The organism is Tessaracoccus zhenghani, assembly GCF_055326325.1.
Genome location: NZ_JBUZNQ010000008.1, coordinates 1 through 57,671, shown reverse-complemented (window position 1 = coordinate 57,671; position 57,671 = coordinate 1). Strand labels below are relative to the sequence as shown.

Below are 57,671 nucleotides of genomic sequence, written 5' to 3'. Positions count from 1 at the left end.
GGATGGCGCGCACCCATCCCCGCCCCGACTGGGGAACCCCGAACTGAGGGGGACCGCAACCCTCGTTGTGCGCAGCGTTGTCCACCGCGGTGGGTGAAACGACCGCAACGCCCCAGGGATAGTGGGCGTCGGCTCGGAGTCGGGTGGGCCATAGATCGCGTTGCGCCATGCCTTGGAGCGTGGCTGTCTAGGGGTGCGGTGCAGGTTTCGGGGGTAGGTTCATCGCCCCTAGCCAAACGCTGAATCGGGGTGGCGTACCCCTCGTGGGGCGGGCTTTGGGGGTAGGCAACGGGAGAGGTGCCCGCGGGAGGTTCATCGCGAACCAACCGCGAAAGGACCCCTGCGATGAGCGTGCGCGCCGCCCTCCATCTCGACCCTCTACTTGAGGCAGCCGACGACACCTGGCCACAGTGGACCAGGAGCGAACCCCTGCTGGCCAAGTTCGCCTCGCACCGGGAGATCGCGCAGTGGCGGATTGATGATGCCGAATGGCAGGAGGACCGGGAGATGTTCCTGGCTCTGGGCCGGCTGACGTTGGTGGAGGAGTCACGGGTCGCCGCGACAGCGGTGCTGGTGTTCCTGGTGCTGCCCGCATGTGAGGCCACCGTGATGCGGCGGGCTTCCATGACCCATGACGTGAGGAACCTGGAGGATGTGGCGGCTGGCTATCTGTGGAGCGAGGTGGCGCAGTATCCGTGGAACGATCCGCTGAAGGGCTGGATCCCGCAGGGGGTCGCCCGCCGCGTCGGTCGGGCGATCGACCGCGACTTCGGTTGGGGAGAGACGGCGGAGCGGATCTGGCGTGATCGGGCCACGTTGGACTTTGAAGCGGTGGAGCGCCTCAATCATCGCGGGGAGTACATGAGGCCACTGCACACCACCGACCTGTACTGGTGGGCGGTGACCGAGGCGGGCCTCAGCCGCGAAGACATGGATCTGCTGGTCGCGCTGGCGGTCACCGCCCACGAGGACGGGATCACGTCGCGGTCCAGCGCGGGAATCACCGCCCGCTCGGCGTGCGTGCAGCTGGTTCAGCCCGGACAAACCGTCGACCAGTTGCAGTACCGCGCCAGGAAAGCCTTAACGGTCCTACGCGAAGCAGCACGCAGCACAGCCGCCTGACGACCGATCTTGGTATGCGAGGCCGGTCACGCGCCGTCAGAAGGGTGAGATGCCAAGCGTGATCCGATGGGACGACCGCGCATCGTCCGCGGCCACAGATAGTTACCTGGTTGTGATGTAGGTTTCTTGGTGATGTGGCGGTAGTCTGGGACTACGACGAACCGGATCGCCGGGGCGTTGTCCGCCGAGGGCCCTGCTGGGGCCCTCGAGCTTTTTACGGGATCCATTTGCGTTGGTGGCGCACCGCGGGGCTGAGCACGTGGCTCAGTGAGCGGGCTGCACGCTGTGCCTTGGGTGAGCCTTGTACTTCCTCGTGGCGACGAAGGATGTAGGCGACCATGTCGGCGGCCTGCACGCCGGGCTCGGTGCGTGAGTCGACCCACTCGGGTCCGAGGATCCGTTCGAGGCGACTGGGTCGGAACCCGGGGGTCCCGACTCTGGTGTAGCCGGCGATCGCCTCAGCGAAGTCCTGTTGGCGGTCGATCAGGTCGGCGGTGACCAGGCAGGTGACACCCCAGGTGGCGCACCAGCTGTCCGCTCGTTCCAGCAGGTGCCGCAGGGTGACTTCGTAGGGGGAGTCGGGGTAGCGGTAGCGGGCGTTGAGGCGACGTACGTCGACTCCTTCGAGCAGGACGGTGGCTCTCGAGCCGACGATCGCCCGGAGTACGTTGCGGTAGAGGGCGACTGCCTCATGCAGCTGTGACGACATGCACGTCCACTCACCCTGGGCCTGCATGATCTGATGGCCGTGGAACTCGACCTCTGGCCCCACCCCGAACTTCTGACGGGCGTGCTGACGAACCTCCTCCAGGCCGTGGACCAGGTTCCGGTACTGGGCCTCGGTGACCAGAACACCTGCCACGTAGTAGTCATCGGTGCCGTACGACTCGTCAATGAACAGTCTCATTTGAACGTCTCGCGCGGCCACGTCCATGAGTTTCTCATCCCCGCCCGTCTGACGCCGGCACGGATCGGTCCTGTCGCGGAACCGGGCTGACGGGCATGCACCGAGCAGCGACCAGTGCCCACGGCCCGCGGGCGGAGCTGGGAAGCACCACCACCTGCAAAGTCTGTTCACGCGCTGGCCGGGATTGGCCCGGGTTCATAGGGGACAGGACAGCACGAGGACAGGGAGAGGGGCCACGGAGATGTCGGATGAGGAGACGCAGCAGCTGATCGTTGCTGCGAAGGGGGAGGCGGAGGCCTGCGACCAGTTGGTGTTCTGGACTCAGCGGCTGCAGCACGCGCTGGATGCCCGCCGACAGCTGCTGGACGTTCCGCCGGAGGAACTGAAGGCCGCCCTGGAGGCGCGGCGATGACCACCGCGACGTTCTCGCTGGCTGAGCTGCGCGCCGCCTACACCGCCCTCCACTCCGGCGCCTTCACCACCGACCCGACCCCCCAACCCGAAACGGCCACCGCAGCAGTGGCGGAACTGCCAGCTGCGGCTGCGGATGCGGTGGTGAGTGTGGTCGGTGTCTCGGGTGGGGTGGGGACGACCACGGTGGCGTTGGCGATCGCCGAGGCTCTCGGCGCCGGCCGTCTGGTGGAGCTCAGCGTGCCGCACACCTCGGGTTTGGCGGCCGCGTCGTCGGCTGAACTCGGCCTCCAGCATGGCTGGAGTATCGGGACCCGCGACGGGCTGCGGCTGGAGCGTCGCACCGACCCCGACGCTGCGATCCTCCCCGACACCGCCGCAGGGGTCACGGTCCTGGACCTCGGCGCTTGGGCCGAGCCTCTGCTGGCGGTGTCTGTGTTGGTGGTGGTGGCGGCGTGTTCGGTGCCGAGCGTGCGGCGTCTCAATGCCCGTCTCGACACTGTCGACGGCCTGCGGGTGGTGCCAGCGATCACCGGTGTCCCGGGTCGGGCACTGCCCAAGCCGGTCGGTTCGGTGTGCGGGGCGAGGCTGCGTGCCGCGGCGGCCGACGGGCGGCTGCTGCTGGTGCCGGAATGTGCGTCTCTTCGGGTCGGTGGGGTTGCTGCCGATCCGCTTCCTCGTCGGCTGCGGTCTGCGGTCGATGTCATCAAGTCGTGTGTGGAGGAAATCTCATGATCGTTCAGTTTGTAGCCGAGGCCGTGTCTGCGGGTGTGGTGGTGCCGGCGGAGGGGCGGGGGATGGTGTGCCCGGTGGCGCCGGCGGGGGCGCAGGTCCTGGTCGATGAGTTCCTGGGCTGGTTCTCGTGGGCTCTGGTGTGGGTGGCGTTCCCGGCGGGAATCCTGGCCGCGGTGGCGGCGGTGATCCTGGGCAAGGTGTTCTCGATGCCGCACGTGTCGAAGGGCGGCCTGATCGGGGTGTTCGTCGTCCTCGGCGCCGCACTGCTCTACCTCGTGATCCCGGGCATCTTGTCGGGGTTCCTCGGCGACGGCTGCGTCACCCGCTAACCATGAGGCCCGATCGCGCGCACCTGACCCTGCTGGCCGCCGTCACGTCGGTGGCGTTGCTGCTGCTGAGCGGTCTGGGGTTCGCCGTCTACTTCGCCGTCGCCGACGACCCCACCACCCCCACGACGGCGAGGGTCGTCGACTCGCTACCGGCCGGCGGCGTCACGGTGCGTGACGAGATCGCGGCCGCCCCGATGCTGCCGGTGTCTGCGGCAGCTGCCACGGGCGGCACCCCGGCCCTCGGCACCCTGCCGACGATCGACATCCCTGTGGTGGATCAGGTCGGGGCGGAGGGTATCCCGACCGGCTACCCGCAGACGCCGGAGGGGGCGGTGGGGCAGTTGGGGGAGATCCTGGTCTCCGTCCTCGGGTCGATGGATCTGGGTCATGCGCAGCGGGTGCAGCAGTCCTGGTTCGAGGACCCCACGGGCTCGGTGGGGTCGTGGCCGGTGTTGGGGTTGATTCAGTCGTTCTTGACAGCTGGGAGGATGCCGGGCGGTTTGGAGCCGGGGGCGTCACTGACGGTGATCCCCTCGGCGGGGCAGGTGAAGGGCTCTGACGGCGACGGCTGGCATGTGGTGTGTGTGTTGGTGGAGATCACCTACACGTTCCGCGACCAGGCCCGCCTGGCCTATGGGCACTGCGAACGCATGACCTGGCGAGAAGACCGTTGGCTGGTCGGGGCGGGGGCGCATCCGGTGCCTGGGCCGTCGACGTGGCCGGGCACCGAACTCGCGGTTGAGGCTGGCTGGCTGACGTGGCGGGACGCCTGAGATGTGGGAGCAGATCGGGGAGTTGTTCGGGGATCTGGCCGCGGCGGGTGGGCAGATTGTGGTGGATGCGTGGGTGGCGATCTGCATGGCGGTGTGGGGTGCCGGGTTGTGGGTGATGCGCGCGATCCTGCAGCTGGGGGACTGGTTCCTCACCCCCAACCTCAACCCCGACGGGTCCTCCTCGGCCCTGTGGTCGGTCTACGGCCTCACCCTCTGGCTCGGCCTGTCCCTGGCCTTGATCCTGCTGATCGTGCAGCTGGTCGGCACCGTGCTCCGCCGAGACGCCCTCTCCCTTGGCGGCGCCCTCTTCGGCGCGGTGAAGTTTCTGCTGGTGTGCACGCTCTGGTACACCTACGGCGCCGCTGTGGTGACCGCAGTCGAAGGGCTGAACACGGCGCTGCGGATCCAGCTGCTGGGTACGGCTGATCTGGGGGAGTGGGAGCCGACGGGTCTGGACTTCACTGAGGGGGTGATGACGGGCACGACCGCCACGGTGTTGTTGTTGTTGGGGTTGGTGTTGTGGCTGGCTGGGTTGGCGCATCTGGTGGTGATGTTGGGTCGGGCGGTGTCGCTGATCGTGATCGCCGCGACCGCGCCGATCGCGGCCGCGGGGTTGATGTTCAAGCCGTTCGAATCCTGGTTTTGGAAGGCGTTTCGCTGGTTCCACGCCGCCGCCATCGCGCCGCTGTTGATGACGTTGATGCTCGGGTTGGGGGTGCAGCTCGCCACCGGCGTCTCCCTCGGGATGGAGGACTCCGGCCAGGAGGCCGTCGCTTTGGCGTTGCCGTCGGTGGTGATGATCGCCGTCGCCGCCCTCTCCCCGGTGGCGCTGTTCCGGTTGTTGGCGTTCGTGGATCCGGGCACCACCAGCGGTGCCTCGTTCCGCGCGGGCCTCGCCGGCACCACCGGCGCCTCCTCAGCCGCCGGCCACGCCCACACCGCTGTGACCCGCAGCAGCGGAAGTGGTGGGGGAGGCGGTGGTGGTGGTGCGGGGGAGTCGGCCACGGCGAGCCGTGCCGCTGCGGCGCAGAGCTCCAGCTTCAGCCCGGCCGCAGCCGGGGCCGGCGGCGGTGCAGCCGGCGGAGCCGCGGCCAGTGGTGGAGCGGCAGCTGGTGCTGGTGCTGGTGGCGCCGCCGCTGGTGGTGCGTCGGCGGGCGGCGCGGCCGCCGGTGCCGGGGCTGCTGGTGTGGGTGCGGTTGCGGGGCCGGTGGGGGTGGTGGCGGCGGGGGTGATCCTCGGCGCGAAGAAGCTCGTCGACGGGTTCCAGCAGGTCGGCGCCCGCGCCACCGGCCTGGTCAACGACACCACCTCCGGCATGGGGGCCGGGGACCCGTCCTACCCGTACGACCCGGCCGGCGACATCCGCCGCACCCCTCATCCAGCGCAGCCTCATCCGGCGCAGGTCGCCACCACGACGACATCAACCCAGCCGCAGCGTGCGGCGCAGCCTCCTGTGGCTGTGAGAGAAGCGGAGGACCACAATGGCGGCCAGAACCTTTGACGCGTTCACCACCCCGAAGGCCGGCGTCATCTGGGGGCTGAGCGTCCCCCAGCTGCTGTTCCTGACGCTCGCGACGTTCCCGGCGTGGATGGCGATCAGCTCACAACGCTGGCTGGCCGGGATCATGTGGGTACCGGTGTGGCTGCTGCTGCTGTTCCTCACCGTCGTCCCCCTCGGCGGCCGCCCCGCCGTCGGCTGGCTCGCCGCCGCCGCCGCGTTCGCCATCGCCGGCCTGAACGGTTGGCTCACCTTCCGATCGAAGGCCGCCACAGGCACCCTCCGCGACCTGGACGAGCTCGACATGCCCGGAGCCCTGACCGGCGTCGAAGTCCTCGACGGCCCACCCATCGGACTCGCCCAAAGGCGGATCGCGGTGATCAAACACGCTGCGGCCAGGTCGTGGGCGATCACCGCCCGGATCGAGCATGACGGGATCGCGATGGCCACCGACGCCCTGTGCAACCGGTACGCCGACGGCCTGACCGAGCTGCTGGACACCGCCGCCCGCGGGGAGTTGATCTCGGAGATCCACCTGATGGTGCGCACCACCCCCGATGACTGCACCGAGCGGGAACTGTGGCTACGCGCCAACATCGTCCCTGATGCGCCGGTCACGTCGGTGGCGACGCAGATCGAGCACCTGCGCTGGTCCCAGGCCGGGGTCCGCACCGAAGCATTCATCACCCTCGTCATCCCCGACAACCGACTCAGCCGTGAGGCCCGCCACATGGGCGGCGCCACCGATGGCCGGATGAACACCCTCCTCTCCCTGGCCACCGAGATCGGATCAGTAGTCACCGGCCCCATCGGCGCACGCGACATCGAATGGCTCACCTCGCCAGAGCTTGCGCAGGTCGTGCGGCTGGGGTTCGCCCCCGGCGACCGCGCCGGCCTGATCGCGGCCGCCCACGACGCCAACGCAGACGCTTCGGTCAACGCTTCCGTGCCGTGGGCGTTGGCCGGCCCGTCCCAGGCGTACGCCGCCGTGCGGCATTACGCGCATGATGCGTGGGCTACGGTCACTGCAACGGTGAAGCTGCCCGAGCGTGGCGCGACGATGGGCGGCTGGGGACACGTCCTTGCCCCCAGCGAGGCGGTAGAGCGGCGCAGCGTCACGGTCGTGTTCCCGATCGAGAAGCAGTCGGCCGCGGATCGGAAGGCGGCGCAGCAGGAGTTCGGCCAGAGCCTGGGCCAAGGGTTGAAGGACCGGCTTGGTGTGCGGACCGGGGCGAAGGACCACCGCCGCCAGGCGAAACTGGACCGGGTCGAGGTGCAGCTCGCGATGGGCGCCACCATGAGCCACCCCTACGCCCTCTGCTCCGTCACCATTCCCGCGACGGCCCCGGTGGCGGAGTTCGGCCGCCGGCTGGATGCGGCGATCCGCCGCCGCGGCATGGCCCCCCAGCGCCTCGACATGTCCCAAGACCTGGCCTTCGTCACCGCCACCCTCCCACTCGGGGTCAGCCTCACCACCAGGCACCAGTGATGGCCCGCAGCATCAACCGCCTGCTGGCCGACTTCGGCCACGACCTTCCCGCGAAACCAGCCACCGTCGACCAGCGGCCGGTGCGGAAGTTCACCTCAGCCCCGCCCTGGCGAGGCAAACCAGCCAGGGGGGCGGGGTGGGTGGCGTCACGGCCTGCGGTGAAGCGGTACCAGATGACCTCCGACCAGGCCGGCGTGTTCTGGCCCTTCCTCACCGCCAGCCCTTTGCCGCCGACCGGGGCCCCGATGGGCACCGACATGAGCAACGGCGCCACCTTCTACGTCGACCCCCACGGCTGGGTCCTCAACGACTCGATACCGGTCACCAATCCCAACATCTTCGTCTTCGGGAAACCCGGCCGCGGGAAATCGGCGTGGGTCAAGGCGTTCCTCAACCGCATGTTCGCGTTCGGCTACCAGGCCCTGATCCTCGGGGATCCGAAGGACGAGTACGAGCTGATGTGCCGCCACTTCGGCGTCGAACCCTTCGCCATCGGCCCCGGCATGCCCACCCGCCTCAACCCCCTCGACCCCGGACCCCTCGCCACAAACTGGGGCCAGCTCGACAAGGAGGAGCAGCACCGCCGGCAGGCGATCATCTTCGGGCGCTGGCTCGTCCTCCTCCGCTCACTGATCGGATCCCAAAGCATCGGCGACAGGAAGGTCGCGGTGGGGCCGACGGAGGAACAGGTCCTCACAGCCGTCCTCCACGAACTCACCCACACCACCACCGATACCCGCGAGCTGCGGCCGATTGTGATCCCGCAGGTGTGGCAGCAACTCCACTCACCCAGCGACCACCTCATCGCCGAGCTCCGCTACCCGGACCGGCACACCTTCCTCGACGACACGAGACTCCTGCGGGATGCGGTCGCGCAACTCATCTCGGGTGTGTTCGCCGGGATCTTCGACGCCCCCACCACCGTCACCATCGACTGGAACGCGCCGATCCAATCCCTATCCCTGTCCCGCCTGTTGCCATTGGGCGATGACGCCGTCGGCATGGCGTTGACGTGTCTCAACTCGTGGGGCACCGCCATGCGCCAAGTCACCGGTCGCCGGAGGATCAACGTCCGCGACGAAGTCTGGCGACAACTCCGCCTCGGCACCGGCGCCGTCTCCAGCTTCGACGCCGACCTGCGCCTGTCGAGGTCGCATGGCGATATTGAGATCGCCAACGCCCACAAGCCCTCTGACTACCTGGGGGCGGGGCATGCCGGGTCGCAGGCCCAGCAGATCGCCAAAGACCTCCTCCACCTCGGCGACATCAAGGTCCTCTTCGGCCAAGACGCCGAAGTCGCCGACGACCTGGAGCAGCTCCTCGACCTCGGCCCGGTCGCCCGCGACATCGTCACCGGCTGGGCCATGGGCGGCAAAGGCCGAGCCCTCATCGCGGTGGGGCCCCGCCTCCACAAGGTGGCGCTGACCCTCCACCCTGACCTCGAGGCCCCCCTGACCGACACCAACCAGAAACTCCACACCTGATGCTCAAGGCACTGCTCGCCATCGCCGCGGCGCTCACCTTGCCGCTGGCTCCTGTGATCGTGTTCGCCGGAGCCCTCGCCGGACCCCAAAACCACACCCAATCCGTGGCCGCCACTTGCGTCGGCTGGGCCGGCGAGACCCCCACCAGTGTGGAGCTCGACCAGGGGCAGATGAACCGCGCCGCCACCATCTACGCCGCCGCCCTTGAGACCGGTGTCGGGCGGGCGGGGGCGGTGGTGGGGATCGCCACCGCGATGCAGGAATCCGCCCTCGGCGCCCACCCCGCCGCCTCGACCCCGAACGGGGATGGGGATGTCGGGTTGTTTCAGCAGCGCTCCCTGGTCGGCTGGTACGCCGACGGCACCACCCAGGACGAGAACCTCCGCATCTTGGCCGACGACGCCTACCAGGCCCGCACCTTCTACCTCGGCCACACCACCACCTCCGGCTGGCACATCCCAGGCCTCACGGACATCGACGGCTGGCAACAACTCACGGTCGCCGAAGCCGCGCAGAAGGTGCAGGTGTCGGCCTACCCCGACGCCTACGCCAAGCACGAGGGCCTGGCCCGCACCCTCGTCACCCTCTTCTCGGGGAATCCGGCCGGCCTCGCCAACTGCGGCCCGATGGATCCCAGCCTGGACTGTGCACCGACCGGGATGCCGTCGGAGCAGGGCCAAACCCCCGATGCGCTGCGCGTCATGCGCTGCATCCACGCCAAGTGGCCGCAGATCAAGTCGCTGCTCGGAGTCCGGCCCGGCGATCCCCGCGATCATGGCACCGGCCGGGCGGTCGACGTGATGATCCCCAACTACTTCTCCCCAGCCGGCATCGCCCTCGGCACGGAGATCGCGGAATGGGCCCGCACCAACGCCAACGCCCTCGGCGTCACCTACATCATCTGGCGCGAACACCTCTGGTCCACCGCCAGAGCCGACGAGGGCTGGCGACACTGCGGCGACAACGCTTCCTGTTACACCGGCTCCGACCCGTCCGCGGCGCACCTGGACCACGTCCACATCTCCGTCCACGGCACCCGAGGAACCGGCACCACCACCCTCGGATCAGGTTCGGTGGTGTTGCCCGTCGACCGCTACCGCCTCACCTCCCGCTTCGGGGACACAGGACCCCGGTGGAAGAAGGCCCACACCGGGCTGGACTTCGCCGCCCCCACCGGCACCCCCATCAAAGCCGTCACCGACGGCACCATCACCCGCGCCAGCGTCGCCGGCGCCTACGGCAACCTCACCACCCTCACAAACGCGGACGGCACCGTCATCTATTACGCCCACCAATCCGCCATCCTCGTCGCCGTCGGACAACGCGTGACCGCCGGCACCGTGATCGGCAGGGTCGGGGCCACTGGCAACGTGACCGGCCCCCACCTCCACCTCGAAGTCCGCGTCGGCGGTATCCCGACCGACCCTGACCGCTGGTTCCGCACCCGAGGACTCGCCCCATGACCCCACACCCGGCCGCCCGCCTTCTCACCGTCACGGTGCTCGTCGCGCTCCTGGCCAGCTGCAGCGGCACGCCGCCACTGGCACCCATCCCGGCCGAGACCCTTCCTGCCCCGGGCGCCTCGCCGGGGTCGGTGGGGGAGAGGGGCCCCGAGGAGGGGTGGGTGGGCGACGACGAACTCGACACCACCCCGGCCACGGGCGACGCGCATCCCCATGACCCGCCCGACGATGCCCAGATCGCTTCGGCGGTCACCGCGGCCTCTGAGTTCGTCGTTGGCTGGTTGACCTCTAGCCAGCAGCTGAGGCGTGAGCGTCTCGAGGGTGTGGCGGCAGAGGCACTGATCGCCAGCTTCGACGACCCCCGCTTCACCCCCGCCGCCGGCACCCAGCACGGCCCAGTCCATGTGATCGAGGTCGATCCGCTGCAGATCACCACCCGCCACCGACTCGACACCGGCGACGTCGTCGACGTCACCCTGATCCTCGATCCCGACAGCACACACGGATGGATCGCCATCGCCATCACCCTGACAAGCCCACCCAACCGAGCTGTGGGTGGCTCGCGGCGCACGAAGGACAGCCGATGGTAGGATCCGGGCCCCGCCGAGCCGGGTAGCGTCCAGAATCACACCCAAAGCGGTGTCGACATCCCTCGACACCATCCAGCCGGAAGCCTCCAGCGACCCCCCATCGCCGTAGTCTTCTGTGTACCCGGACCAGGACGACAAGTCCCATGATCGACAAACTCGGCCCGACTCTGCTGACCGTCACGCTGTGGGCCCGATTCGTCCGGGTTCGTAAGGGGTATGACTGATTCGCAGCATGAGGACGGCTACGCCTGGACCTGGGAACCCGCCGTCGGTGCCCTCACCACCGTCGCCCTCCTCGGGGTGGTGGCGGTCCAGGTCGGCCGCAGCCTCACCCTCGCCGCGGCCGGCGCCGGCTGGCACTGGCCTCCCTCTACCGCACTGGTCACCAGCAGCTGGGGCATCCTCACCGGCAACCTCCACGCCGGCCTCACCGCCACCCAAGGCGCTACCGCCGTCTGGGTGGCGTGGGCGATCGCCGCAGCTCTGTTCATCGCAAGTCTCGCTGCCGCGACAGCGCTGGCGCTGCGTGTCGTAGCGGGGCGCCGATTCAAGGGCATGGCCTCAGCCGGGCAGGCGGAGCAGCTGCTGGGCCTCGGTCGCCTCCGAGCGAACCGGGCCGTGATCCGCCCTGACCTGTACCGGAAAGGTCAGCGGCGATGAGCCGCAGGTTTGAGCCCACCCAGGTGGGATGGCGGATCGGAACCAGCAAGGTCCCGGTGGGGGTGTCCTTGTGGCAGCCGTGGGACCGCACCGCCGGCGTGATCGGACCCCAAGGATCGGGCAAGACCCTCGACATCCTCACCCCCGCCCTCCTGCAAGCACCCGGCGCAGCGCTGGTCACCCTCACCAAACCCGACGACCTCCTCCTCACCCTCGCCGCCCGCCAAGCCCGAGGCCCGGTGGCCGTGCTGGACCCGTTCGGCGCCGCACCAGGGTTGCCGGAGTTGATCTGGGACCCGATCGACGGCTGCGTCGACGCCACCGTGGCGGAGAAACGGGCGAAAGCGTTCTGCGCCGGCACGCTGGGCAATGGGGGAGACGGGGCAGACTCCGCCGCGCGCTTCTACGCCGCCGAAGCCGCGAAAGTCATCCAGTGCTACCTCCACGCGGCAGCGTTGGCTGGCTACACGTTGAATGACGTCCTCGAATGGTCCGCGAACCCCCGCACCGCCAGCCTCCCTTCAGAGATTCTGCGGTCGCATCCGATGGCGGAACCGAACTGGTCCGGACTCCTCGCCGGTGCGGTCAGCAACACCGATGAGCGCACCGCCGGCAACACCAAATCCACCGTCGACCAAGCCCTCGCCCTCTTCGCGACGAAGGATCGTCGCGAACGCTGCGTGCCTACTGACGGCCGCCCAGCCGTCGACATCGCCGACCTCATCCGCCGCGGCGGCACCATCTATCTCCTCGGCCGAGAAGACCCCTACGTGTCCGCGTCTCCGCTGATGACCGCTGTCGCGGAGCATGTCCTCGACACCGCCCTCTTGCTGGCCAACGAGAGCGGGCTGGGAAGGTTGTGTCCGCCGATGCTGGCCTGCCTCGACGAACTCCCCTCCACCGCACCCCTGCCGACACTGGCCACGAGGATGGCCAACGAGCGGGCGTTGGGGATCTCGTTCATCTGGGCCTCCCAAACCTGGGCCCAGCTGACCCGCATCTTCGGGGAACAGCAGGCCCGCGCGATCAAGGACCTGACCAACAGCCTGATCATCTTCGGCGGCTCCAAAGACGCCGGCTTCAACCGCGAGATCAGCGACCTCCTCGGCACGAGACGAATCACCCGACGGAACCAGCAGCACGGCCAGCACGGCTCGATCTCCACCCACGGCGAAGACACCCCCGTCATCCGCCCCGAACAACTCCGCGAACTCCCCACCCGCACCGCCCTAGTCGTCGCCGAGAACGGGAAACCCATCATCGCCACCCTCCACCGCGCTATCGACGGCAAACCCGGCAAACGCCTCCTCGACCAGCAGCACGCAGCACGCCACCTCATCGCCAGCAGCTCCACTGCCCATCCGATGACTGCGACGGAGAAGACCACGCTCGCGCACTCATACGCCCGCCAACTCGGCCTCACCGACTGAAGGACCTGAATCGCTATGAGTCAGCTACTGCCGTTTCCCGACCTCACGCAGCGGATGGTCGCCGCACTCTTGGACCTTGCAGCGTTCGCCCGCGGGGGAGAGGCCGCCGAGGAGATCATCGCCACAGGGGAGATCCTGCCCAGGGTCTGGGACCTCACCACTATCGCCGACCCGGAACTGCGCTGGGACTGCTGGGTATGGCTAGAGGCGTTCGTCGTCTGGCTCAACTCCCAGCACGCCTGGTACTCCGCAGATCACACCCCAGCGTGCTGGCCCGAGCATCCGCCCCTGGTCCGGGAGCTCGGCACCCTTGCCTTCCTGCGGTTCCAAGCCGGCGAAGCCACCGGACCCATGCCGTTGGAGGAGTGGCACCGCTACGCCCTACCCGGCTACCTCGACCGCACCCGGGATCAGCGCCGAGCTTGCGAGGAGAAGCACCAGCCCTGGCCAGGACGTGCCGCCCACACCCGCCACGCCAACGACGACGCCGCGGCCCGGCGCCTTCGGTTGTTTCGGGACGATTGTGGCCTGACCTCCAATGGTGAGGAGACGGTCACCCTCAGGGTCCTCTAGGGCGTGTTGTCGTGGTGAGAGATCAGGGCTACAGCTCGATGGTGGAGATCCTGTCGCCGCTGACCCAGCCCACCAGGAGCTCACCGTCCTCGACGCGCACCACCTGCCCTTCCCAGCGGCCGGCTGTCTTGCGGCGGTCGACCACCAGAGCAGGGACGGTGCTGTCGAGCCAGACGTGACGCACTTTCTGATCGTCGAGGACCCTTGGCGTTCGGCCGAGACGATCGCTGAGTGACCCGAAATCGGAGCGCTTCATGGTCATGCGAGGGACAGTACGCGGCATAGCCGACTACTCACGGAGTGTCGGCTGACACCAGGATCGATGGACCCAGGCGGTAGGAACCGCTTAGGCGAGTGACACCGGTCACACCGGCAATAGGGTAAGGATGTGGATTGGCAGGACGCGATTGGCGTTATTGGGGGTCTCACCGGCCTCACCCTGGGGCTCATTGCGCTGTGGGACCGGACTATTGGTGCCCGCCGGTTGGCCGTCCGGCACGTAACCGCACACACCCATCGCCGCGATGGTCGCCATGAAAATGGCGAAGCAGATGTTGGAGGGATCGACGTCGTCATCAGCAACGACGGGCGGCTTCCAGTGAACCTGAGCCGGGTCTGGTTCGGTGCCTCGCGCGACGCAACGCGTTTCCTAGGGGCCGATGAGGAGTGGCACAAGGTCGATGAACTAGCGCTGGGCCGAGACATCGCGCCAGCTGAGTTCGACCTTGTGCTGGACAATTACGATCGTCGGATTCCGCCCGGAGAGAGCTTGACTATCCATGTCGAGGACTGGGTTAGTGGCGGCGTCCCTGTTGGCCGGGAAGCGGCTCAGTGGCATCTGGAGCAGGGCTACCGTCACGTCCTGCGCCCCATCCCGCAGTCTCCAGATGTCGTGCGAGCCATCGTTGGCCAACCGTGGCTGCTGCAGGGCGACCTTGGCGTGGGGGTGGAGATCGTCGACTACAACGGCGTGCGCTGGACCAAGGTCGGCCTCGATTACTGGCGGGCCAAGGGGTACGCCCGCGCCCCCCTGCGCGATCGGTGGATGCGCTGGCTGGAGCGATGGCCTTCATTCATGTGGGTTGAGCCGCGCCTTATCAGTTGGGCAGTCGCTGGAGCGGCGACCCACCGGCGATGGGGATGGGTGAGGGCAGCGGTTGTATCCGCAGCCATCGGATGGCGAATCGGGCCGGGTGTAGACACCCGCCAGTACCCGTTCCTGCCCAGGATCTGGGCCTGGGGAGAGCTGGCAGAATTGAGCCAGGACCCATCTCAGTCCCGACGACAGGCTGACCTCTGTCGGGAGGTCTATAGATCTACCAAGAAGCATCTTGGTAGGCCGCCTACTCGGCACGAGTTCCACGAAGCGTTGGACAGTCGGAGCGCCGAAGCTTCGACTCACCTCTAGGGGTGGCGGCAGCCGCAAGATTCGCGGTATTCCAGCGAGGACGGGCACCCTCGTCCGCATCGGCAATGACGGCCCGATCATGTTCGAATCGTTCTACTCCGCCACCGTCGTCCCGGACCTGACCCGCCAACGACGAGCTTGGCGCTCAATGCCACCGCGTTCATCCGCGACAAGCGCACCGTCGACACCCGCCTGCAATGACCTGAAACCTAGGCCACGTATTGCATCGGATTATCCAGAGAATCCGATGTAATAACCGAGTAGAGTCCAGGCATGGCCACCCGACGCCGACAGCCACTCGTCACCCGCGACGACGTGCCGCTGCCCCCGTACGAGTGGAGCCACGACCGCTCCGGGTCGAAGTCCGCGTGGGGTGTGAACCTGCCGATCTCGGAGCGCCACGATCTGCAGCTGATGGCCCAGCGCGGCACCGCCGGCCGCTGGACCTGGACGCTCACCATCTACCGCACCGGCAGCACCGACCAGGTGACCCGCATCGCCCGCGGCGTCCAGCCCACCCTGACAGCCGCCAAACCGGCCGCCGAGGCCGCCGCCCGCACCTGGCTCGCCGACCAACTCGAGCACCCCGACAAGTCGCATGACTGAAAGCCAGCCAGGGGCCCTGCACAGTGCGGCTGGTGGTCCGGTCGCGGTTGATCAGCAGGCGGGGATGTTGCTGCCGGAAGACCTGTCGTTGGATGCGGCCGAGGCCGCGTTCGCCTCGGCCTCCCGGGCGTCGTCGACGTTGCGTGGATACCGCTCCGACTGGACCGAGTTCGTCACCTGGTGCCGCGACAACCACCACACGGCACTGCCCGCCACCGACATCGCGATCTCCCGCTACATCTCGGCGCTGGCCACCGCCGGGGCGAAGGTCGGCACGATCAGCCGGCGTCTGTCGACGATCCGGTTCGCCCACAAGGTCCGTAACCATCCCGACCCCACCCAGACCGCGCGCGTGATCGCCGTCTGGGAAGGGATCCGCCGCCAGCTCGGGGCTCCCCCGGACCAGGCCCGCCCCCTCATGCCCCCACTCCTCCTCGACGTCGTTGATGCTTGCCCGGCGATGACGAAATGGAAGACCCGCGACGATGAGCCCTCGCTCAGCGGAATCCGGGACCGGGTACTCCTGCTGGTCGGGTTCGTGTCCGCGCTGCGCGCCTCCGAACTCGCCGCCCTCGAGGTTGATCAGATCAAACCCCACGAACGGGGGCTGGTGATCGAGCTCACCCACTCCAAAACCAACCAGACCGGCGACCTGGAGCTCGTGGTCCTCCCCTGGGGCGCCCGCCAGGACTACTGCCCCGTCACCGCGCTACGCCACTGGCTCACCGTCGCCGGCATCTCCGAAGGCCTGATCTTCCGATCCGTCTCCAAAGGCAACCGTGTCAGCGCCCGGGGCCTCACCCCCGACGGCCTCTCCCGCCTGATCACCCAGGCCGTCACCAGGGCCGGTCTCGACGCCACCGGATTCTCGGCCCACTCCCTTCGGGCAGGGTTCGTCACCTACGCCGCGAAACGTGGCGCCACCTCCCTGCAGATCGCCAGACAGACCCGGCACAAGGACCTGGCCTCCATCGGCATCTACACCCGCATCGAAGACGCCTGGGAAGAGAACGCCGCCACCCAACTCCCTCTCTGAAGAGGTCGGCGGGCTTGGCCTCGAATCGTCCCCGGGTCCGGCCGGAGGCCTCCCTGGACACTCCCCCGCTTCACTCTCATAATGCCGATGTGCGTGACCTCACCGACACGTCTCGTAGCGGCCGTCGCACGTCGACGACCGCCAGAATGGGGCAACTCTGAGCAACCTCGGATTGAGTGCGCCGCAAATGCCATGCCGAGCGGACCAGGATCTCCTCGCTGACCCAGCGCTGCGGCTGGCGTTCCAATAGGCGCTATGCGGGCTTCGGCCTCTTGCGGCTGATCCGTTTCGCCGAAGAGGCGGAGGGCGGATCCACGTTCGCTTGAAGACGGACCGTGATAAGAGCGTGCTGTCTAGAGGCGGCGTCGAGCTTCAGCGGCGACGCGTGGAATGCCGCTGTGAGGTCACGGCGGGCGCTTCGGTGAATGTAGTCGGCGACGATCAGGATCGCGACGGGGATGTTGGTCGCGGCGTACTGGACGGCTTGCGACCCAAAGTCATCGACGAGGTCATGGTCCGAGCGATCTTGGTCAACCGTCTTCACCTCAATGTAGAGAGTGCAACGCCTGTCGAACCTCACCGCGATGTCCACTCGTCCGCCCGCGACGTTGGGCAGTTCGACGAGGGAATCACGACCTGCCATCGTCAGCGCGGTGTTCAGGTGATCTGCGAGCACCTTCTCATCCGGCCATGGTTGGCTGCGCACCATCCAAGGCGGCAACCGGCTCGGTGATTGACTGACGTTAAGCTGCGTAGCTGTGTACCGGATGATATCGGTCAGGAGCACGGTCAGCTCGGTGCGGTAACCATCAACTCCTCCTTCGGCATGTTCCTCGCACTGATCTAGCAGGTTGGAGAGTAGGGCGTCCTCGGCGATGTTCAGGGACGGGACTTGAAGTGCGATCTGCTCTAAGACTCGGAACAGGGAGGGTTCGGATGCCGCCGCGCGCTCGAGCTCCAAAAAGGCATCGTCTGTCAGGTGGAGATTCTCGCGAATCGCATCCGGAAGACGGACCGATTCGCTATCTGCTTTTTTTGCGGGGAGCTCCTTCAGCCGAGAAAGGAGCGCTTCCACCGCGACGCGGGTTGCCGAGTCCGCCGGCTCAGGATTCGTCGCCAACCACCGCTGGATATGGGTGACGACCGCGGCGTTCCCGCGTGCGAGTTGCTCGATCCGGGGCCAAACCAGTTCACGAACCCCGACCTGCGACGCCGGCTCGGTCATGCCCGGGTTGACGACCAGTACCATGGTCTGCTCGGCGGCGAAGGCATGCGCGAGCGCACGAAGCGTGGTCCCGGTGTCAAACCATTGGTCGGTCTCGGCGGCCCGGAGCTGCGTGAGGAGATCCAGCCATGCACTCGTCGTGCCGGCGCGAGCGCCCCTCCAGTTCGGCTGAACACCGCGGTAACCGTCGAGGTACCCGTACACCACATCGGCGATAGCGTCGAACCGGTCAGCGGGGACGGCATGACCAGCCGCATGCTCGATGACGCCGGTGAGTACGGCACGGAAGGCGGAGGCGTCCGGCCGAGCGTCGTCGAGGTACGCCGCGTCGAACCACCGCAATGCATCATCGAGTTCTGCGCGGGCGGCGCTGAGGTCAGTGCACGCAGCCGCCCACGCGATCTTCCGGAATCCGAGTTCCATCGCAGCATCGGTATCGAGTGAGTGGTGCGTGGCAAGTGCGATCAACGCGTCAATGAGCTCCGGGTCATCCCACATCGAGCAAGCGGCACCGAGAGCGCGAACCAGCGGCTCCGTGGCGTCGGCCGCTTCGCTACCTTCGTGCAGCAGCCCGCGCAGCTGGAGCGTGTTTTTCGTCCAGTGTCCGAGTGCGAGCCGCGTCCACCCCTCCAGGGCAGTGTCCCTCTCGTACCCTCGCGTGCCTGCACGGGCTTTGAATGCGCCTTCGAGGCCCAGCGCGATGTGCGGAAGCGTCTCCTCCGCACAGAGCAACACATCGTAGAGGTCGCGCGCCCCGAGCACCGGGATGGCGTTGGCGGCGCCGATGAGCAATGCGCCTGCCGCCGCTTGGTCTTCGAGGTTCACCCATTCGGCACACAAGGCCACGGCAACTTCGACGACTCGCGTATCGCCGGATAGCTCGTTCGCGGAAGCATAGATCGTTCGCTCGCCGCCGAGGCCGGAGACGGATGGAGCCCCCTCGAGCGTGTCGAGGAAGTCGAACACGGTCAGCGTCACCACATCAGGCCTTCCGCAGTCGGTCGCTGCACCGCCTCGGCTGGGAGGACTGCAGCCGCCAGCTCACTATGCGCCGTGCTCGTGATGACCTGAAGCCCATAAGCCTCCGCCACTCGGTTCAACTCACGCAGCAGTAACTCGCCGTTCTCACGGTTGAGCTCCTCGGTGGCTAGAGAGTCGACGATGAGCAACCCGGGGTGACGCCCGAGGCCCGATGTCGTCCCGACGTCCAGGAGCGACACGACGAGCGCGATTTTCAAACGTAACTTCTCTCCGTCCGTGAGTTTCCCGAAAGGCGTCCTTTCGCCGCCCTTCACGACGGGGAGATGTGCATTGGCCTGGAGGGTCGCCTTTTCGAGGTTGCTGATTCCGAGAGTCTTTCCGAGGGTCGTGATCTGCGCACTTACCGATGAGAGTGCACCCGCGAAGTCGCTCTTGGCTGATTCCCCAGCTAAGGCCTCGACAGTCTGGAGGATGTGCGCGTCGGTAGTCAACGCCGCCTCCTCCGGCTCGGCCTCAGATGGTTGCGAGCGTTCCAGGATTCGGCCGTCAAGCACCGCGATGCGGCGTTCGAGCGATCGCCGTTCGGTGGGGTCTCCATGGAGGTTACGGATGACCCCCGATGCGCGCTCGAACTCTACCTGGGCAACTCTCGCGTGATCCAACGCGTCGTCGTGCAGCACCGAGAGCCGTTCCGCGTCGGCAGTGAGCTGTGCGACGCGCTGCTCTGCCAAGGTGACGGGATCGAGATCATCATCTACGGCGTAGTCGCCCCCACCTGCCTCGGGAGCTCTATCAGCTTCGTCTATCGGGTTGTTGCACAGAGAGCATGACCCTTCTTGCTCTCGCTGCCATTGCTCGGGCTGAACCTTCGCATCGCATCGCGGGCAGCATGACGGCTTGAGCGCATGCCAGAACCGCTTGGTGACCTCCGCTTCCTTGAAGGCAGCGAGATCCTGCACCGCCGCTTCCAACTCACGCTCCGCAGACCCGTGCGCGATTGCAGCCTCCGCCACGGCATGCTGCGTCCGGGTGATGTTGGCCGTCGCGGCGGTGACGTCCTTGATCGCCGCCTCTGCCTCCTCAGCCGTCGTGCCTGACACGGGAAAGGAGCTGAGTTCTGCCTCAGCCTCAGCACGCTCTGCACGAAGCGCCTTCGCGCTGGCTTCTCGCGACTCAGAATCGCGAGCCCGACGTCGCGCGATACCAGCAAGCTGCCCGTCCACGGCCTTCTTGTGCGCCCGCGCGGCGAGCCTCGTCGCGCTCCACTCAGTCGCGAGGAACGTGTTCAGGACGTTCTGGGCTTGAAATGGTGTCTCCCCGATGGGGGCAGCCTCGCTCGGTTTGGTGATGGCAAGGGCCTGCGACCAGAGGGGCCAACCATGGCCAACCATGTTGCCATCATCCGCTTCCGTTGCTCCGGCGACTCGGGTCCACTGTGTGAGCGCGTCGAGGCCGAGGCGCTGCAGCATGAACTCGCCAACGACCGCCGCCATCTCTTCGTCCCCGTTGAAGCTGCCGACAACAAACGCACCTTCCCCGAGAAGCCTCTCGAACAGGCGGTCGACCGGGACATCGGACGTGAAGACAGGCTCACCTGCCGCGGCGGCTTCCTGACTGTGCTCGGCCATCACGACGGCCGTCGCCTGTCTGAAGCCCTCAAGCCCCAGCCCGACTTTGTTGGGGAGTACCAGGATTCGTCCGCTCGGCGCACCGTCATCCACGCGCCACGCCACAAGGATCCGCTCGCCGCTGATTGTTAGCAGCAGGCAGACCTGCCGGAGCCACTTCTGCACATCCCCGGCCACCTTCGACGAGCCGCGCAAGCCCCACTTCAGGATCTCGAGGGTTGAACTCTTCCCGGCGTCGTTCTTCCCGTCGCTGACGAAGGCGGTCACGGGGGTGGTGAAAGCACGGTGGAAGGAGAAGGGCACGAACCGACGAGTCTCGATGTCCTCATCATCAGCGAGGTTCTTGACGCCGGCGAAGTGAATCGCCTCGACCCGCAGTAGGCGCCTCGTAGGAACCGGCTTGGGTCCGACGATCCCGTATCGCGCGAACACGTTCGTGACGACGCCACGGTCTGTATTTGCGCGCTCCGCGACGGTTCCCACCCAGTCCATGACGGTCGCCTCCATCAACTCTCCACCACTTTCAGCGCCAAAGCGCGTTCACGTACTCGTTCGAGAATCGAGGGGATGACGTCCCCGTTCCGAGTATCGGCATACTCGGCCTGCAAATACTGCCGACGCTTGGCTGCTACCCCCTTGGCGGCATCGGCGATGAGCCCGATGGCGATCGCCTGCTGCACATACCACTCGAGCTGGGGGATCTCCGCGCGCATTGTAGCGATGGTGTCTCGCCCCTTCTCCAGCAGGAAGTAGTCCCGACGTGAGAGAGCACCCGAGTCAGCAGCCCGACGATGCTCGATCTGGTCATAGAGCTTGAGCACCGCGAGGGCGTCGTCGATGAACTCATACGCCCCGTAGATGTACCGCTCCATCGGGTAGGTGTGGAGCTGCGGCGCATCACCGTCCAACATTCGTTGAACGTGTGGCTGGACCTGATCGAATGGCACGCGGCCCTGCTCGAACTCGGTGATCAATTCATCGGCGAGGTAGTCGGGATTGCGTAGCCAGAAGTCGAGCTTCTGTAAACGGATGAGCGACGAGACCACTGCGACCGCACCATCTACGTCGCAGGATGCTCCGACGGGTGTTCCCAAAACATCGAGCAGCACCAAGACCCGTGCCGCGGTCTGACTCGTTGACCCGCCACGGCGGCGTGCATCAGGACAAGGCGTCGACAGCGCAGACACCAGACCTCCTTCCCCACGGTACTCCCAGCGTCGCAGATGAGCGCTTCCATGGGCCTCGACACGCTCAGCCCCAAACGCAAATGGGGACGTGGCGGATCCGGCAGGCCGGCGCCCCGCCACGCGCTGAGAGCGCGGCTCAAGGCCGACGATGGAAGGATCCCCCACTCGAGGCAACTGAACGGTGCGGCGCATCGTGCCAGAACTGCCTCGCGGAATAATCGAGGTCCTAGGCCATGAACAAGTGGCCAAGGCCGTCCAGTAGCCACTGGAAACCCAGCGATCGGCTCGGAAGGGGCCGTATCTGGCGAGCAGCCAGCAACTGCATGAACCTCACAACCGACGCAACCCGCACTCGGCATCAACGACGGGAACATCCGACTTTGCCGCGGTGTGCGAGGGTAGCCTTCGGCTTCGGTTGCCCCGAGCACGACCGCCCTCAATTGCCGCGACCAGGGCTTTCTATTACTCGTTGGGATCGCTGCCTTGGAGTCGGACCAGGCCCAGACCGTTGGGAGGGGCGCAGACGTAGAGCACGTAGGTTCTTCCGCGTCGCTCGGTCTCTGCCCACTCGAGAATCTCGGAGACGTCGGCTCCAGTGATCTCGAGCTCCTCTGCCGCACCGTGGGCATCATGGAAGTAGAGGCGATAGCGGGGATGGGTCACCTCCCATGTCTGGTCCCGGGGATCAACGTAGCTCACGAGCATAGACACAGCCTGCCGGACGCGAAGTCCGACGGCTACCTGCTTGCTCCCCAGTCACTCGGATCTGCCGCACTCCGATGCCGGAATTCCGAGGTATAGCGAGCGGTTCATGGTGTGGAGTTGCGGATCTTCTTCGCCTCTCTTGCCGCTTGGTCACTCATCGACGTACCGCGGTGCTCGCGCTCGACCCGATCGAGGTGATGAAGGACCTCCCGTGGACCAAGGACACGACGCAGAGCCTGCATGGCGTGCAGCGAAACATCGGGGTCCTCGATGAGCCCCAGGAGGGCCGGCGCCACCGTGGGATCCTTCTTGAACCGGCCCAGCGCGTGGACCACCATCTGACGTGCCTGACCGTAGCTGCTGTTCTGGGCAACCAGTACCAGAGCTCCGACCTGGGCCGCTGTCGCGGTCGTCCCAAGGGCATCACCCAAGTGCCATCCAGTGGTATCGTCCCGCTCTGCCCACTTCTCGAACGCGAGCAGTATGGCCTGGAATGCCGCGGGCCGTGCCCACGGCCGCCGCAGGTGTCCCGCGACAGCCCCGACGAGTTTGGGATCCGTGAGCGAGGGCAAGGCTTGGATCAGTACGGGCATGGCGGTCCGTTCGTCGAACCGAGACTCACCAAACAACTGCGGGTTGTTGACGAATCTCCCCAGGTCTTCAGCGCCTCTTACCCCTGCTGAATTCAGCTGATGCCGCAGATGCTCCCACTCGTCCATGCGCCCAACTCTGGCACGACTCACGCTCGCTCATGCTTGATATGTAGGTGATCCTTTCGGGTCACCGGCGCGGCAATGTTGGTCTCGTCGATTTGCTCGAGGAGGAGCCGATGAGTGCTGCTGTGCCGTATCGGAATGCGACTGGGTCACGGGACCCGGGGCTTGATCCGCTGGGTGATCCGCTGTTGGATGCCTATCTGGATTTCGTGTCGGCGCGTTCGCGTCCGAACACGGTGTTGGCGACGTGGTTTGATCTGAAGGTCTTCTTCGCCGTGGTGGGTAAACCGGTCGACGCAGTGCGTCCGGTCGACGTGCTGGGCTTCATCACTGCCCAACGCGCGGGTCTGCCGAGCGTGCCCGAGCCGCACCTGCTGCCGGTCATCGCGTCTGCGGGGCGGGCGGGGGTGTCGTTACGGACGATCCGTCGCCGCCTCTCCACGATCGGCGGGTTGTATGGCTTCCTGGCCGCGCGCGGCGACGTGACTGCCAATCCGGTCCCTCGCGGGCTGCCGACCCGACGAGAGAAGTCCCGGCCGTCGCAAGGTGTTCCGCTGGTTCGGGCTCCTCGGACGCTGCCACGGATCCTCTCGCCCGCCGAAGTTGACGCGTTGACCAGCGCGCTGCGCAGCCACCGTGACCGGGCCATGGTCGCGGCCATGTTGCTGGGCGGCCTGCGGCGCTGCGAGGTCCTCGGGCTGCGGTTGGAGGATGTCCGCATCGGCGAGCGACAGTTGTTCATCGACGACGGCAAGGGCGGCCACCAACGCCTCGTCCCGGTCTCGCCCCGGTTCTTCGACCATCTGGGCGCCTATCTGGACACCGAACGCCCTCCGGAAGCCGACACCGATCACGTCTTCCTGGTGCTCAAACGTCCGCATCGCGGGCGTCCGTTGTCGGCGGCGGGTCTGGATCAGGTGCTGGCCTCGGCGCGGGAACGGGCCGGGTTGACGCACGGGTCGTGTCACGAGCTGCGACACACCTGTTTGACTCGGCTGCGGGAGGCGGGGATGGCGTTGGAAGCGGTCCAGGCCCAGGCCGGGCATGCCTCGATCGAGTCCACCAGGATCTACCTGCACCTGGCCGACGACTGGCTTGCCTCCCAGTATCGACGCGCCGCCGAGGTGATCGATGCCCAGATCTACGCCGCCGGCCCACCCCCACCACGCGTAGTCGTCGACGCTGAGCAGCGGGTGCGCATCCCGGGGTTCAGGAGGCTGCGATGAGCACGACACTGCCGACCCGGTTTTCCCCGGACCAGTATCAACGCGGCGGAGCGCCGATGGCGACCTGGGCGCAGATCGCCATCGACTTGCCGACGGTCGCGGCGACGATGCGGTCCTACCTGCAGCAGATCGCTGTCGTGCTGCGTCCGGGCAGCGTCTCGGGTGCTGATCAGTGTCTGCGCTGCTTCGCCACCTTCTTACTCACCGCCAACCCGCCGGTGAGTAGCGTCAGCCAGGTGGGACGGGCCCACATCGAAGGCTTCAAGCCCTGGCTGGCCGCACGGCCCGGCCGCGACGGCGCTCTCCTGACCGCGGCCACGATCGCCCACCGCCTTGGTACCTTGCGGATGTTCTTCCTGCGCATCGATGAATGGGGATGGGACGACGCCCCGATGCGGGTGCCGATGTTCCCCGGCGACGTCCCGAAACAGCACCATGCACTCCCGAAAGCGCTCGACGACCAGACCGCGGCACGGCTGCTCACCGCCGCCCAGGCCGACAAGCGACAACTCGTCGGCCTCACCGTCGAGTTCCTGCTGCGCACCGGCCTACGAGTCGGCGAATTCACCGCGCTCGCCGCCGACGCCGTCGTCCTGATCGGAGACACGCACTGGCTCCACGTCCCGGTCGGCAAGCTCCACGAGGACCGCTACCTGCCCCTACATCCGCGGTTGGTCGAGTTGGTCGCCAACTACCGCGCGGCCCACGTCCCCGACGGCCACCGACTGCTGCTGCCCAGGGAGAACGGCAAAAGCATCGACCGGCACACGGTCACCCGCTTCATCAACAAGGCCGGCGCCGCCGCCGGACTCGGCCACATCCACCCCCACCAGCTGCGGCACACCCTCGCCACCCAGGCCATCAACCGCGGCATGTCGCTCGAAGCGATCGCCGCGATGCTCGGCCACAAATCGATGGACATGACCCTCGTCTACGCCAAGATCGCCAACCGGACCGTCGCCGAGGAGTACTTCACCGTCGCGGAGAAGGTCGACGCGCTCTACGCCCGTCCCGCCACGCTTCCCGCCGACGACCTCGGGCCCAACATGGCCCGCCTGAACCGCGAACACTCCCGCATGCTCGGCAACGGCTACTGCGTCAGGCCCCAGATCATGGACTGCGTCTACGAGACGATCTGCGAGTCCTGCACCTTCTTCCAGACCACCATCGAGTTCCGCCCCACCCTGCTCGCCCAACGCGACGACGCCTGCGCCAAAGGCCAGATCCGCCGCGCCGAGATCTACGACAACCTGCTCACCGACCTCGACACCCACGAAGCCTCTTGACAACCGATACCCACATAATGCCGCACTGAGCGTGGCCGCACGCTACTGTCGCGTTGGCAGATGCGGGGGCACCTACCATCAGAGCCACGGGTTGTTCGAAGGTGCAGGCGCTACGGCGAACTGCCCCTCATCGAGGTCGATGGTTGGGGAACCGGCAACCACCAGGCAGGCCCGCTCCCACGGACGTTGCTCGGCAAGAAACCGCACTTCATGTGCCATCCACTCGTGCCAGAACGCGATCGTCTGCTCGCGATCACCGTTCACACCCTCGGCCATGTCGCGAGCGATCCCCCGCCGCTCGGCCTCCTGAAAGTCCGACTGCACCCAGATCGAGGCATCAACGAAGTGCTCGAACTCGCGTTGGCTTGCGCCGACGCCCTCGATGACGACCAAGTCCGCCTCCGCGGCAACCTCGATCACGCCTTCGCGTCCATGCAGCCCCCACGCCGGCGGCTGAAACCGCACACCCTCCCCACGGTGCAGTGTCACCAGGATCTCGTCGCGCAGCAGATGCCCCCAGGCGAAGAACGGCTCATGCCAGGCCAGGTCATCCGTGTGGACGACCGCAGAACGGGCGACGGCCCGCTTCAGCTCAGCAGCCAGCGTCGACTTACCTGAGGCTCCCCTGCCGTCCACGGCAACGATCTGCGGCCGACCCAGCGGCTGCCCGGCCACCTGTAAAACGTGATTGACCAGCTCGGCAGTGTCGAGGGCCCGCCAAGGCCCCGCAGCGGGTTCACCCTCGAGCAAGGTCATGGTCATGACCCCATTCTGCTGCCGACAGCAGCCATGCTCGCTCATGCCGCGCATGGGGTGGCTGGTTTGCCTGGGGAACATGCTGAGTGCGGGCCCGGATCGAAGGCTTGGCGCGTGGCGTTTAGCATGGCGGCATGTCTTGGCCCTCGGTAGCGCTCGATGGTCGAGTCTCTGATCTGGCGGGTCGTCATGTGGCCGTTCGTGGTGTGGGTCCCGACGGTGAGCCGACAGTGGTGCTGGTCACCTTCGGTCTGGCACGCGAGGGCGGGGTGGGGGCCCGCATGTGTGATTCTGCCACCCGTGTTCCTATGCCGATGGTTCAGAGGGTGGTGTGCCCGGGTTCGGTCACTTTGCGGGCGGCGGTTCTGGCCCACACCGCTGTGAGGGGCACGGAGCGCGTCGGCGTGCGCACGATCGTCAGGACCGCGAGTGCGTGGCGGAACTCTACCTAAAAAGGTATGGTTGTGGCGTGACGCGTGATGTGAGGTACAGGGATGTGGTGCGTGACATCGCGTTCGGTAATCATGGCTTCGTCACGACACGGCAAGCCGCAGAGGCTGGCGTTCCGCCGGGTGAGTTGCCGAAGCTGGCCGAACACAGCGGACTCGAATCGGTGTCCTATGGGCTGTATCGGGTGACCGACATGCCCCCAGGTGACCTGGACCAGTACGCGGAGGCGGTGCTGCGAGCCGGCGAGGACGCCTTTCTGTGGGGCGAGTCGGTGCTGGCCCTTCAAGGCGGGCTCGCGGACGTGAACCCCACACACGTGATGGTCGCGGTCACCAAACGCACCCGGACCAAGTTCCCGCCGTTCATGCGCGTCGTCAGGGTGGCGGAGGGTGAGCCGACGACTTGGTATGAAGGGATCGCGTCGCAGAGCGTCGCTGCTGCGATCCTCGCTTGCCGCGGGAGGATCGAACCGGGCCGGCTCCTGGCAGCAGCCGAGCAGGCGCGCGCGGAAGGGCTGTTGACGACCGCCGAGTGGACCCGTGTCCGGGAGGGGTTGACCTCGTGAGGTGGACGACCCCGCCACGCAACAGGCAGTCGCTGGATCAGCGGCTGCGGAACCTGCAGGGAGCTGAGGCGGCGGTCCAGCGGCGTCGTGTCACGATGTCGCTGGTGGTGGTGGGCCAGATGCTCCCTGAGGGTGCGATCAAGGGCGGCAGTGCGATGGCACTGCGGTTCGGTCGGGCCTCTCGGTTCACCCGCGACCTGGACGCCGCCAGGGTCGCGTCGCTGGATCAGTTCCGCGCCGACTTCGAGGAGTCACTGGCTGCAGGGTGGGCTGGCTTCACGGGGCGTCTGGTTGAGCGTGCCGCACCGAGTCCTGTCGGGGTGCCGGCGGGGTATGTGATGCAGCCCTTCGATGTGAGGCTCGCCTACCGGGGACAGTCCTGGTGCACAGCGAGGTTCGAACTGGGCCACAACGAGATCGGCGACAGTGACGAGCCCGAGTACAGGCTCGCCGACGATCTGGTCGTGCTGTTCGCTGAGGTCGGACTGCCGGTTCCCCGCCCGGTCCCGGTGATGCGCGCCGACCATCAGGTCGCCCAGAAGCTGCATGCAGTCTCCTCCCCGGGCAGCGACCGGGCCCGCGACCTGGTCGATCTCCAGCTGTTGGATGCCGGAGAGGAGCTCGACTTGAGCGAGGTTGCTTCGACGTGTCAGCGGCTGTTCGTCTACCGACAGCAGCAGCAGTGGCCCCCGACCCTGACCGTGGGTGACGGGTGGGGCGACCTGTACGTCGCGGCCGCAGAGGGGCTCGATGTTCTGGCCACCGCCGAGGAAGCCGTGGGGTGGGTCAACGACTTCATCACACGCATCACCGAGGCACACCAACGCGACACGTGATCAGTGCCCCCGCCCGCGAAACGGTGAGCGGGGCGTCGCTGGCCGGGTGGGCTCGCTGGAGTTCCAGGCTCTGGATCATCTATGTTTGGTGGTGCAGACTCCCCCACTCCCGTGGATCAGGGGGTCTTGCTGTTTCTACGGCCTAGACGGGTTGCCAGAGGTCGCGGTGGTCGTTGACGAACCGGCCGAAGCGGGTGGCTGTAGTGCCGGTGAGTCGCCTGATGCTCCTGTTCGGGGCGGCGGAGGCGTTGAGCCGCACCACGCGGTAGATCATCTTCTGGACCGCGACGTAGTCGGCTGGCCGGCCGTCGGCGGCCAGCTGGGCGAGGTACTCGTGCTCGGTGGGGCGGGTGTAGGTGATGGGCCGGCCCAGGACACGACTCATGATCTGGGCCACATCGGTGTAGCTGAGGGACTGTTCCCCGGACAGTGTGTAGGCCTTGCGGTCGTGTCCGGGTTCGGTGAGCACCCTCGCGGCGACAGAGCCGATGTCGCGGGCGTCGATGAACGCGGTGCGGGATCTGCCGGCCGGGACCCGGATCTCGCTGTGGCGGGCGATGTCGTCGGCGTAGGTGCCCGACAGGTTCTGCATAAAGAAGTTGGGCCGCAGCATCGTGTACGGGGCCCGGGTCGCCCGCAGGTAGGCCTCGACCTGGTGGTGGGGGGTGGCGCGGTTGAACTGGACCCCTTGCAGGGACAGGAACACCACCTGCCGCATCCCCAGATCCTCCGCAGCATCGATGACCGGGATCAGGAACCGGGCCACGTCGGCGATCTGCGGGGGCCGCATCAGGAACAGCCGGTCCGCGCCACCCATCACGCGCCGCAGCTGCTCGGGTGGAGATGCGAAGTCGAACAGACGCGCCTCCACCCCATCGGGGAGCCGGCGCGCGGCGTGGCCGGAGCGGACCCCGGCGATCACCCGCTCTCCCTTGGCTACCAGCAGCGCGGCGACGGCGGCTCCGACGGTGCCGGTGGCGCCGGTGACGAACACCGTGCTCATCGGGTGGCCTCGCTGGTGGTGCGGGCCAGCAGCCCGGTCAGGGTCGCGAGCTCTGCATCGCTGAGGCCATCGAACCGAGGAGACAACGCATCGATGATCGCCTGCTCGAACCCTGCCACCTGCTGCTGGGCGGTGGGTTCCAGAATCAGGAGCCGGCGGCGGCCATCGGCGGTGTCGCGGTCCTGCCGGACCAGGCCCAACTCGACGAGTCCGGCGACGAGCTGGGTGACGGCCCCTGCGGTGACCCCGAGCCGGGCAGCGATCGCTCCGGGGGTGGCCGGGGACGGGCTGTGGGCGATGTGGAACAGCACCTCCAGCTGGGCCCGGCTCAGGTTCAGTTCCCCGAAGGGGATCATCCGATGCGCGTCCATGACCCTGCTCCACATCACGATCGCCTCGATCGCGCCACCGATCAGCGTGTCCCGGCCGCTCATCAGTGGCTCACGAACGGCATCCGCCGGATGAACCGCTGATCGACGAGTTGGGTGACGATGAAGTCGGCCAGGTCATCCCGCGAGATTCTGGTGCTGGCACCCACCCCGACCCACCCGACCCGGCACCGGCCCAGGCCGGGGTCGTCGGTCAGACGCGGTCCCCGCACCACCGTCCAATCCAACCCGGAGCCCTGCAGCACCGTGAGGTGGCCCTCGGCGTCGGCCAGCACATGCCCGGCCAGCAGCCGCAGCAGCCCACGGATGATCCGATCGGGCAATCGGGGGCGGTCCTGCTCAGCGCGGAGCCCACCGCCGGACAAGGTGATCAACCGCGACACCCCGTGACGGTGCATCGCCTCGACGATCAGCCTGGTCCCGTCGGTCTGCAACGTGGGCGGGGAACCCTTCACCTGCCCGAACACACTGATCACGGCCTGCGACCCGGCGACCGTCTCCCCCACCGCGGCCGAGTCGAGGACGTCACCGACCACCACCACAACCCCGTCGACCGGGGGCAGTTTGGCAGGGTCCCGCACCAACACCCGCACCTGGTGACCGGCAGCCACCAGCCTGGTCAACACCCGACGACCCGTGCCACCGGTGGCACCGAACAACGCAACAACACTCACACCACACACTTTAGACGCTAAAGCAAAGCGTGCGCGTCGAGGGTGCCGGCGGTCCGCAACGCCGGAGCGGTCCGGGCAGAGCAGATTTCGTTTCGTTACGTCCGTTGCGTTACGTATCGTCATGGTATGGTGACGTTATGACGATTGAGGCTGTGCAGCGGATGTGTCGGTTCCCGGGGTGTGAGCGGCCGGCGGTGTCGTCTTCGGAGGGTGTGGGGCGTCCGTCGGAGTACTGCGATGATCCGCAGCACACTCGGGCGGCTGCGTGGCGGGCTCGGCAGAAGCTGGCCGAGGGGCCTCGCCCGGTGGAGGCGTTTCCGGTGGACGCGGCGCGGCAGCGGGCGAGCATGATCACCGGTCAGGTCACCGGGATGATCGAGCATCTCGGTCAGCAGCTCACTGTTCTGGTGGAGGAGCTGCGCACCGTCGGTGACCCGGAAGCGGTAGAGGCGCAACTCGAGGCGGTGTCGAGTGAGGCGGCCGAGCAGGTGGCCACAGCCAACGCGCGCGCGACCCGGGCCGAGCAGGGTCAGCGTCGCGCGGAGGCCGAGAAGGCTGAGGCGGACGCCGCCGCCACGGAGGCCACCGCGGCCGTCGAGGAACTGACAGCGGCCCTCGCCCAGGCCCGCCAAGACCTGCACGACTCGACGCAGGCACGGGAATCGCTCGCCGCGGAGCTCGCCGCCGTGCAGCAGGTCATGGCCGAGGCGCAGGCCCACGCCGATGAGGTGCAGACGCAGCTGCGCGACGACTTGGCCGTGGCCCGATCCGAGCTCGCCGACGCGATCACGCAGCGCGACGAGGCCCAGGCCCGCGGCGAGGAGACGCAGCACGCTCTTGCCGCAGCCCAGTCCCGCGCCGAGGCGGCCGTTGCCGACACCGAAGCCCTACGCGTGAAGGTCGGGGAGCTCCAGGGTGCTGCCGCGGTCCTCACGGCCGAGCGTGACGCGGCCCGCGCAGAGACGCAACGCGAACGTGTCCATGCTGACCAGCGGGTGGCGGACCTGCAGGCGGCCTTCGACGCCCAACTCCACCAACGACAGGCCGAGATCACCCAGGCACGCGAGGAGCTGCACGTCTACCAGGAGCGGGCCATCCGCGCCGAGGCGCTGGGCCCGGCGCCCAAACGCCGCACCTGACCCCTCCTGGGTCGAGTGACCCGGGATCTCCCCGAAGGCCGAGGTCCCGCTTGGACTCTATCTGGGTGGCGTGTGCCGGGGCGCCGTCGACCGGGTGTGACCCATCGGATGCTGGGAACTGCTGTTGCTCGGGGTGCTGCTGCCTGTGGGGGGTGTGGTTCGTTGTCGGAGGTTGGTTTCGAGGGCGCGGTGGATGGCCTCGGGGCGGAGGCCTTTGAGGCGTGTGGAGAGGTGGTCGAGGTCGGCGCCGAGGTGGGCGAGTCTGTTCAGGTGGATGCGGGTGGTGTCGCGGTCGGGGTCGGTGAGGAGGGCGGGGTTGGTGGCGTGTGCCCAGGTGTCGAACCGTTCCTGGTCGGCGGCGTCGTTGGGGGTGTTGGGGCTGGTGAGGGGGGTTTGGTGGGTGAGTTGTTCGTTGATGGTGGTGTAGCGCTGTCGGGCGGTGTCGAGGTCGTCTTGGTGGGGGAAGGGTTGCCCGTGGAGGGCGGTGGCGTGCGCGTGGCGGGTGTGGTGTTCGGCTAGGGATTCTTCGTGGCCGGCGATGAGGGCGGGGAGGGCTCGGCTGATCAGGTTCTCGAGTTTGGTGAGGGTGCCTTTCTGCGGGTTGCCGAGGTCCGCGTGCGGGATCGTGACGGCGGGGGTGTCGCCGGCGGCGGTGAGGGTGAAGGCGATGTTGCCGTTGCCGAGTGCGGTCATCTGGATCAGGTGGCCGCCGAGCTCGGCGACAGGGCCGAGGTCGAGGTGCTGGTCGGGGCGGAGGTTCAGCTGGGCGAACATGGCGTGCAGCTCGTCGGCGGCGTCGCCGCGTTTGGTGTAGCGCTGACCGTGGATGGTGATGTGGAACGCGTCACCGGCTGTCGGCACGCTGAGTGCGGCGGCGGCGTGGAGTTCGGGGAGCCGGCTGGTGAGGTGCTCGATGGTGTGGTGGCTGCTGCTGATGGTGTGTCTGAGCGCGATCTGGGTGTGCTTGTGGGCTTCGGCGAGGCGGGTGAGGCGGGCCAGGTCGTGTTGGGCTTGGGCGTGGTGGAGGAGGAGGGGGTTACCGGAGGCGATGGCTTTGAATTCGGCGAAGCTGAGGGTGGCTTCGGAGACGTCTTCGATGTCGCGGGCGCCGCCCAGGGTGCCGCGCATGATTTGGTCGATGAACCGGCCTTTCCGTTCGAGGGTTTGCCACATGTAGGTGTCGAAGGAGCCTTCGGTGATGACCTGGCTGATTTGGACGGTGGTGTTCTGGTTGCCTTGGCGGATGGCGCGGCCTTCGCGTTGGGTGACGTCGGCGGGTCGCCAGGGGGCGTCGAGGTGCATGACGTGGAGGGCGCGGTCTTGGACGTTGGTGCCGGTGCCCATTTTCGCGGTGGAGCCGATCAGCACGGCGATCTTCCCGGCACGGGCGTCGGCGAACAGGCGGGCTTTGGCCTGGTCGGTGGTCGCGTCGTGGATGAACCGCACCGATCCGGGTGGGAGCCCGTTGGCGTGGAGCTGGTCGCGGAGCTCGTGGTAGATGTTCCACTGGTCGCTGGGGGTCGACAGGTCACAAAACACGATCTGCAACCCGCCCAGGATCGGCGACGGCTGGCCGGTGGCCGGATCCAGATACACCTGGTCTTTGGTGGTGTGCCAGATGCGGGTGAGTTCGGCGGCGGCGATGTCGACTTTGCCGGGTTCGTGGAGGAGGGGGTGCTGGTCGGGGTCGGTGACCAGGCGCATGTCGAGGGCGGCGAGACGGCCGTCGTTGCCGATTTTGAGCATGTTGTCGTCGCGGGGGTCGACCTGTCGGCCGGCGATCAGGTCGACGCGGTCGGCCAGCTCGTCGATGTAGCCGGCCAACGCGGCGGATTTCGTGACGGTGAGGAGTTGCGGGAGGGGGGTGCCGTCGTGGCGGGGGGTGATGGTGGGGACGGGCAGGTTGAGGTCGGCGGCGGTTTTCACGTCGCCGAAGGAGTGGAACATGGTGAGGAGTTCGGGAACGTTGGTGAAGCGGGCGAATCTGGCGCGGAGTTGGAACTTGTCGCCGGTGATGTTGGTTTCGAAGCCGGTGACCACTTCCCCGAAGGTCGCGGCCCAGGAGTCGAAGTCGTTGATCCCGGCCTGGGTGAGGAGGTGGGGGGCGAGGTAGTGCTGCATGACGTACATCTCGGTGACGGAGTTCGCGATCGGGGTGGCGGTGGCGCCGGTGATCACGCGATGCCCGTAGCGTGCCCGCAGGAACCACAGTTTCGCGTCGAGGTCCTGGGACCGTTGTGAGCCGTCGATGGAGGCGCCGGGGATGTTCGAGGCGACGCGCAGGTTCTTGTAGTCGTGGAGTTCGTCGATGACCAGGTAGTCGATGCCGGTTTCTTCGAAGCTGATCCCGGGGTCGCGGGGCTGGTCGAGTTTGGCTTTGAGTTTCTCTTCGGCGCGCAGGATCTGCTTCTCGATGGCTTTGACGCGGGATTCGGCGCGGCCGCCGGCGTCAGCGAGCCGGGTCAGGGCGGCACGGATGTCGCGGGTCTGGTCGGTGAGGTAGTCCAGTTCGCGGCGCGGGTCCAGGGAGATGGCTTGGAAGGCGGTGCGGGTGAGGATGACCGCGTCCCAGTCGTTGGCGGCGACGCGGGCGACGAACGCGCGGCGTTTGTCGGCGGTGACGTCATCGGCGCCGGCGGCCAGGACGGTGGCGTGGGGGTAGAGCTGCATCCAGTCGCGGGTGAACTGCGCCAGCAGGTTGTTGGGCACCACGATCGCGGGTTTGCGGATCATCTGGAGGCGTTTCAGTTCGGTGGCGCCGATGATCATCTCCGCGGTCTTCCCGGCTCCGACGACGTGGAACAGGCCCACGGATGGCTCGTTGAGCATCCGCGCGACCGCCGCCCTTTGATGCGGCCGCGGGGTGAACGAGTTCACCAAACCGGGGAACGTGAGCTGTTGGCCTTCGGCGCTGTAGTCGCGCAGCACGATGGAGTTGAACCGGCGGTTGTACTCGGCCTGCAGCCGCGCGCCACGCTCGGGGTCCTCCCACACCCACCCGGCGAACCGCTGCGCGAGCAGGCGGGCTTTCTCCTGCGCGGCCTCGGTCTCGGTGGCGTTCAACGTGTCGATCTTGCGGCCGTCACGGTCGGTGTGGGTGTCCTTGACCAGGATCTGCGTCTGGGTCAGCAGGCGTTGGATCAGTTCGGGGGCGGTGAGCCGGCGGGTCCCCCAATCGTGGGTGGCCGACATCGACCACTTGTTGCCCTCGACCACCCACTCGGAGCCATGAATATGAGTCACCTTTGCCTGCCGATCCTGCAGGACTTCTCGCATGAACAAGGTGTGATCCTCGGCCGGGATCCACACCGCCCCCAGCGCGGCGGTGATGTCTCCTGGGCCCAGGTCGGGGGGCAGCACGGCCCGTAGCGCGGTCACGTTGTGCTGCCAGCGGGGATCGACGGTGGCCGCCTGGCGGGCGAGGTCGAGTTTGTCGCGGACGTTGCCGGAGAGGTACTCGGCCCGCAGCACCACCCCGCTGCTGTCGCCTTCGGGGGTGGGGGTGTCGAACACCAGATCATCAATCCGGTGTCGTGCCTGGGTCTGGTCGCAGCCCAGCAGGGCGGCGATGGTGGGCAGGTCGACGCGGCCGAGGGTGTCCAGGCTGACACTGACCGCATCCGAGGGTGTCTCGGCCGAGGTGACGGGTTCCCGGGGCACGATCTGCCGGGCGGTCAGCAACCCGGCGGGCAGAGCCAGGCCGGTGTCATCGTCGAAGCGTTCCAGGGCCGCGACCAGCGGACCGTAGGGGTCGAGGCGGGTCACCAGCCGCACCGCCGCCGGTATCAACCGCGCCGGTCTGCGGGTCGGGTCTTTCGGCTGCGTCAACGTGAACCGGTTGATCGGCCCGAACGTCTCGACGTAGCGTTCCCATGAGCGCAGCAGCCGTCGCCGGTCCTCCTCCAACCCGGGATCACCATCGGCGGCGGTGGTCTCCGCCGCGATCACGGTCCGGGCCTGGTCCCGCAGCTCGAGCAGGGCCCGCACCTCCACGTGTTGCCTGGCCGGGACCTCCACCGCCACGTTCACGCCCTCGGAGACCACGGTGAACCGGCCATCAGGGTGCGCGGTCAGATGCCCATCCCGCTCAGCCACCCCCACCCCCACCAGCACAGGCGAGTCGCCGGTGGAGGGGGTGAACGTCCAGCCCCTCTCCCGGGCCTGCTGGGTGATCCCCGCCAGGGCCGCCCGGAGGGCCTCGCTGGTGTCGATGCCGGGGGTGGGGGTGATGTGGAGGCCGGCGACGCCGTGCATCCCGACCCGGCACTTCGGCTGGCCGAGCACCAGCGACGGGTTGGCGGTCAGGCGACGGTTGATGTGGAGGGTTTCCTCGGTGCCGTGGGGTCCGGGGAGGGTGACCGGGTCGGTGAAGATCCAGTCATCCTCCCCCGGAGCCTCCCCTTCGACGCGGCGGCGGAGGATCAGGAGGTCGGTGACGGCCTCGGTGCCGGCGGCCGCGGTGTGGGCGCCGGTGGGGAGCCGGATGACGCCGACCAGGTCGGCGAGGTGGTGCAGGTCGCGGCGATGGGCCGGGTCACGCGAGTCGAGGGTGTAGTGGCTGGTCAGCACCGCGACCAGCCCGCCGGGGCGGGTCAGCTGCACCGATTTGGACAGGAAGTGGTTGTGCATCACGTAGTGGTGCGGGTTGTGCAGCGGGTCATGGAGCCGGACATCAGCGAAGGGCACGTTGCCGACCACGGCGTCGAAGTACCCGCCCGGTAGGCGGGTCTCGGCAAACGATTCGGCACGGATCAGCGCCGCTGGATACAGCAGGGCGGCGATGGCGGCGGTGGTCGGGTCGAGCTCGACGCCCATCATGGACACCGCCTCCGGGGCGGTCCCGATGAACACCCCCGCCCCGCAGCCCGGCTCCAACACCCGCCCCCCGGTGGGGGCGCCGAGTTCCGTCAGCGTGTCCCAGATCGCGCGGGCATACTCCACATGCGTGTAGTGGGCGTTGATCGTGGTGCGGCGCGCCGCATCGTAGGCGGCCGGGTCCAGCAGCTCCCGCAACACGCGGCGCCGCTCCGCATGATCCGGTCGGGACTCGTCGAAGATCTGCGACAAGCCCTGCGCCCCCCACGACCCCCACCGGGCCAACACCTCCTGCTCCCCCACCGTCGCAGGGCGGCCCTCGGCCTGCACCCGGTGAAGAACGCGGATCGCGGCCACGTTGGCATCGAACCGGGCCACCGCCCCCGACGGCGCCAAACTGTCCTGCCCCCCAACCCGAAACCCCACCACCGAGACCGCCACCGGCCCTGCTGCCGGCCCAGCGTCGTCCGCGGCCGCACCTGCTGACGCGGGTGGGGTGGGGGTTACTGGTCCTCGATCAGGCCCGTCTTGTCGTGGATCGCGTGGTGTGCCTCCATCAGCAGCTGCAGGATCGAGGACGTCTGCGGGTCGAAGCCCGCGTTCTCGTCGTCCTCCTCCTCTGTGGTCTCCGGTTCCGGGGTCAGCATCTCGGCCCGGACGATCTCCTCGGCCTGCATCCGGATCGCGTTGAGCCGCCCCACCTTCTCCCAATAGGTTTCGCCCTGCGGGTCGGGGCCCTGCATCTGCTCGGCCAGCCACACCACCCGCGTCTGGGCCTCCTGCCCCAACGTCGAGAAGAAATGGTTGGGATCCTCCAACGCCGCGTACCTGGCCGGGGCCAGCATCTGCCACGACTGCTCCGCGAACCGGCCGTACTGATTCATCAACGGACTCCTCATCTGCGCTGAGCCACAACTCCTCAAGCGAGGGCTGGTCATAGCGGGATCGACTTCTAGACGCCATGCCTTCGAAGAACCCCAACTCAGGTCACACACCGCGTGAACCATCATCGCGACCCACCCCTCTCCACAATCCTTGTAGCGCCATCATCTCGGGCCCCTCCGACACCTTCGAGTCGGTCGGCCTCTGGCTGGCGAGGTTGCGCAGCACGTTACGCAGCCCTGCTACCACTTTCTCCGGGTCGCGACCCGCCAGCCTCCGAGTCAGGGCGTTGAGGTCGGTGCCGGCGGCCTGCAACCGGGTCAGATCGGCCTGCACACTCCCCCACCCTTCACGAAGCAGGGCCGGGTTCACGGCCTGGGCCCACGGCCGCCAGTCGATCTCCACCGCCGCCTCCGGCTCGTGGCGCGTCAGGGTCGCGGCCGCGACAGCGGCCGGTACCTTCGCCAGGCGTCTCGCCAGCAGTGTGGTGTCGGCACCGGCGTGGTGGAGTTCGTCGAGCCGGGCGGCGAGCTGCGGCCACTCCCCCACCCCAGCCAGACCCGTGTTCTCGGCCCAGCGCTGCCAGCGTTCCTCGGTGGGTTGGTCGAGGCGGCGGCGCATCGCACGGGTCTGTTCGCGTGCGTGGTCGGCGGCCGCGGCCGGGGTGGTGGTCCAGGCGTTGACCTGCGTCACCAGGTGTCGGGTCTGCTCCTCCGGCACCTGGGCCTGGTGTTGTTGCCAGGTGGCTGGGGGGCGGGCGGCGATGATCTCTGCGACCTGCCGGCCAGCGTCAGTGGGGGTGAGGAACGTGATCCGGTCACGGATCATCAGGTCTCCCTGAAGTGTGGTGGCCGTGGCCAGAGCATCGTGGAGGGCGTCGCGGCCGTGCTGTTCGAGTAGCTGCGCCGGGTCACCGCCGGCTGGCAGGAGCAGGCGGCGCGGGTCGAAGCGGTGCCCGGCGAGGAGCCAGAACGTGTTCTCGGCGGCGACGTGGCCGGCGTTGTCGGCGTCGGTGGCGATCAGCGGTACCGGCCCGCCGCGCAGCAGGAGCGTCTGCTCCGGCGTCAGCGCGGTCCCCAGCGGTGCGACGCCGACGAAGGCCCCGTGGCCGGCGAGGGTGACCGCGATCGCGTCCATCGGGCCCTCCACGATCACCGGCGTGGCGGTGCCATGGAGGTGGTGGTGGCCGTAGAGCACGTCTCGTTTCGCAAACAGCGCGCCGGCGGGGCTGTTCAAATATTTCGGGCCGTGGTCGTCGCCGTTGTCGGGGTGCCGGCGGCCGACGAACCCGAAGATGACGCCTTCGTGGTGGATGGGGAGGATGGCGCGGTCGCGGAATCGGTCGATCACGGTGCCCTGCCGAGTGGTGGTGGCCACCCCGGCGGCGAGCAGCTCGGCGGTGTCGAATCCTTGCTTCCGCAGTGCACTGACCAGGGAGGTCCAGCCCGCGGGGGCGTGCCCGATCCGGAACCGGGGGTCGCGGGCGAGATCCTGCCCGAACCGCTGCGAGAAGTATCTGTGGCTCCAGGAGCTGGGCAGTTGGGTTTCGAAGAACGCGGCCGCCGCTTCGGTGACCTGGGCGAGGCGTTGCGGGGTGTGGGGGGTCTCGGCCCAGCGGTCGGCGGCCGCGAACCCCTGCCGCAGCTCGACCTCGGTGAAGTCCGGATCGGTGCGCTCCCGCAAGCTCGCGGCGGCGGCGAGGTCGGCGGTGCGGGTGGACCAGTCGATGTCCTCGATCCCCTCAGGCGGCAGCTCATCGGGATGCGGCGGCTCCACCTGCTCGTCCGGGGGCGCGGTCGTGAGGTGGTGTGTGCGCCACAGCATCGCCTGACACGCGTCATCGAACCCCGACACGTCTGTCACGGGGGTGATCAGATTGTCGAGGTGGTGTCCGTGGTCGGTGGCGTGGGTGAGTGCTGCGGCCAGGTGGGGCCACCAGGGGCTGGCCTCCAGCTCCGCGGCCGCTTCATATCCGAGCCTGTCGGCCAGGTCTGATTCCCAGGTGGGGAGGGTGGGGCCGTCGGCGGCGGTGAGGTGGCGGGCCAGTCGCCACCACAACGCGGCCGCGGGTTGTTCTGCCGGCAGCGGGCCGTCGGCGACCGCTGCGGCGAGGTGCTCGGTGACCGGCACACCGGCCTGATGGAGGGCGGCGAGGCGGTGCGCCAGGACGGTGGCGTAGGGGTCGCGGGGCAGATCGGCGCGGACGTCGCGCAGCAGATCGGTCCAGATCCCCACCGGATGCGCAGGCCGCAACCGGTCCAGGAGACGCTGTTGCCAGCGGTGGGCAGCGGCACCGAGCTGCACTGGTCCGGTGGGGCGCCGGTCTGCGCGGTCGACCTGCCACGCCGCCCGCCACACCTCCACCTCCCCCACACTCGATGCCGTCAGCGTCTGCCCGGGCAGTGCCCACACCGGCCGCGACACCCCGGCCGCAGCGTCACGGACCTCGCCGGCGAAGGTCTCCACCAGGTGCTGGCGGGCGGCCAGGTACGGTCCCCACTGCGGATGCGTGGCGAGGGTGGCGGGGATGGCGGGGAGCCACGGCAACGGCCCCACTCGCGCGGGGTCGGGGAGTCGCCAGGTCAGCACCGCCGCCGGATCCGCAGCGGTCCCGAGCTCACGGGCATCGACCGCCGCCCGCAACACCTCCAGCGGCGTAGCGGCTCGGTCGGCGGCCGCGTGCAGGAGGTGGGACCGCAGCGTCGGCCAGGCGGGGCAGGACGTCAGCTGCTCCACCACCTGGTCGGCCTGCTCATCCAGCTCTGTGGCGGCGTCGGCGTGCAGCTGCTCGATGGCCACGGTCACGGCGTCGGTGTAGCGGGCGGCCGCGAACCCCAGCCGCGTGTACGGATCGGTCGCGTGGCGGGCTTCGGTGGTCACCGAGCGTGAGGATCCGTCCCTGGCCAGGACCTGCTCCAGGACGTCGCCGGCGGTGACCGGCCGCAGCGTCGCGGGATGGATCGGGGCATTCTCCTCTCCCCCGTCGACGACCTGCACATAGGCCTGGTTCGATTCGCGGCCGCGGCTCATCGCCACATACAACTGCTGCCTGGCCTCCGTCCCGGTCAGCACCGTGTGGGTGGTGTCGACCGTGACCCCCTGAGCGCAGTGCACCGTCACCGCGTACCCCAACTCCACATGCTCGGCCACATACGCCGGCGGGAGGGCGACCCGTAGCCCGGTGCTGCGGTGGACGGCTCGGAGTGTGCCGGTGGCGTCGACGCCGGTGACGGTCCACCGGTCGCCGTTCTTCACCCAATCCGTTGCGCTGATCGGGATACGGCGGTCGTTCATCCGGGTCACGATGACATCCCCGACCGAGGCCACGTTCCCGTCCGACAACCCCACCACCACCGGCGGCGTGTCGTCGGGGGTGTTGGTGAGGCGGTGGTCGCGGGCCCACCGGTTGAGTTGGGCGACGCTTTCTCGGGTGCCGGCCAGCATCACGCTGTCGAGCCCTGCTCCACGGTCGTGGAGCCAGCCTGTGAGGGCGTCACGCAGCACGGTCTCCTCGGAGCCGGCATGGATTCGTCCCTGGTCGAGGTAGAAGCCCAGCGCCTCGAGCCGGCCCTCCCTCAGCGCCAGGGAGGCTGCTGCTTCTGCGGGGTCGGCGAAGCGCATCACCTCGGTCAGCTGTACCGCGCCGTGGGTCTCGGTGATGTCGCGCAGCACGCCGCCGGCGCCGACCGCGGCGAGCTGCTGATCATCACCGATCAGCCGCACCGACGCCCCCCGCCCCACCGCGAACCCGACCACCGTCGCCAGCGTGGGGGTATCGGCCATCCCGGCCTCGTCGACGATCAACAACGTCTCCGCACCGATCAGAGCCTCCACGGCGCGAGGGTTGTGGTGGAGGTCGTGGGCGATCTTCGCCAGCGTCGCCGAGGCTCCGACCTGCTCCCCCAGCACCCCCGCCGCGACCGCGGAAGGAGCCAGACCCAGCACGGTGCCGCCGCTTTCCCGCCACGCGCCGGCCAACACCGCCAACGCTGTGGTCTTCCCCGACCCGGCCGCCGCCAACCCCACCTGCACCCGCCGACCACTGGTCGCCATCCGCCGCACCAGCTGGATCTGCCCCGCATTCAACGCCACCCCGCCGGCGGTGGAGGCCAGCAGCGCCACCGTGACGTCGACCTCCCCGACCCGCCGCCCATCCGTCAACCCGGCGGCCGCGGTGATGACCTGCTCGGCCTCCACGACAGCGGTCGAGGTGAACCGGCGGCCCCCGACGGTGCTGTACACCGACTGCCCATCACTGCGGCGCAGGAGTTGCGGATCACTGACCGGATCGGTCCAGCCGGCCACCGGCAGACACCTGGCGGTCGCCGCCGCGAGCAGCGCGGCGGTCAACTCCTCCGCCTGACGCGGGCTCGTGGCGCGTTCCCGGGCACGGCGCGAGGCTTCGGCCTGCAGGTGCCACACCGTCCACGACGCCCGCGACACACCCATCCGGGCCACCATCTCCTCGGCCACAGAGTCGACCCATTCCGTCGTTGCCGCGGGCCCCGACTGGCCGCCGGCGGCGGTCACGTCGGTGAGCATCCGGGCCACCCCGTCGCCGCCGAGCACGGCAGCTGCTTGGGCCGCCCAGGTGGTGCGCTGCTCGTCGAGGCTGCGGGGTTCATGCTTGGCCTGCCGGGTCTCCAGCGTGGCCTGCTGCGCCAACGCGATCGCCTCGGCCGGCGTCGGCGGCCGACCATGAGCGTGCTGGAAATCGACTGCCAGCTCCGCCTGGCGGGCCTCGATCGCCGCCCGCCGGCTCGACCACGCCTCCCGCAACCGGGCCGGGACACCGACGATCTCCCGCACCGCCCGCTTGCCCGGATCACGCGCAGTGTCGACCGCGAAACGTAGCCCTAGTCGGGCCACCAGGTGGGCCTCCAGAGCCGTGTTGTACACCTCCGAGATGCTCACCATCCCCGCATGCAACGGTCGGCCGTCGACCGCCAACCACGCCCCATCCAAGGTCTGGACCTTGTTCGCGATCGCGACATGGGTGTGAAGGTTCGGATCCCCCGCCCGCGAATCACGATGCGTGAACGCGGCCGCGACCAGGCCGGTGACCTCTACCTGCCGCACCCCCCCATGCCCCCGCCGGGAGAACAGGACCCGCTCCTCCAGATACCGCAGCGCGTCCGCGACCGCCGCGTTGTGAGCCTCCTCAATCTGCGTCGCCACCTGCTGCGGCGCCACCGCCCACAACGCCGAGACGGACTTCACCGGGGTGAACGTCACGTCATAGCCGGCGCACGCAATCGTCGGGTTCCTCGTCAACGTCGCCACCTCCGACGACAACTCCACCCCGCTCGGCGCCCTCCCCATCCTCTGCTGGAAGCCAGCAGTGGCGAGTTCGTTGCGGATACCGGCCCGCACATCCACCGGCACCGTCCCATCACTGCCCAGCCCGTTCGCTGCGGCCCACTGACTGCACCGGATCGCGACCTCCTGCTGGAACACCGTGGCCGCCGTGCGCACCTGGAACGGCGACCCCAGGCGGCCCGCCTTCCGGACCTGCGCCTGCGTCGCGTCGGCCGGGAGAGCAGCCAGCCGGGCCTCCATATCCGGATGGAACCCGGCCCCGAACAAGGCGCGCATCTGCGCCTCCGACACCGCACTACCCGGCTCCATCTCCAAGGCTTCCAGGCCCGTGCCGACCCACCGACCCGGCACCTCACCCTTCTCCGTGTAGTAGCTCGTCAGCGACGCGTGACCCTTTTCCGTCGAATCCTGCGCAGCAACCTGCCGGGTCAGGTAGTCATACCCCGACCCGGCAGTCAGCTTGTGCAGAGAAGCCGTCACACCCACCATCAACCCGGAGCCGATGGGGCTACAGCGTGAGCCACTCACCTGCATGTGCCGGAGTCAGACTGTTCCTTGGTGCTGTTGTAGGAGGATCAGCTAGTACCGAGTCCTCCCCACCAGGGCGTGGGCCATCCAAACCCAGGTGCCACCAGGGTGTAGAGCACTACCAGGAACCCGAGCAACGTCATCAGTCCCATGAAGAATCGGTAGCCCAACGAGTCATCGGCGTCACTTGGGTTGAGAGTCTCACCGAGTCCGTGAAAGCCCAGCCCGAAGAGGTTCCCGTACCCGGCAACGAGTAGCGGCCAGTGCCACCAGGTGCCCAGACCGAAGTAGGCCATCCAGCGTTCCCAATTCCATGCTGACGTGACCGCGCCGTAGACCCAGAGGATGAACCCGACGACGATTGTGACGGCCACGCCCTCCGCCACCCTTGAAGCAAAGCTAGGGCGATCAACCATCTGAACTCGTGAGTCGGGCACAGCAGAAGTATCCCAGTGGGTGTCGCGTCGCACTCCTTTGTCCGGAGACGCTGTCGGTGTCCCCGCATCGGTCTGGGTCGGATGCGCGGGGTGTGAAGAGCGGTGATGTCCCTGCTGTCGATGGGGGGACGTCCTCGCTAGCTAGTGTCCGCCAGTTGTGACATCTGATCGAATAAAGCTCAGACAGACCGATGGTGCAAGAGGTGTGTGGAACTTCAGGAGGGGGGGTACCTGGCGGCGGTCGGACAGAGAAGCGGACTTCCGTCTTTGACACAGGAAGTGTCAGTGCGCCGCGAGACCATGACGAACGTGGGGATGCTGCAACCGGGAACCTCGGAGTACGAAGCGTTCCTGTCGCGCGATCAACGGATCGTGTACGCGCGATACAAGGACAGGCGCGCGGACATCTTCCTGCTCGAACAGGGCCAGGCTGAGGCGCAACGTGAGTTCACACGCGCGAACCTCGAGTGCATGATGCCGGACTGCAGCGACCGACGACTCACCACCGTTTCGCGCAGCAACAGTGGGCGCCGGGATGGTTTCCGGCATTTCGCCAAGGGACATGGCAACCACTCGCCCGAGTCACTCAACCATCAGCAGGCCAAACTCGCGGTCGCCTCCTGGATCACCAGGCGTCATTCCGGGCTCCTGGTCCAGTTGGAAGAGCTGGTGGGAGCCCGCGATCGAGTGGCTGACGTCCTGGTCACCTCGGTCACCTCAGGCAAGCGGATGGCCATCGAGATCCAGTACTCGGAGATGTCGATCGCTCAGTGGCGCGAGCGCCACGAGTCGTACGCCAACATGGATGTGGCTGATCTGTGGCTCCTGGGACACACGACTCTCAGTACCGATGCGCACGGCAAGGTCGAACTGACCTCGCTGCACCGGGCGATGCTGAAAGCGGGGTCGCGGCTCCTGTGGATCAATCCGATCACCGAGGAGGTCGGCGTTGTTTGGGCGGACTTGGCTTGGCGGCCCTGTCCCCGTAGAACATGTTTCCACGGTGAGAGAGGCCAGCACTGGGCCCTTCCCTCCGCAGCAGACGCCGATGGCTGGGTTCAGCTGATCCGCCTCGATGAGTGCCTCCTCCGATGGGGAGACATCCAGTCGCCGTCGCCGCTCGGCAGCGAAGAGTCGGTGAAGCAGTGGGAGTTGCTCTGCGACCGCGCACACGAGAGAGAACTGCGCCTTGCAGAGACCCGTCTCATTGGCCAGGCTGCTGCATACAGGCGCCCGATCACTGCTACGAACCTGATCACTGCTACGAAGAGACCAGCGATCCCCCCTCGCGACGCGGTCTTCTGTGGGAGGTGTGGAGAGATTCTGAACGACCCGGAGGTCCAAGGCTGGGGAGTCCACGCAGATCCGTACTGTCACCGGTCGTGGTGAAGCGACTTGTGGTGGCCTTGTTGATGCGTGAGGCGAGTGCTACTCGTCGTTGGCTAGGCTGAGCGGCGGAGGGCAGATGCCAACGATTTTTGACAACCTCACCGACGAGACACGCCTAGGGATCGAGCTGAGGCAGACTCTCGAACGCTACGCAGGGATAGATGTGGCTACGGGGTATCTGGATCTGCGTGGCTGGAACCGACTGGGCCCCGACATCGATCTGAAGCCTTACGCCGAAGGCGAGGGGCCGATCGCCCGCATCTTGGTGGGCATGGTCAGCCCCTCAGATAGCCAGATGATGTTGGAATCCCTGCAGGATGAGCTGAGTGACCCTGCGCCTGGTGCTGGGATCCATGACGCCGGCCGAGCCAGCGAACGGAAGGCCCGGCTAGTAATGCACCTGCGCACGCAGCTGATGCGCGGCCTCCCGACCGTTAAGGGCCAGGAGACCTTGCAGCTGCTGAAGAGCCAGCTCGCCTCCGGCCGCGTTGCCATCAAGGTGTACACACGGCGCCCGCTGCACGGCAAGACCTATCTGTTGCGCGGAGGTCAGCATCCCACGCCCCGCTGGGCCTATTTGGGCTCATCGAACTTCACGGGCGCCGGGTTGATGTCCAATCTGGAACTCAACGTCGATGTTGCCGATCAGGATCCGAACAAGAAACTCCTCCTGTGGTTCGAAAACCTCTGGAACGACAAGACGTCACTCTCCATCACCAAAGAGATCATCGACCTGATCGAGGACTCGTGGGGTAGCGAAACCCAAGCCACCCCGTTCGAGGTCTACCTCAAGGTCTGCCACGCCCTCTCCCAGGACGCCCGCGACGGCATGGGCTACGTCCTGCCCAGATCGATGCAGGATCTGTTGCTCGACTACCAAGCCACAGCCGTCCGCACACTCGCTCGACGTATCGTCAACCGCGGCGGAACGATGCTCGGCGACGTGGTCGGCCTCGGCAAGACCCTGACCGCGATCGCGACCGCGCTGATGCTGCAGGCGGCGGAGGACTACACCACCTTGGTGTTGTGTCCCAAGAACCTCGAGGCCATGTGGGAGAAGCACCTTGAGGCCTACGGGCTTCAGGGGGCGCGGGTCGTTCCCTACTCGATGGCGGACAAGATCCTTCCCGACCTCAAGCTGTTCAGGTTCGTCATCTGCGACGAATCCCACAACCTCCGCAACCACACGACCAAGGCGCACACCGCGATCAGTGAGTACATCCGGCGTAACGACTCCAAAGTGCTCCTACTCACCGCTACCCCCTACAACTTGGCATTCACGGACGTCGCCAACCAGCTCTCGCTCTACCTCGACGACGACACCGACCTAGGCATCGTTCCCTCTGCAGCCTTGGCAGCAGATCCCGCGTTGTCGGACAAGGTCGACGGGAAGATCAACACCTTGGCGGCGTTCCGTCGATCGGAATCCGCCGATGATTGGCGACGCCTCATGTCGGACCATCTCGTCCGCAGAACCCGAAGCTTCATCAAGCGCTCAGCCCAGAAGCGGACTGAGACTCTGCCGGACGGTACGACGCGCACTCGCGAGTACCTCACGTTCTCCGACGGGACTGAGTTCTACTTCCCCACGCGAGAAGCCCACCCACTGACGCATGACTTCTCACACGATGACCCTGCTGCCCTGATGGAAGACGACCACACCCTGGACGCGATCGCGCATCTGATCCTGCCCCGCTACCGGCTCGCGGACTACGAGAACCCGCTCGCCAGCAAGACAGCGGAGGACCGTCGCATCCTTGCCGACATTCGTTCCGGTCGGGGCAACGTGAGTGGATTCGTGCGCACTGGCCTGTTCAAGAGATTGTCCTCGTCAGGGCATTCCTTCATGATCTCGCTGCAACGTCAGCGGGCTCGCAACGAGCTGTTCATCCACGCCATCGATAACCAACTGGCACTGCCTGTCGGTGGCTACGCCGATCCGTCTTCGGTTACCGATGAGGACGAGGACGCTGGTGACTCTCCAGTGGGAGGCACCCTCCAGAACCGCTACGTGCAGATGGTTGCCTCGGCATCGCCTAGCGTGAAGTGGGTTAACAGCATCGCGCTGAAGCCGTCACTTCGCAAGGATCTGGCGTTCGATAATGCGGTCATCACGGAGCTCCTGGACTCCTATGGACCATGGGATCCCAGTCGGGACTCGAAGGTTAACGCTCTGATTGATCTGCTGCGCACCACACACGCAGGCCAGAAGGTGCTGGTGTTCACCGAATACAGAGACACGGCAGAGTACGTGGCCGAGGCACTCACGTCAGCGGGTGTCGCACGCGTGGCCGTGGCCAGCGGCGACTCGGCGGATCCTGCAGACCTCGCGCGACGCTTCGCACCTGTCGCCAACCGGCTGCCTGGTCAAGCCGTTGCCGACGTCGTCATACCAGAGGACCACCTTGATGTTCTGGTCGCCACCGATGTCCTCTCTGAGGGACAGAACCTTCAAGACTGCCACGTCATCGTCAACTTCGATCTGCCGTGGGCCATCATCCGCCTGATCCAGCGGGCCGGTCGTGTGGACCGGATCGGACAGCAATCCGACAAGGTCCACGTCTACCTCATCTCCCACGAGAAGGTTGAGCAACAAATCAACCTCCGGCACCGCATCAAGCAGCGCCTCTCCGCTTCCGCCCAAGCCTTCGGCTCAGATGAACAGTTCTTCGGCAGCGAGAAGGAAGTCCACCTCCTCGACGACTTCTACAACGGAGTGATGACCGAGGACGAAGACACCGACGGCGAAGCCGACGCAGTGAGCGAGGCGTGGCTGGCCTGGACCACCGCCCAGGATCGCTACCCCGAAGCGGCCAAGCGAGCGCTCACCCTGCCCGACCTGGTCCACAGCACCCGCACTACCTACCTGCACGAGACGAGGTCAGGAGTTGCGTGCTTCGTCAGCACCGAATCTGGCGTCGACGCATTCGCCCACTACGACGATGCCACTGGCCAAGAAACCCTCCTCACCCCACTCGAGGCATTGAGAGTCTTTCGAGCCGAGCCCGAAACTCCGACCGCACCTGTCCGCGACGACCACTTCGACCGCCAAGCAGCCCTCGTCAAAGGTCCGCTCACGGTCGAGGCGACCGCAGCCGGAAAACTGCGCGGCATCCGGAAGTGGGTCTGGGAACGCTACGCCGGGTCCCTCCTACTTCCCGACGATGCACGTCCGGCACTCGAAGCGCTCCATGAACGCCCCCTCACCACACACGCGACCGCCCAACTCACTAACGCGCGCCGGAACCGCTACGAAGATCAGGACGTCTCCGATCTCCTCAAGCGACTCCACACCGAAGACCGACTCACCATCCGCAACACCGAATCCGACCAGCTGCGCATCGTCTGCTCCCTCGGAGTAACCAAGTGAACAACCTCCTCGCACTCGTCGACCAGCACCGCTACCAAGACCTCTTCATCGAAGAACTCAACTGGCACCGCCCCGACCAACACCCCATCAAGATCCTCACCGACGCAGGATCCCTCACCGCATACAACATCTCCAGCTACAAAGGCCTGCGCGTCTGGGCCTGCAACGCGCTCCCCGGCACAGCAGCGGAGGCCGAAGTAGATCGAGCAATCGCCAAGACCACCACCGACCGGCTCATAATCTTCCACGAGGGTGACAAGCAGATCTGGCGCTGGCCCGTGCGACGCAGTACCGACACCTCAGTCCAAACACGACTGGCCCGTCACCGCTACAGCTCCGACACACCCAACCCGAGCTTCGATGCCCGAATCCGGTCCCTCGAACTCCCCCTCGAGGCCTCCCTCAGCGTCACCGACGTTCTAGTTAAGGTCCGGTCGGCCTTCGATGTCGAGTCCCACCGCGAGACCCGCCACGCATCCAAGCTCATGGCCCGCCTCTACGGAGCACTCGAGAAGGCCTACCCGAACAGCTACTCACCGTCCCAGCGAGACCATGAGATCGCTACCTGCCTAGCCCGCATTCTGTTCCTGGTGTTCGGCGATGACACTGAGATGTGGGAGCCAGACGCCTTCCGCGACTACCTGCGACACCACACCCGGCCCGACGCTAGCGACCTGGCGGCCCGCCTCAACGAACTCTTCATCCATCTGGACACCCCGGGAAGCCCTCCAAGCCACAGCGTCTTCTCAGGCTTCAAGTACGTCAACGGCGGACTGTTCACTGACCCCTTCACCGTCCCCGAAGCAGTAGGCACCGACTTCCGTCAGGCCCTCATGGACGCATGCGTGCTCGATTGGTCAAACATCAGCCCAGCAATCTTCGGCTCGATGTTCCAATCAGTGCGCGACGCGGACACCCGCCGCAGCCTCGGAGAGCACTACACCTCCGAAGAGAACATCCTCAAGACCCTCAACCCCCTCTTCCTCGACGAACTCCGCACCGACTACTCCGCCGCGCTGGGTCGTGACACGACCCGTAAGCAGATCAATGCGCTGGAAGCGTTGTGGAAGAGACTCGGCGACATCCGATTCATGGACCCAGCCTGCGGCTGCGGCAACTTCATCATCGTGGCCTACCGCGAACTCCGCGACCTCGAACTCAACGTGATGGATTCACTTCGAGATCTCCGCGGCGAGGACCAGCACACACTCCCCGGCGACATGGTCCGCGCCCTTCGCGTCACACTTGACCACTTCTACGGCATCGAGATCGACGAATGGCCTGCCACCATCGCTCAAACCGCCATGTTCCTTGTCGATCGGCAGTGCGACCTGAAGCTCAGAGAACGCTTCGGTGAGGCTCCCGAACGTCTACCCATCCAAACCGAGGCACGCATCACCGTCGGCGACGCGCTCCTCACCGACTGGGATGAGGTTGGTCCGCCACGCCAGGGAACCGTCTACGTCGCCGGCAACCCTCCATTCATTGGCCAAGACACCCGCACCAAGCAGCAACTGGCCGCAATGCTCACAGTCTGGGGACTCAAGAGCCCGGGCCGTCTAGACTTCGTCACGGCTTGGCATATCAAGTCCATGGACTACCTAGCCTCACGAAGGGGTGACTTCGCCTTCGTGACAACGAATTCCGTCACCCAGGGCGAACAAGTTCCCGTCCTACACGGTCGAATCAAGCAGGAAGGGTGGCGAATCGCATTCGCCCACCGCACCTTCGGCTGGACCAGTGAAGCCACCGGTAGCGCTGCAGTACATTGCACGATCGTCGGCTACACACGGGATACCAAGCGCACGCAACGAGTCTGGGACTACTCGACCGGAGCGCCAGTCGAACACCCTGTCAAGCACCAGCTCAACGGATACCTCATCGATGGTCCGGACCTCCTGATTGCCAAGGCCTCCAATCCAATCTCTCCGGTGGTTGCCAAGGCAGTTCTGGGGGCGATGCCCAAGGACGGCAACTGCTTCACTGTCGAGGCCCAGGACTACCCCACCTTCGCAGCGGATCCCGTGACTGCACGCTATCTTCGCCCCTACGTAGGATCCCGCGAGTTGGTCAAGGGCCTGGAACGGTGGGTGCTCTGGCTCGCCGACCTTGATCCCAGGGACTTGGAAAAGAGTGCACTCCTAGCCCAAAGAGTTGAGGGTGTCCGCCAGTACCGTCTCACTTCAGATGCGCCATCCACCGTCGAGCGCGCCACCACACCCCACCTATTCGCCCAAAGGTCCCAGCCGAAGACCGATTACCTCTGTGTCCCCAGCGTGGTCAGCGAAAACCGTCCCTACTTCACCGCCGGCCGACTCCCCCGATCCACGATCGTCAGCAGCCTCGCCTTCGCCGTGGAAGACCCGGACGGGTTGCAGCTCGCAATCGTCAGTTCTTCCATGTTCATCACTTGGCAACGCGCAATCGGGGGACGCCTCGAGTCCCGCCTGCGGTTTGCGTCTACCCTCACGTGGCATACCTTCCCCATGCCCCAGCTGACCTCTGAGGAGCGCAGAGGCCTAGTCGAGGCGGCCAGTCGGATAACCGAGGTTCGAGTGGCGCATGGTCGCTCGCTGGCAGCTCTGTATGCATCTGGCCAGTTGCCAGAGGACCTTCAGACAGCTCACGACGGCCTAGACCTCATCATGGACGGAATCTTTGGCCTCTGTAGCCCGACAGAAGAAGAGCGACTCGAAGCTCTCTTCGTGTCTTACAGCCGACTCACCCAGCAGGAGGAATAGAGCAATCTGAGCCCCTTCAGATCGACCGCAGTGCTGGCGGTGCGGGCCATATCCGTGATGCCACAGAGGCGAGCATGCTTGCTCGTTCTGCGATCGTGCCTTCATGCCACTCTTCACTGGCTGCGACGTCGTAGTTGATGACAAGCGATTTCTGCTGTTTGAACTCGGGCTGTTTGTCGGCCCAGCCGAGGTTGGAGACCGCGCGGTTGAACGTGCCGGTGACAAGGGTCAGGTTCCCGATCCCGTCGACCGCACGGCGTCGCTCTGCACTGAGAGCAACCCAGCTCGGATTGCTGTCCTCACGCGGCACGAGAGCCCCAGTGGCATCGAGCAGGCGCCAGTGCTCCTGCCAAGCCCGGGGCATGATGTGCTCGATTTGGAGGTCGTCGTAGTTGATGACGGCGCTTGGCTCGTGTGGATCCTCGGATCGGAGTTGGTGGTCGAGGGCTCCCAGGAGAAGCCGCAGTCGTGTCTGGGTCATCGCGTCGTAGAAGCGGCGAGTCTGGAATGCGTCGAGCATCTCGGTGTCGGATGGCCAGTGGAGCGCACCACCTTGGAGTTCGGTGACGACAGAGTCGGCGATGTCGTTGCCTGCGTCCGCGGCCCTCTTCGCCTCTCGGAGTACCCGGGCCAGGTGGCTTCCGTAGCCGCGGGTCTGAGCGCCGACGTACGTGCGACGAAGCGCCCATGATTCGACTGCCCGCACTGCCCGCACATGGTCGGTGACAGAGAGTTGCTCGGTGGGGATTGTGCGTAGCCAGGCCAGCAGGGGGATGGCGGTTGTGATGTCGAGAATCCGAAGCCGCCGGTAGGCGGCAAACAGGCGTTCATCCTCCACAGGTAGGGCCTCGTAGATCTCCTGGTAGGCGCTGGCATAGGTGCTGAGCTGCTTCAGGATCTCTTCTGTGGACGGTCCGTCGGCGAGGTATGCGCGGGCTTCACGGTAGAGGTGGCCGACGTTCGCCTCGCTGCCTGTGACACCTGTGAGCCACACAGATAACAGGACGTCGCGCCGGCCTCGTTGTGCATGGCCGCGGCCCACGGCTTGTTTCCACCAAGGCTCGTCGAAGTGGGCCCAGGTAGGCGTCGTACAGCTTCTCGACGTCCTCTTCAGCGAGTTCGCCTCGCAGGAAGAGCAGGTTCTTGACTAGGTCGATGGCGGAGAGCGGGGTCTGTCTACCGTTGAGGACCTCGAAAATGACCTGTGCGTCATCGTTGTCGTGTTATGTCGCAGGACATCGGTGACAGTTCTGTATCAGGACATCGGTAACACTTCCGCCTGTGTTGGTGGTGACACTTCGATGGGCGGGTGAGTAGAAATGTGCCTGTTGATCCTCGTGTCCGTCTCGCGATCGCTCGGTGGCCTGCGGAGGCCCCGCGTGGGGCGGTGAGCGCGTTCTGCGAGGAGCATTCGATCTCGCGCAAGACGTTCTACGCGCTGCGCCGCCGTGCGCTGGACGAAGGCCAGGCCGCAGTGCTGGAACCACGCTCGAGACGCCCGCGATCGAGCCCCACCAGGATCACCGACGAGGTCAAGCAGCAGGCGCTGGAAGTGCGGGCCTCGTTGGAGGCCTCGGGGCTGGATCATGGTCCGATCAGCGTGCACGACAAGATGCTCGCGATGGGCCTTGTCGCGCCATCGATCGCGTCGCTGGCGAGGATCTTCCGTGTCCGCGGGGTCGCCCGGCTCGAGCCGAAGAAGAAGCCCCGATCGGCGTATCGCCGGTTCGTCTACCCAGCGCCGAACGCGTGCTGGCAGCTCGACGCCACCGAATACGTGTTGGCGGGGGGCCGCAAGTGCGTGATCTTCCAACTCGAAGACGATCACTCCCGCGTGGCGGTCGCGTCCCATGTCGCGGCCGGCGAGACCAGCGTCGGCGCGATCACCGTCGTCCGGAGAGGGATCGAGGCCCGCGGCGTCCCGCAACGGCTCCTGACCGACAACGGCTCAGCACTGAACCCGTCCCGACGCGGCTGGCAGGGCGCGCTGGTCAACTACGCGAACTCCTTCGGCATCGCCACGATCACCAGCCGGCCCGGGAAACCCACCACGCAGGGCAAGAACGAACGCTTCCACCAGACCCTGTTCCGTTGGCTCGACAAGCAGCCCCTGGCTGCGACGTTTGCGGAACTCCAGGAACAGGTCGACCGGTTCGACATCATCTACAACACCCAACGCCCTCACCAGGGCCTCCCCGGCAGGATCACCCCGCAGACCGCCTGGGATGCCACCCCGGTCGCGGAACCCCCCGTCCCGCTGCCCGAGCCGGTCAAGATCCCCGACCCGCCTACCCCGCGGCATGCCCGCCCCGACGAGGTCGGCGAATACCGACGCCGGATCCGCACCAGCGGCTCGATCACCGTCGGCAACATCATCTACCAAATCGGCGCCCGCAAGGCCGGGCAATGGGTCCACGCCATCGTCGCCGACACCACCATCACCATCATCGATGCCGAGACCGGCGAACAACTCTTCGAACACCCACTCCCGCCCGCCGGCACCCGCTACGTCGGCAACGGCAAGTTCAACCGTCACCGATCTCCTGAGACATGAACTGTCACCGATGTCCTGAGACAGAAACGTCACCGATGTCCCGAGACATCACACGTCATCGTTGTCGTCCAGATCGATCACCACGAGCTTGAAGAGGCTGGCGAGCGCATCTGCGAGGGCGGCGAGGCGGCCCGGGTCGATCGTCTTGTCCTCGCCGATGGTCGCGTACTCGCGTGCCGCGCTGGCGAAGTAGCGGCGAGCCTGCAGATAGAGATGGGTGGGCGCATGATCGTAGTCGGGCACGGTGTCGCCCATGGCGATCGGCCACAGATCCCGATCCCGCCGCCGGGGCCAGAGCTTGTAGACCTCTTCCGGTGTCTCGACGACGTCCTCAGGGTTGAAAAGCATCCGTCGCACCGTCTTGGTGCGCTCGGAGGACGACTCTGCCAGGGCATCAGCCAAGCCTCGGATGAGCAGCTGGATCGTGGTCAAGCGTTGCTGGCCGTCGATCACGGAGCGCAGGGCAACTCCTCCGGTGGAGAACGGAAGACCGGCGCAAACGATCGCCCCTAGGAAGTGAGGCGAGACCGACTGTTCCTGCGCCTTCAGCTTGATTCCCTCTTCGCCGCTGGTGCGGACCTCCAGCAGCCTGTCAGCTGTGGACTCCAGGTCTTCGAACAGCAACCGCCACTGGCCATCCAGTGTCCACTCATAGTCGCGTTGGAACGTGGGAATGACGTAGCGACGCTCCGGCTTGAGGATGTCCTGCAATGGGTAAGTCTTAGCGTCCACAGTTTCCCCAGTTCGACAGGTGGGTCCATCAGAACACGGCTCCACGTTGAATCGAACTCTAGCTAGCCAGGCTCGGTCGAGCGGTCTGCGTGCCTGGCCAACAACAGCAGCAGAGAATGACGGCGATCTCCTGGGATGATTCGGGTGTGGACTTGGGCAACGCGCATGTGGAGGCTGCGCGCGTCCTCCACGCTGCGTGGTTGGCCTGTCCAAACCCGGTCGTGGTTGAGAAAATGCGGTCCGCGGTGCCTGTTCCGGGCAATGTCGCGTTGCGAACGCGGTATGAGGCCATCTTGGCCTCCACGCGCAGCGGGCTGACCTCGGCAGCGTTCCAAGTGCCCCGCGAGCTCTGGTTGGCTCAACTCAGCCGGGCGGTGGAGGGCGATGAGCTGCTCTCGGCGAACCGCCCTGACCTTGCCAGAGCGGCCTACAATTTGCTGGCCTCGCTGCACGTCGAGGGGCTCCATCCGCAGCCGCTCATCGATGCCGAGACCGGCCTTGGTGATGCAGCCCGTCAAGCCGATGACATCGGTGCAGCGATCGACCACTACCAGCGAGCCTCCCGTCTGGCTGGGCACATCGAGCACAGGTATGCACAGGTGCGGGTGGCCATCCCCCTGGGCTACTTGTTGATGCGGGTCGGGTCAAGCGCCCGTGCAGCCAGACAGTTCATCATGGCGAGCGAGTACGCGAACTTGGGCGACTGGCGCCTCGACGAGGCGAACGCGCTGCTGGGGTTGGGCGAGGCGTATGCCCGTCTACGCCAGCCGGAGAAGGCACACGAGCCCTTTCGTCGGGCTCTTCAGCTCTATGACGGGCTGCGTTCTGAGCCAGGACGTGCCAACACCTTCCTTCAGATAGCTGAGACATCCCGCCGGTTCGGCCATCCCGAGGACGCGCGCGAGGCCTACGTGCAGTCCTTGGTAGCCGCGGGTGCCGGTAGCGTCGCTGCGGTCAACGCCATGGACGGACTGGCTGAGGTTGAGGTCGTTCTCGGAGAGCCAGCGGCTGCCTATGACCACTTCCTCGAGGCGCTCACCACTTCCGGCCCGGGTTACCCGAGAGGTGCGGCACATGCTCTCAACGGGTTGGGTCGACTCTTCTTCGATGAGCTGGAATGGGCGACCGCATCCGACTTCTATCGCGCGGCGGCGGAGGCATACGAGCAGCTCAATGACCTTGTCAGCGCCGCCTCAAGCCATGGAGGACTTGCCGCGTGCGCGGAACGCAGCGCAGATGTGGACACGCAACTCGCTGAGCGGCTTGTGGCAGTGGCTTGCGTCGAGCGACATCGCGCCGCGCAGATCGTTCACGCTGATCAGGGCGAGTACTTTCAGCGTTTCGGGCAGTTCCATGAGCTAGCCCTCGCCGATGGTCTTCTTCATGGCCGTCTGGATGTCTTCATCCAGGTCTTTGAAGCCGTCACAGGCCGTCGGCTGTCGGGTCTGGCACACCGAACCACCCCAGTCGCGATCAAGTCGCGCTTCTCGGCCCAGCTTGCTGCACGCGGTAGCAGGGTGTTCCCGCGGGTGACGGGCATCGATCCCTTTGTGGATTCCATGCTGCGGCTGGGGGCAGACGTGCTGGGGTCGACTCTTCAGGGTATGGCCGGCAACAACTTGGACCGTGAGCTGGCGCAGGCATTTGTCCCGTTTGATGAAGTGGACCCGGGACACCTGTGGGACATCATCCAACGTCGCAATGAGCCAGTGCTCATGCTGGTCCTGCTGCGACGTCTGGAGACCGTCGCCTGGCTTCTGATTGATCCAACTGACCCAGTCCCTAAGTTCGGCCTACACGGCATCTCGAGCGACTGTCTGGCCATCGTCGAGCAACTGGACCGGGAAGGTCTGGCTCTGGATGCAACCCCGGACTCTCTGGAAGCCCTCCACGAGTTACTGCCGCCGCCGGTGCTCGACCATCTACCGGACGACGCCAGAGTGACGCTCGTACCTGCTGACGAACTTTGGGCAGTGCCGTGGTCAGCGGTGCGGCGCCCCGACGGCCGATTCTTGGGTGAGGTGTTTGCAGTTCGCAGGGCGCCGTCGCTGGAGATGCTGTCCATCGACCCGCTGCCGGACGCTCCAGCATCTGTGACGTGGTGGCGGTCCCCACTGGTCACCCACCATCAACTCCCTTCCCTCCTCGGATCCAGCGGGAAGGTGATCGTCCGGCAGCTCGCCGATGCGACCCAGGCGCGTCAGGCTGTCCTCAGGAGTGGTGAGCACGACCTCGTCGTCATCGTGGCCCACGGCCACCCCGTGGAAGGGCTCATTCATTTCATTGAACTCGGTGCTGGCACTCGACTGGTACCCGTCGACCTACTTGACGCGCAACCACCGCAGCTCCTGGCGCTCATTTCGTGCTGGGGCGCCACAGGGCCAGGTCGCGTGCCCGGAGACCCCCTGTCTGTGGCCACGCTGGCGCTGGCTCGTGGCTGCGCCGCTGTGGCGGCGACAACGTCGGAGCTACGCGACGACGTGCCCAGCAGCTCGTTCGTCAACTTCTTCCTTGACGCCGCCCTGCGGCTACCGATGCCGGAGGCACTTCAAGAAGCCACGCGCCGTTGGCTGCGCCGAGACGAGTACCGGTGCGGATATCTTTCAAGATGGGCGCCTGTCACGGTCTTGACCCGCTGAGCAGCTAGGACGTGTCTCCCAATAGCCGTTGCCAGGTCAGGATGGCGCTGAGGGTGACGCCGGCGCGGTAGGTGATGGCGAGTTTGTCGTACCGGGTCGCGATGCCGCGCCACTGCTTGGCGAGAGCGAAGAATCGCTCGACGACGTTGCGGCCCCTGTAGGCGTCGGCGTCGAGCCCGGGCGGTCTGCCGCCGTTGCTGCCGCGCCGTTTCCGTGCGGCGGCCTGATCGCGCTTGTCGGGAATGACGGCCTTGATCCCGCGGCGGCGCAGCTCGCTGCGGATCACGCCGGTCGCGTAGGCACGGTCTGCGATCACCGCATCAGGGCGGGTGCGCGGGCGTCCCGCGCCCGCCCGCGGGACGTGGATCTGCGCGAGCACCTCGGCAAGCATCGCGCCATCGTTGCGCTGACCGCCGGTGACGATCATCGCCAACGGCCGCCCGTGGCCGTCGACGGCCTGGTGGATCTTCGTCGTCAGTCCGCCGCGGGAGCGGCCGATACCGTGCCCCGGCGGTTCAACCTCCTGCCAGGGCAGATTCCTGTAATTCGATCCTGCCCCCTGTGTCCTGCTCCGGGCGGGTCGTGTTCGTCGCGTGCTGATGCGCACGCGCGATCGTCGCGTCCACCGACACCGCCCAGTCGATCTTCCCCGCCGCATCCGCCTCAGCGAGGATCCGCGTCAGCACCCGATCCCAGGTGCCGTCGCCGGCGTAACGACGGTGCCGCTTCCATACCGTCTGCCACGGACCGAACTCGTCGCGAGGCAGATCACGCCACGGGATCCCCGTGCGGAACCGGTACGCGATCCCCTCCACGACCCGACGGTTGTCGCCGAACGGGTGACCGCGGCGCCCCTCATTCGAGGGAAGCAGCGGCTCGATCCGCTCCCACTGCTCATCCGTGAACACCCGATACCGCGAACCCGTCGACCTCACCCGACCAGACTGCCGCGAGCCTCACTCAACATATGGGAGACACGCCCTAG

The 57,671-nt window shown here is 66.8% G+C and carries 44 protein-coding genes and 1 pseudogene (1 of these 45 running past the window's edge); 27 read left to right on the top strand and 18 right to left on the bottom strand.

All coding sequences use genetic code 11. From position 1 onward, the window contains the following. Nucleotides 1-47, top strand: partial view of a MucR family transcriptional regulator gene (locus ACZK4S_RS13615; protein WP_463644642.1) — the 3' portion only. 448 nt of this gene lie to the left of the window's left edge; the window shows 47 of its 495 coding nt (coding positions 449-495); its start codon lies off the left edge, out of view; the stop codon is at nucleotides 45-47. A gap of 298 nt (nucleotides 48-345) precedes the next feature. After that, entirely contained in the window at nucleotides 346-1,122 is a 777-nt protein-coding gene (locus tag ACZK4S_RS13610) for a hypothetical protein (RefSeq protein WP_463644641.1), read from the top strand. Between the two features lie 214 nt (nucleotides 1,123-1,336). On the opposite strand, the gene ACZK4S_RS13605 is transcribed toward ACZK4S_RS13610, so the two are convergent. Beyond that, on the bottom strand, nucleotides 1,337-2,029 hold the full coding sequence (locus ACZK4S_RS13605; protein WP_463644640.1) for a DUF3800 domain-containing protein: 693 nt from the start codon (nucleotides 2,027-2,029) through the stop codon (nucleotides 1,337-1,339). A gap of 241 nt (nucleotides 2,030-2,270) precedes the next feature. Here ACZK4S_RS13605 and ACZK4S_RS13600 point away from each other — a divergent pair, with 241 nt between their 5' ends. The 12 genes from ACZK4S_RS13600 (at nucleotide 2,271) to ACZK4S_RS13545 (ending at nucleotide 13,464) form a co-directional block, all read left to right on the top strand. Continuing rightward, on the top strand, nucleotides 2,271-2,441 hold the full coding sequence (locus tag ACZK4S_RS13600; RefSeq protein ID WP_463613852.1) for a hypothetical protein: 171 nt from the start codon (nucleotides 2,271-2,273) through the stop codon (nucleotides 2,439-2,441). Then, complete coding sequence (locus tag ACZK4S_RS13595) at nucleotides 2,438-3,175, top strand: hypothetical protein (protein WP_463644639.1); 738 nt, start codon at nucleotides 2,438-2,440, stop codon at nucleotides 3,173-3,175. The genes ACZK4S_RS13600 and ACZK4S_RS13595 overlap by 4 nt, the downstream gene beginning before the upstream one ends. Next, complete coding sequence (locus ACZK4S_RS13590) at nucleotides 3,172-3,504, top strand: hypothetical protein (protein WP_463644638.1); 333 nt, start codon at nucleotides 3,172-3,174, stop codon at nucleotides 3,502-3,504. Before ACZK4S_RS13595 ends, ACZK4S_RS13590 begins: the two co-directional genes overlap by 4 nt. Nucleotides 3,505-3,506: 2 nt before the next feature. Next, a complete protein-coding gene (locus ACZK4S_RS13585; RefSeq protein WP_463644637.1) occupies nucleotides 3,507-4,277 on the top strand; it encodes a hypothetical protein in 771 nt (256 codons plus the stop codon). 1 nt (nucleotide 4,278) lies between these two features. Further along, nucleotides 4,279-5,778, top strand: coding sequence for a hypothetical protein (locus ACZK4S_RS13580; protein ID WP_463644636.1), 1,500 nt, complete (start codon nucleotides 4,279-4,281; stop codon nucleotides 5,776-5,778). Continuing rightward, a complete protein-coding gene (locus ACZK4S_RS13575; protein ID WP_463644635.1) occupies nucleotides 5,759-7,264 on the top strand; it encodes an SCO6880 family protein in 1,506 nt (501 codons plus the stop codon). Before ACZK4S_RS13580 ends, ACZK4S_RS13575 begins: the two co-directional genes overlap by 20 nt. Then, complete coding sequence (locus tag ACZK4S_RS13570; protein ID WP_463644634.1) at nucleotides 7,264-8,748, top strand: putative type IV secretion/conjugal transfer ATPase; 1,485 nt, start codon at nucleotides 7,264-7,266, stop codon at nucleotides 8,746-8,748. Before ACZK4S_RS13575 ends, ACZK4S_RS13570 begins: the two co-directional genes overlap by 1 nt. Then, a complete protein-coding gene (locus tag ACZK4S_RS13565; RefSeq protein WP_463644633.1) occupies nucleotides 8,748-10,211 on the top strand; it encodes a peptidoglycan DD-metalloendopeptidase family protein in 1,464 nt (487 codons plus the stop codon). Before ACZK4S_RS13570 ends, ACZK4S_RS13565 begins: the two co-directional genes overlap by 1 nt. Beyond that, entirely contained in the window at nucleotides 10,208-10,801 is a 594-nt protein-coding gene (locus ACZK4S_RS13560) for a hypothetical protein (protein ID WP_463644632.1), read from the top strand. The genes ACZK4S_RS13565 and ACZK4S_RS13560 overlap by 4 nt, the downstream gene beginning before the upstream one ends. A gap of 216 nt (nucleotides 10,802-11,017) precedes the next feature. Next, nucleotides 11,018-11,461, top strand: coding sequence for a hypothetical protein (locus ACZK4S_RS13555; RefSeq protein WP_463644631.1), 444 nt, complete (start codon nucleotides 11,018-11,020; stop codon nucleotides 11,459-11,461). Next, nucleotides 11,458-12,891 carry a type IV secretory system conjugative DNA transfer family protein gene (locus ACZK4S_RS13550; RefSeq protein WP_463644630.1) on the top strand — a complete coding sequence of 478 codons (1,434 nt, stop codon included), beginning with the start codon at nucleotides 11,458-11,460 and terminating at the stop codon, nucleotides 12,889-12,891. Before ACZK4S_RS13555 ends, ACZK4S_RS13550 begins: the two co-directional genes overlap by 4 nt. A 15-nt stretch (nucleotides 12,892-12,906) precedes the next feature. After that, nucleotides 12,907-13,464, top strand: coding sequence for a hypothetical protein (locus ACZK4S_RS13545; RefSeq protein WP_463644629.1), 558 nt, complete (start codon nucleotides 12,907-12,909; stop codon nucleotides 13,462-13,464). Between the two features lie 28 nt (nucleotides 13,465-13,492). Here the strand turns inward: ACZK4S_RS13545 and ACZK4S_RS13540 are convergent, their stop codons facing one another. Then, on the bottom strand, nucleotides 13,493-13,726 hold the full coding sequence (locus tag ACZK4S_RS13540) for a hypothetical protein (protein ID WP_463644628.1): 234 nt from the start codon (nucleotides 13,724-13,726) through the stop codon (nucleotides 13,493-13,495). Nucleotides 13,727-13,852: 126 nt separating this feature from the next. On the opposite strand from ACZK4S_RS13540, the gene ACZK4S_RS13535 reads away from it, so the two are divergent. From ACZK4S_RS13535 to ACZK4S_RS13525, 3 genes are all read left to right on the top strand, one after another. Further along, a complete protein-coding gene (locus ACZK4S_RS13535) occupies nucleotides 13,853-14,872 on the top strand; it encodes a hypothetical protein (protein WP_463644627.1) in 1,020 nt (339 codons plus the stop codon). Nucleotides 14,873-15,145: 273 nt separating this feature from the next. Then, nucleotides 15,146-15,478 carry a hypothetical protein gene (locus ACZK4S_RS13530; RefSeq protein WP_463644626.1) on the top strand — a complete coding sequence of 111 codons (333 nt, stop codon included), beginning with the start codon at nucleotides 15,146-15,148 and terminating at the stop codon, nucleotides 15,476-15,478. Between the two features lie 64 nt (nucleotides 15,479-15,542). Beyond that, on the top strand, nucleotides 15,543-16,514 hold the full coding sequence (locus ACZK4S_RS13525; RefSeq protein WP_463644625.1) for a site-specific integrase: 972 nt from the start codon (nucleotides 15,543-15,545) through the stop codon (nucleotides 16,512-16,514). Nucleotides 16,515-16,767: 253 nt separating this feature from the next. Here the strand turns inward: ACZK4S_RS13525 and ACZK4S_RS13520 are convergent, their stop codons facing one another. From ACZK4S_RS13520 to ACZK4S_RS13500, 5 genes are all read right to left on the bottom strand, one after another. Continuing rightward, nucleotides 16,768-18,717 carry a hypothetical protein gene (locus ACZK4S_RS13520; protein WP_463644624.1) on the bottom strand — a complete coding sequence of 650 codons (1,950 nt, stop codon included), beginning with the start codon at nucleotides 18,715-18,717 and terminating at the stop codon, nucleotides 16,768-16,770. Next, nucleotides 18,714-20,855 carry a hypothetical protein gene (locus ACZK4S_RS13515; protein WP_463644623.1) on the bottom strand — a complete coding sequence of 714 codons (2,142 nt, stop codon included), beginning with the start codon at nucleotides 20,853-20,855 and terminating at the stop codon, nucleotides 18,714-18,716. Before ACZK4S_RS13515 ends, ACZK4S_RS13520 begins: the two co-directional genes overlap by 4 nt. Beyond that, nucleotides 20,855-21,535, bottom strand: coding sequence for a hypothetical protein (locus ACZK4S_RS13510; protein ID WP_463644622.1), 681 nt, complete (start codon nucleotides 21,533-21,535; stop codon nucleotides 20,855-20,857). Before ACZK4S_RS13510 ends, ACZK4S_RS13515 begins: the two co-directional genes overlap by 1 nt. A gap of 462 nt (nucleotides 21,536-21,997) precedes the next feature. Continuing rightward, complete coding sequence (locus ACZK4S_RS13505) at nucleotides 21,998-22,240, bottom strand: hypothetical protein (RefSeq protein WP_463644621.1); 243 nt, start codon at nucleotides 22,238-22,240, stop codon at nucleotides 21,998-22,000. A gap of 104 nt (nucleotides 22,241-22,344) precedes the next feature. Beyond that, a complete protein-coding gene (locus ACZK4S_RS13500) occupies nucleotides 22,345-22,959 on the bottom strand; it encodes a hypothetical protein (protein ID WP_463644620.1) in 615 nt (204 codons plus the stop codon). A 110-nt stretch (nucleotides 22,960-23,069) separates the two neighbouring features. Between ACZK4S_RS13500 and ACZK4S_RS13495 the strand changes: the two genes are divergently transcribed. Then, the gene (locus tag ACZK4S_RS13495) at nucleotides 23,070-24,182 is read left to right on the top strand and encodes a tyrosine-type recombinase/integrase (RefSeq protein WP_463644619.1); all 1,113 of its coding nucleotides are present in this window, start codon (nucleotides 23,070-23,072) and stop codon (nucleotides 24,180-24,182) included. Beyond that, the gene (locus tag ACZK4S_RS13490) at nucleotides 24,179-25,468 is read left to right on the top strand and encodes a tyrosine-type recombinase/integrase (protein ID WP_463644618.1); all 1,290 of its coding nucleotides are present in this window, start codon (nucleotides 24,179-24,181) and stop codon (nucleotides 25,466-25,468) included. The genes ACZK4S_RS13495 and ACZK4S_RS13490 overlap by 4 nt, the downstream gene beginning before the upstream one ends. A gap of 78 nt (nucleotides 25,469-25,546) precedes the next feature. Here ACZK4S_RS13490 and ACZK4S_RS13485 read toward each other — a convergent pair whose 3' ends face one another. Next, the gene (locus tag ACZK4S_RS13485) at nucleotides 25,547-26,230 is read right to left on the bottom strand and encodes a uridine kinase family protein (RefSeq protein WP_197971685.1); all 684 of its coding nucleotides are present in this window, start codon (nucleotides 26,228-26,230) and stop codon (nucleotides 25,547-25,549) included. A gap of 463 nt (nucleotides 26,231-26,693) precedes the next feature. Between ACZK4S_RS13485 and ACZK4S_RS13480 the strand changes: the two genes are divergently transcribed. Together ACZK4S_RS13480 and ACZK4S_RS13475 are read left to right on the top strand one after the other, a co-directional pair. Further along, nucleotides 26,694-27,239: a hypothetical protein gene (locus tag ACZK4S_RS13480; protein WP_463613965.1), complete on the top strand. Its 546-nt coding sequence runs from the start codon at nucleotides 26,694-26,696 to the stop codon at nucleotides 27,237-27,239. Beyond that, complete coding sequence (locus ACZK4S_RS13475; RefSeq protein ID WP_463644617.1) at nucleotides 27,236-28,075, top strand: nucleotidyl transferase AbiEii/AbiGii toxin family protein; 840 nt, start codon at nucleotides 27,236-27,238, stop codon at nucleotides 28,073-28,075. Before ACZK4S_RS13480 ends, ACZK4S_RS13475 begins: the two co-directional genes overlap by 4 nt. 142 nt (nucleotides 28,076-28,217) lie before the next feature. Here ACZK4S_RS13475 and ACZK4S_RS13470 read toward each other — a convergent pair whose 3' ends face one another. From ACZK4S_RS13470 to ACZK4S_RS13460, 3 genes are read right to left on the bottom strand one after another with little or no spacing between them, the layout of a single operon-like run. Next, nucleotides 28,218-29,078 carry an SDR family oxidoreductase gene (locus ACZK4S_RS13470; protein ID WP_463644616.1) on the bottom strand — a complete coding sequence of 287 codons (861 nt, stop codon included), beginning with the start codon at nucleotides 29,076-29,078 and terminating at the stop codon, nucleotides 28,218-28,220. After that, nucleotides 29,075-29,512, bottom strand: a complete 438-nt coding sequence (locus ACZK4S_RS13465) for a MarR family winged helix-turn-helix transcriptional regulator (RefSeq protein WP_463644615.1) — start codon at nucleotides 29,510-29,512, stop codon at nucleotides 29,075-29,077. The genes ACZK4S_RS13470 and ACZK4S_RS13465 overlap by 4 nt, the downstream gene beginning before the upstream one ends. After that, on the bottom strand, nucleotides 29,512-30,141 hold the full coding sequence (locus ACZK4S_RS13460) for an NAD(P)-dependent oxidoreductase (RefSeq protein ID WP_463644614.1): 630 nt from the start codon (nucleotides 30,139-30,141) through the stop codon (nucleotides 29,512-29,514). The genes ACZK4S_RS13465 and ACZK4S_RS13460 overlap by 1 nt, the downstream gene beginning before the upstream one ends. A gap of 347 nt (nucleotides 30,142-30,488) precedes the next feature. Between ACZK4S_RS13460 and ACZK4S_RS13455 the strand changes: the two genes are divergently transcribed. Then, nucleotides 30,489-31,280 (top strand): coiled-coil domain-containing protein, encoded by a 792-nt coding sequence (locus ACZK4S_RS13455; protein ID WP_463644613.1) that lies wholly within the window; start codon nucleotides 30,489-30,491, stop codon nucleotides 31,278-31,280. A gap of 57 nt (nucleotides 31,281-31,337) precedes the next feature. Here the strand turns inward: ACZK4S_RS13455 and ACZK4S_RS13450 are convergent, their stop codons facing one another. The 4 genes from ACZK4S_RS13450 to ACZK4S_RS13435 form a co-directional block, all read right to left on the bottom strand. Then, nucleotides 31,338-36,473 (bottom strand): helicase-like domain-containing protein, encoded by a 5,136-nt coding sequence (locus tag ACZK4S_RS13450; protein ID WP_463644612.1) that lies wholly within the window; start codon nucleotides 36,471-36,473, stop codon nucleotides 31,338-31,340. Between the two features lie 125 nt (nucleotides 36,474-36,598). Continuing rightward, entirely contained in the window at nucleotides 36,599-36,979 is a 381-nt protein-coding gene (locus ACZK4S_RS13445; RefSeq protein ID WP_463644611.1) for a TnpV protein, read from the bottom strand. 103 nt (nucleotides 36,980-37,082) lie between these two features. After that, nucleotides 37,083-42,776 carry a MobF family relaxase gene (gene mobF, locus ACZK4S_RS13440; protein ID WP_463644610.1) on the bottom strand — a complete coding sequence of 1,898 codons (5,694 nt, stop codon included), beginning with the start codon at nucleotides 42,774-42,776 and terminating at the stop codon, nucleotides 37,083-37,085. 95 nt (nucleotides 42,777-42,871) lie between these two features. After that, entirely contained in the window at nucleotides 42,872-43,198 is a 327-nt protein-coding gene (locus ACZK4S_RS13435) for a hypothetical protein (RefSeq protein ID WP_463644609.1), read from the bottom strand. Nucleotides 43,199-43,546: 348 nt separating this feature from the next. Between ACZK4S_RS13435 and ACZK4S_RS13430 the strand changes: the two genes are divergently transcribed. From ACZK4S_RS13430 to ACZK4S_RS13420, 3 genes are all read left to right on the top strand, one after another. Next, complete coding sequence (locus ACZK4S_RS13430; RefSeq protein WP_463644608.1) at nucleotides 43,547-44,650, top strand: competence protein CoiA family protein; 1,104 nt, start codon at nucleotides 43,547-43,549, stop codon at nucleotides 44,648-44,650. A gap of 76 nt (nucleotides 44,651-44,726) precedes the next feature. Then, nucleotides 44,727-48,020 (top strand): helicase-related protein, encoded by a 3,294-nt coding sequence (locus ACZK4S_RS13425; RefSeq protein WP_463644607.1) that lies wholly within the window; start codon nucleotides 44,727-44,729, stop codon nucleotides 48,018-48,020. Beyond that, nucleotides 48,017-50,761 carry a class I SAM-dependent DNA methyltransferase gene (locus ACZK4S_RS13420; RefSeq protein WP_463644606.1) on the top strand — a complete coding sequence of 915 codons (2,745 nt, stop codon included), beginning with the start codon at nucleotides 48,017-48,019 and terminating at the stop codon, nucleotides 50,759-50,761. The genes ACZK4S_RS13425 and ACZK4S_RS13420 overlap by 4 nt, the downstream gene beginning before the upstream one ends. A 16-nt stretch (nucleotides 50,762-50,777) precedes the next feature. Here ACZK4S_RS13420 and ACZK4S_RS13415 read toward each other — a convergent pair whose 3' ends face one another. Beyond that, the gene (locus ACZK4S_RS13415; protein WP_463644605.1) at nucleotides 50,778-51,755 is read right to left on the bottom strand and encodes an HNH endonuclease family protein; all 978 of its coding nucleotides are present in this window, start codon (nucleotides 51,753-51,755) and stop codon (nucleotides 50,778-50,780) included. Nucleotides 51,756-52,070: 315 nt separating this feature from the next. On the opposite strand from ACZK4S_RS13415, the pseudogene ACZK4S_RS13410 reads away from it, so the two are divergent. After that, nucleotides 52,071-53,069, top strand: a pseudogene (locus tag ACZK4S_RS13410) (integrase core domain-containing protein); the annotation flags it as partial. Nucleotides 53,070-53,363: 294 nt separating this feature from the next. Here ACZK4S_RS13410 and ACZK4S_RS13405 read toward each other — a convergent pair. Then, nucleotides 53,364-54,026, bottom strand: coding sequence for a DUF262 domain-containing protein (locus ACZK4S_RS13405; protein WP_463644604.1), 663 nt, complete (start codon nucleotides 54,024-54,026; stop codon nucleotides 53,364-53,366). Between the two features lie 137 nt (nucleotides 54,027-54,163). Here ACZK4S_RS13405 and ACZK4S_RS13400 point away from each other — a divergent pair, with 137 nt between their 5' ends. After that, on the top strand, nucleotides 54,164-56,686 hold the full coding sequence (locus ACZK4S_RS13400) for a CHAT domain-containing protein (protein WP_463644603.1): 2,523 nt from the start codon (nucleotides 54,164-54,166) through the stop codon (nucleotides 56,684-56,686). 4 nt (nucleotides 56,687-56,690) lie between these two features. Here ACZK4S_RS13400 and ACZK4S_RS13395 read toward each other — a convergent pair. Further along, a protein-coding gene (locus ACZK4S_RS13395) for an IS5 family transposase (RefSeq protein WP_463643408.1) occupies nucleotides 56,691-57,594 on the bottom strand; the annotation gives its coding sequence in 2 pieces (ribosomal slippage) (nucleotides 56,691-57,273 and nucleotides 57,272-57,594; 906 coding nt in all). Nucleotides 57,595-57,671 lie beyond the last annotated feature (77 nt).

Excerpts from the sequence above, each read along its gene's own strand:
- ACZK4S_RS13530 (WP_463644626.1), top strand. The coding sequence starts at position 15,146 with ATGGCCACCCGACGCCGACAGCCACTCGTCACCCGCGACGACGTGCCG.
- ACZK4S_RS13540 (WP_463644628.1), bottom strand. The coding sequence starts at position 13,726 with ATGACCATGAAGCGCTCCGATTTCGGGTCACTCAGCGATCGTCTCGGC.
- ACZK4S_RS13590 (WP_463644638.1), top strand. The coding sequence starts at position 3,172 with ATGATCGTTCAGTTTGTAGCCGAGGCCGTGTCTGCGGGTGTGGTGGTG.
- ACZK4S_RS13580 (WP_463644636.1), top strand. The coding sequence starts at position 4,279 with ATGTGGGAGCAGATCGGGGAGTTGTTCGGGGATCTGGCCGCGGCGGGT.
- ACZK4S_RS13465 (WP_463644615.1), bottom strand. The coding sequence starts at position 29,512 with ATGAGCGGCCGGGACACGCTGATCGGTGGCGCGATCGAGGCGATCGTG.
- ACZK4S_RS13490 (WP_463644618.1), top strand. The coding sequence starts at position 24,179 with ATGAGCACGACACTGCCGACCCGGTTTTCCCCGGACCAGTATCAACGC.
- ACZK4S_RS13525 (WP_463644625.1), top strand. The coding sequence starts at position 15,543 with ATGTTGCTGCCGGAAGACCTGTCGTTGGATGCGGCCGAGGCCGCGTTC.
- ACZK4S_RS13575 (WP_463644635.1), top strand. The coding sequence starts at position 5,759 with ATGGCGGCCAGAACCTTTGACGCGTTCACCACCCCGAAGGCCGGCGTC.
- ACZK4S_RS13585 (WP_463644637.1), top strand. The coding sequence starts at position 3,507 with ATGAGGCCCGATCGCGCGCACCTGACCCTGCTGGCCGCCGTCACGTCG.
- ACZK4S_RS13470 (WP_463644616.1), bottom strand. The coding sequence starts at position 29,078 with ATGAGCACGGTGTTCGTCACCGGCGCCACCGGCACCGTCGGAGCCGCC.
- ACZK4S_RS13570 (WP_463644634.1), top strand. The coding sequence starts at position 7,264 with ATGGCCCGCAGCATCAACCGCCTGCTGGCCGACTTCGGCCACGACCTT.
- ACZK4S_RS13400 (WP_463644603.1), top strand. The coding sequence starts at position 54,164 with ATGACGGCGATCTCCTGGGATGATTCGGGTGTGGACTTGGGCAACGCG.
- ACZK4S_RS13610 (WP_463644641.1), top strand. The coding sequence starts at position 346 with ATGAGCGTGCGCGCCGCCCTCCATCTCGACCCTCTACTTGAGGCAGCC.
- ACZK4S_RS13445 (WP_463644611.1), bottom strand. The coding sequence starts at position 36,979 with ATGAATCAGTACGGCCGGTTCGCGGAGCAGTCGTGGCAGATGCTGGCC.
- ACZK4S_RS13495 (WP_463644619.1), top strand. The coding sequence starts at position 23,070 with ATGAGTGCTGCTGTGCCGTATCGGAATGCGACTGGGTCACGGGACCCG.
- ACZK4S_RS13555 (WP_463644631.1), top strand. The coding sequence starts at position 11,018 with ATGACTGATTCGCAGCATGAGGACGGCTACGCCTGGACCTGGGAACCC.
- ACZK4S_RS13455 (WP_463644613.1), top strand. The coding sequence starts at position 30,489 with ATGATCACCGGTCAGGTCACCGGGATGATCGAGCATCTCGGTCAGCAG.
- ACZK4S_RS13500 (WP_463644620.1), bottom strand. The coding sequence starts at position 22,959 with ATGGACGAGTGGGAGCATCTGCGGCATCAGCTGAATTCAGCAGGGGTA.
- ACZK4S_RS13545 (WP_463644629.1), top strand. The coding sequence starts at position 12,907 with ATGAGTCAGCTACTGCCGTTTCCCGACCTCACGCAGCGGATGGTCGCC.
- ACZK4S_RS13600 (WP_463613852.1), top strand. The coding sequence starts at position 2,271 with ATGTCGGATGAGGAGACGCAGCAGCTGATCGTTGCTGCGAAGGGGGAG.
- ACZK4S_RS13605 (WP_463644640.1), bottom strand. The coding sequence starts at position 2,029 with ATGAGACTGTTCATTGACGAGTCGTACGGCACCGATGACTACTACGTG.
- ACZK4S_RS13595 (WP_463644639.1), top strand. The coding sequence starts at position 2,438 with ATGACCACCGCGACGTTCTCGCTGGCTGAGCTGCGCGCCGCCTACACC.
- ACZK4S_RS13515 (WP_463644623.1), bottom strand. The coding sequence starts at position 20,855 with ATGGAGGCGACCGTCATGGACTGGGTGGGAACCGTCGCGGAGCGCGCA.
- ACZK4S_RS13485 (WP_197971685.1), bottom strand. The coding sequence starts at position 26,230 with ATGACCATGACCTTGCTCGAGGGTGAACCCGCTGCGGGGCCTTGGCGG.
- ACZK4S_RS13505 (WP_463644621.1), bottom strand. The coding sequence starts at position 22,240 with ATGCTCGTGAGCTACGTTGATCCCCGGGACCAGACATGGGAGGTGACC.
- ACZK4S_RS13425 (WP_463644607.1), top strand. The coding sequence starts at position 44,727 with ATGCCAACGATTTTTGACAACCTCACCGACGAGACACGCCTAGGGATC.
- ACZK4S_RS13550 (WP_463644630.1), top strand. The coding sequence starts at position 11,458 with ATGAGCCGCAGGTTTGAGCCCACCCAGGTGGGATGGCGGATCGGAACC.
- ACZK4S_RS13560 (WP_463644632.1), top strand. The coding sequence starts at position 10,208 with ATGACCCCACACCCGGCCGCCCGCCTTCTCACCGTCACGGTGCTCGTC.
- ACZK4S_RS13565 (WP_463644633.1), top strand. The coding sequence starts at position 8,748 with ATGCTCAAGGCACTGCTCGCCATCGCCGCGGCGCTCACCTTGCCGCTG.